Here is a 57,671-nt window from a genome sequence, read left to right on the forward strand (position 1 = left end):
GAAATGATTTTGTTCGGTGAATTCATACCGGGCCAGCCTATTACCATACTTGGTTTGTCGGAAACACTCGGCGCGGGCGTTACGCCGGTCAGAGAGGCGATCCGCAGGCTGACCGCCGAAGGTGCGCTGAACGCGCTGGAAAACCGCCGTGTCGAGGTGCCCGAGATGACCGAGCATCGGCTACGACAGATCAAGCTGGCCCGGATGTCGCTCGAGCCTTCTTTGGCCGTCATGGCAGCGGAAAACTTCCGTGAACAGGACATTGAAAAGCTCGAACAACTAGACAGGCTGGTCGATCGGGCTATCGAAATTGGCGATGTTCAAGCCTATCTCGAGGCGAACTATCAGTTTCATTTCGTGTTCTATGCAGCAGCGGATGCCTCGATCCTGCAACGTATAGCGGAATCCCTATGGTTGCAGGTTGGGCCGTCGCTGCGTGTTGTTTGCGGGCGCTTCGGAACCGCAAACCTGTTGGATCAGCACCGCGAGGCAATCACCGGTTTGCGCGACGGCGATGTCGAAAGGGTGCGAACGGCAATCGAAGAAGACATTCGCCAGGGCATGGATGTTGTCGCGCAAACCTTGCCGAAAGCGGATTAGGCGCCTGGGTTAGTCTCGTTCGAAAGGTAGAGATTGACTCATCTCAATTTTTGATCAAAATACCTTCAAGTGAAAAGGAGCACCTCAGTTTGCGGGGTGCTGTGGAGGTTTTGATGGAAAAGGCGAGCCGTAATCAGTGGCAAGACTCTCTGCCCGAAGAGTTCGTGGCCTATGCGCAAGGTCGTCGAATCGATGAGGTCGAGTGCATTGTGCCCGACCTGGCTGGCACCTCGCGCGGTAAGGCGATGCCCTGCGCGAAGTTCGATCCGAAAACCGAGCTGGCGCTGCCGGTATCTCTCTTTTATCAGACCATCTCGGGCGAATATGTCGATATGGAGATTGAGAACCAGTGGCTTGAGCAAGACGTCGTGCTGAGGCCCGATATGGATACCGCCTGTTCGATCCCGTGGTCGCCCGATCTATCGCTGCAAGTGATCTGCGATATGTTCAATCGCGACGGTTCGCCGTTGGACATTGCACCGCGGACGGTACTGCGACGTGTGCTGAAAGCCTATAGCGATCGAGGTTGGAAACCTGTGATCGCACCGGAGCTTGAGTTCTATCTGACCAAGCCAAACCTCGATCCGAACGAAGAAATCGAACCGCCTCTGGGCCGCACCGGCCGCAAGGGCGCCAGCCGCCAGGTGTATTCGATGGCCGCTGTCGACGAATACGGTGCCGTGATTGACACGATCTATGACTATGCCGAGGCGCAGGGTCTGGAAATCGATACCGTCATTCAGGAAGGCGGCGCTGGTCAGATCGAAATCAATCTGATGCACGGCGATCCACTGCGTCTGGCTGATCAGGTCTTCTACTTCAAACGGACCATCCGAGAGGCGGCGCTCAAGAACGGGGTGTTCGCAACCTTCATGGCCAAGCCCATCCGGGACGAACCGGGCAGCGCCATGCATGTGCATCAAAGCATCGTGGACGCGGCGACGGGGCAGAACATCTTCTCAAACGCCGACGGGACCGCGTCGGATCTGTTCCGCTGGTTCATCGGCGGGTCCCAGAAATACCTGATGCAAGTCGTGCCGCTGCTTGCGCCCTATGTGAATTCATACCGTCGGATCACCGTCGATGGGCAAAGCGCGCCCGCAAATATCGAATGGGCGTCGGATAACCGGACAACAGGGCTGCGGGTGCCGCATTCGGGTCCTAACGCGCGACGCCTGGAAAATCGTGTCATCGGCATGGATTGCAACCCTTACATCGCCATCGCGGCTTCGCTGGCCTGCGGGGTGCTGGGTATGATGAACAAGGTCGAACCGCGCGCGGAAGCCAAGAAAGAGGTCTGGGAGGCCGAAGAGCCCTTACCCGCCAGCCTGCGCGAAGCGCTGGATAGTTTTGACGAAGCCACGGAAATTCACGCCCTTATGGGTGAAGAATTCTGCCGCCTTTACGCGGATATCAAACGCGCTGAAAACGAAGAATACCAGCGTGAAATTTCTCCCTGGGAACGCCAGCACCTGTTGCTGAACGTCTGATCTGAGAGGTCGCCATGACAATCGTAGCAAACCATTTGCCCACCGCCGAACTGCAAGCCATTGATGCGGCTCACCATATGCATCCGTTCACGACGGGCAAGGACATCAACCGGAACGGTGCGCGCATCATCACCAGTGCCAAAGGGGTCTGGTTGAAGGACAGCGAGGGGTCAGAGATTCTGGACGGGATGGCGGGTCTTTGGTGCGTGAACATCGGCTACGGCCGTCAGGAGATGGCCGATGCCGCCGCGCGTCAGATGCAGGAACTGCCTTACTACAACACGTTTTTTCAGACCTCCCACGTTCCCGCACTGTTGCTGGCACAGAAACTGGCCGAGCTTGCCCCGGGCGATCTGAACCACGTGTTCTTTGCCAACGGTGGTTCGGACGCGAACGACACCAACATCCGCATGGTACGTACGTATTGGGCAGAGAAAGGCCAGCCCGAGCGGGACGTGATCATCTCGCGCTGGAACGCTTATCACGGATCGACCATCGGCGGCACCTCGCTCGGTGGGATGAAAGGCATGCACGGACAAGGCGGGTTGCCGATCCCGGGCATCGAATTCATTGACGAGCCGAATTGGTGGGCGCAAGGCGGCGATCAGTCGCCCGAGGATTTCGGGCTGGAACGTGCCCGTCAGCTGGAAGAAAAAATACTAGAACTCGGCCCCGAGAAAGTTGCGGCCTTCATCGGCGAGCCAATTCAGGGTGCAGGTGGTGTCATCATCCCGCCATCGACCTACTGGCCTGAAATCCAACGGATCTGTGACAAATACGATATTCTGCTGATCGTGGATGAAGTGATTTGCGGATTTGGACGGACCGGAAACTGGTTCGGCTCGCAAACTCTGGGCATAACGCCCGATATCATGACCGTGGCCAAGGGGCTCAGCTCGGGCTATGCGCCGATTGGCGCGTCAATCGTCACGGACAAGGTGGCCGAGGTCATCAACGGCACCGAGTTCAATCACGGCTACACCTATTCCGGCCATCCCGTGGCCTGCGCGGTTGCTTTGGAAAACCTGCGCATCCTTGAAGAAGAAAAGGTGGTTGAGCATGTTCAGAACGTGGCCGCGCCTTATCTCAAGGAAAAGTGGGAAGCCCTTGCCGATCACCCGCTGGTGGGCGAGGCGCGTATCCAGGGTCTGATGGGATCGATCGCGCTGACGCCGAACAAGGAAACCCGCGCGCCTTTCGTGGCAGATGCCGGAACCGTTGGATATATCTGCCGCGAACGGTGCTTTGCCAACAGCGTCATCATGCGCCATGTGGGGGATCGGATGATCATTTCGCCTCCGCTGGTCATCACCCGCGGCGAAATTGATACGCTGATCGAACGCGCCCGCAGGTCGCTTGACGAATGTCTCGAGCAAATCCGCTCGGACGGGATTTTCAAAGCCGCCTGAACCGAGAGCATCCGATGGACCTGCTGACCGCAAACGACCGTCAGGGCGAATACCCGAACTCGTACTATGCTGACGTTGCCGAAACACTCGCCCCGTTCCCAAAGGCGCAGGGACCGCTGGAATGCGATGTCTGTGTGATCGGGGCTGGTTTTACCGGCCTGTCGGCCGCCTATCATCTGGCGCAGCGAGGCTATGACGTGGTGGTGCTGGACGCCCAAAGGGTGGGTTTTGGCGCGTCGGGTCGCAATGGCGGGCAGGTCAGCATGGGTCAGCGGGTCGACCAGGACGAGCTTGAAGGCATGGTTGGCGACGCGCATGCACGTCGGCTTTGGGATATCGGTGCGCAAGCGGTGGATCTGGTCAGGTCGCTGACAAAGCTGCCTGAGGTGCGGACCGAATTCCACGACGGTGTGATCCACACCGTCCATCGGGAGCGGTATCACGTCCACAACATCGAATATGCCGAACATATGTCCAGCAAATACGGCTATGATAAGATACGTCTGCTGGACAAGGAAGAATGCCGCCATCTGGTGAACTCACCGGCCTATTACGGCGGAACGCTCGATATGGGCGCAGGGCACGTCAACCCGTTCGAACTGGTGCTTGGACTGGCCCGTCTGGCGGTGAAATCCGGCGTTCGTATTTTTGAGCAGTCCAAAGTTAAAAAGGTCGATGAAGGTGATCCTGCGCTTGTGACGACCGAGGGCGGCACCGTAAAGGCGCGCTATGTGGTCATGGGTTGCAACGGCTACCTTGGCGACATGCACAAGCACGTGGCCAAACGGGTCATGCCGATCAACAACTTCATTGTGTCCACAGAACCGATGAGCCCGGATGCGCAGGAACAGATCATCCGCAATAACTATGCGGTCGCCGACAGCAAATTCGTGATCAATTATTTCCGGTTCTCGGACGATCATCGCCTGTTATTCGGCGGTACCGAAAGCTATGGCTATAAGTTCCCCTCCGATATCGCCTCGGCGGTGCGTAAACCGATGACCGAGATTTTCCCGCAATTGAAAGGTGTTGGCATCGACCACGCCTGGGGCGGTACTTTGGGGATCACCATGAACCGCATGCCGCATTACGAGCGGATCAATGGCAACATCCTGTCGCTTTCCGGTTTCTCGGGGGCTGGGGTCGCGCTGGGGACATTATCGGGCCAAATCGCGGCCGAGGCGATCGCCGGTCAAGCGGAACGCTTTGACATCATGGCGAAAGTGCCGACAAAAACCTTTCCGGGTGGACCGATGCTCCGCTCGCCACTTTTGGTTCTGGCAATGCTGTGGTTCAGCCTGCGCGACAAGTTATGAAATCGGATTGCGCCCGTTCAGAGGTTCTGGTGAGGAACAAGCCAATATTGCGCTATGGCACCGCCCGAAACACCGTCAGCCGCGCATGACCAGGGCGGGATGTTGACCCGTTACCCGGCGAAGTTCTGATACGGCCAGGGCCAGGGCGGGTCCGACCTCTTCTTCTATGCGTTTTTCTGTCAACAGATCCGAGGCTGAGCCAGCCAGGAACGACACGGGTTCGCTCAGATCTGCGGGCCGATAGGGAACTGCGGCGGCGTTGATCTTGTCCGAGTATCTCTCTGACCCGCGCGCCTGAGTAAATCCATCGGCCAGCAGGTCATCCCTTGCCTGTGACCGGACGCGCGACAGCTCCGAACGCTCAGAGGCATCGATCCCCAAAGGGCTCTCGACCAGTTTCTGAAACTCGGCATCGTCCAGCGCCCCCAGAAAGGCCTTGCCGCTGGAAGAGGTCGGCAGCGGCATGCGGTACCCCACATCCAGCCAGATCGCCGGCGAGTCAGCAGGGCGCCAGGCCTTGGTCATCAGCATGCGATGGTCGTCGCGGATGCTGATCGCGGCCAGTGTACCTGTTTCGTCCGCAAATCCCTGCATGATGGGCGAGGCAACCTCGACAAAGGAAAACGCGGCGGCGGCAATGTTCCCAAGTGCCAGCGCAGCTGGGCCCAGCCGGTATTTGTCGTGCTTACGCTTGTGGCTGAGATATCCCAAAGCGCACAAGGTGAACGTCAGCCGCGAAACCGTGGGTCTGGGAATGCCGGTCCTTTCCGAGATTTCAAGATTGCCCAACCCATCATCGGTTGGCCGAAAAGCCCGCAAGATGGTCAAGCCCCGTGCCAGTGTGTTTGCGTATCGTTTGTCCGAGGTGTCGGTCACCGTGCTGCTCCCTGATCCCATCCAGTTTCTGGTCGCAAACTTACAAATCGTTCCAAATGGTAATCAGCATCGCCGAACAGGTGATCAATCATGACAAGCCTGCGGGCAAAAAACGAAAGGGCGTATTCATCGGTCATGCCAATACCGCCATGCATCTGGATGCTCTCCTCGGCCACCAGAGTGCCCACCCTGCCGATCAGGTTTTTTGCGGCGCTGACATGGCGTTCCCGCAAAGCGCGCGGTTGATCCAGATTACCGGCCAGATTGATCACCGCGGAACGGGCCTGTTCAACTTCGATCAGCATATCCGCCATGCGGTGCTGCAGGGCCTGGAACTTGCCGATCGGAACACCGAACTGCTTGCGTTCTTTCAGGTAATCGATCGTCATCGCTTTGATGGCCTCCATCGCGCCAATGGCCTCGGCGCAGATGGCGCAGAGGCCCCGGGCCACGACAGCCTCGACGGCGCCGTGGGCCGCACCTGCCGCGAGTAGCCGCGCGTCTGTGGGAAGTACCACGTTATCCAAGGTCACCGTCGCCGCAGAATTACCATCGAAATTGGTGTGACCGACACGTGTGACGCCTTTGGCGTCAGCGGGTACCAAAAACAGGGATATCCCGTATTCATCCGCTAGGCTTCCGCGTTCGCGGGCCGATACGACCAATGAATGAGCCTGCGCACCGAATAACACATGCGTTTTGATACCGTTGAGGATCAGCGTCCCGCTGTCTTGCGTCGCGGTGGTTTCAACATGGTTCAGGTCATATCGCGACGCGGGTTCAGTCAGAGCCAGCGTGGCGATATGGCTGCCCTGAATGATCTGTTCCAGCAAATCCGCGCGGCCATCCCCGGCAATCAGCCCGCCTGCCAGAACCGCGGGAAGAACCGGCTCGATCACACCGGCACGGCCGAGCTCTTCAAAAACAACGCTAAGATCGAACCCCGCGCCACCGAACCCGCCCTGATCTTCCGGAAATAGCGCGTTCAGAATGCCCAGATTGGCGAGGTCTGAAAAAATCTCCGCGTCGAAACTATGCCCCGAGGCAATCACCTGCTGGCGATGATCATGGCTGTATTTGTCTACCAAGAACCGCCTTAGCGTATCGCGCAACATTCGGCGTTCTTCGGTCAGATTGAAATCCATTAGCAAGTTACCCTTTCAGAGCCCAAGAATGGACTTGGCGATGATGGTGCGTTGCACCTCGTTCGAGCCGCCAAAGATCGAAAGCTTGCGCATGTTGAAATAGGTCGGGGCGGCGGCTGCGGCGTGTTCCGGACCCATGGCCTCGGCATTGTCACCGCCGTTCAGGAAGTCGCTTTGAAACGGCATCGCATCCGGTCCGATAGCTCGGCGCAGCAACGCCGTCAGCTCTTGCCGAATGACGGTTCCCTTGACCTTCAGCATCGAGCTTTCCGGCCCCGGGGCCTGTCCCTGCGCCGCTGCCGAGACAACCCGCAGGTTGGTCGTGGCCATCGCCATCAGATCGATCTCGACCTGAGCCATCCGCGCGGCGAACAACGGGTTTCGGGACAGGGGTTTACCCCCCGACTGGGCCTGATCCGCAACATGTTTCACGGTTTCCAGCGCGGCGTTGGAAAAGCCGACCCCGGCTATATTGGTGCGCTCGTGTGTCAGCAGGTATTTGGCATAGGTCCAGCCTTCGTTTTCTTTGCCAACGAGGTTTTCCGCGGGCACGCGGACATTGTCGAAGAACACTTCGTTGACCTCGGCCTCACCATCGATCAGCACGATGGGCCGAACGGTGATGCCCGGCGTCTTCATGTCGATCAGCAGAAAGGAAATACCTTCCTGTTTCTTGGCATCTGGGTCGGTCCTTACCAGGCAGAAGATCCAGTCGGCGTGCTGGCCGAGCGTAGTCCAGGTTTTCTGGCCGTTGACGACATATGAATCGCCATCGCGCACCGCGCGGGTTTTGAGCGAAGCCAGATCGGACCCGGCGCCCGGCTCGGAATAACCCTGGCACCACCAATCCTGACCATTCAGGATACGGGGCATAAACCGCTGTCGCTGTTCCTCGGTGCCGAAGGCCAGCAACACCGGGGCCAACATGTTGAGCCCAAAGGGTACGGTGCGCGGGGCATGGGCCAGACAGGCCTCTTCCTCGAAGATTTGCCGCTGAACCGCGTTCCATTCGCAGCCACCATACTGGCGCGGCCAGTTTTGCGCCAACCAGCCGCGCTCATTCAGCAGGCGGTGCCACAGTTCGTATTCGGCCTTGCCCAATCGTTTGCCCAGCCGCACCTTCTCGCTAAGATCGCGGGGCAGGGTGCTGTTCAGCCAGTCCCGCACCTCGGCGCGAAAGGCCTGTTCCTCAGCAGTATGGTTCAGGTCCATCCGGTACGCCCTCAGTAGATTTCGAACAAACCAGCTGCGCCCATGCCGCCGCCGATGCACATGGTGACGACGCCCAGTTTCGCGCCCCGCCGTTTACCCTCAAGCATCAGATGCCCGGTCATGCGCGCACCGGTCATGCCAAACGGGTGACCGATGGAGATCGAGCCCCCGTTGACGTTGCAAATCTCGGGGTCGATCCCCAGACGGTCGCGACAATAAAGCGCCTGAGATGCAAACGCCTCATTCAGCTCCCACAAGTTGATATCATCGACCTTCAGGCCGTGTCGTTGCAGCAAGCGCGGTACGGCAAAGACCGGACCGATCCCCATCTCGTCCGGTTCGCATCCCGCGACGACAAAGCCCTTGAACGCGCCAAGCGGTTCGACACCTTCCCTGGCGGCCAGTTCACTGTCCATCAGCACTAGCGCCGCCGCCCCGTCTGAAAGCTGCGAGGCGTTGCCAGCGGTCACGAAATGACCGTCGCCACGTACCGGGGCAAGTCCTGCCAGCCCTTCAAGCGTGGTGTTGGGGCGGTTGCAGTCATCCATGGCAAAGGTCACCTCTTTGCGGGTGACCTCTCCGGTCTCACGATCTTTGAATGCCTGAGTCACATTGATCGGTACAATCTCATCATCCAGCTTGCCCGCTGTCTGGGCTGCGGCGGTCCGCTTCTGGCTTTCGAATGCCAGTTCGTCCTGCGCTTCGCGGCTGATGCCATATCGAGCCGCCACGATATCCGCCGTTTCGATCATCGACAGATAGAGTTCAGGTTTGTTTTCAACGATCCAGCTTTCCTGCGCCTGCGGGGGGCGGGTTGGCGGCATCTGGCTGATGCTTTCCACGCCTGCACCGATCGCTGCCGGGGCCCCTTCCATTACGATGGAATGCGCTGCCATGGCCACTGATTGCAGACCGGATGAGCAGAACCGGTTTACTGTCGCGGCAGAGACACTGACTGGCAAACCCGCTCGGATCACCGACTGACGCGCGATGTTGGAGCCGGTCCAGCCTTCGGGATATCCGCAGCCGACAAATGCGTCTTCGATCAGGGCCGCATCGATCCCGGCACGTTTGACCGCATGTTCGATGACATGTCCGCCCATGGTCGCGCCATGGGTCTCGTTGAACGCGCCGCGATAGGATTTGGCCAATCCGGTGCGCGCGGTCGAAACAATGACGGCCTGTTTCATCTGCATCTCTCCTTAACTGTTGAGGCTGGCAAAGGTCCGACCCTCGGCCACCAGTTGTTCCAGCAGCGGCGCGGGTTGCCAGAAGCGTTCGTTCTCAGGCTGAAAACGCCGCGTATTTTCCAGGATTTTGGACAGTCCCACCGTATCTGCATAATGCATCGGCCCGCCGCGCCAGCGCGGATAGCCATAGCCATTCATCAGTATGACATCGACATCCAGAGGCCTCAGAGCAATGCCTTCTTCGACAACACGGGCCGCTTCGTTCACCATGGCTGCCATATAGCGGTCGACTATCTCGTCCTTGCCGATCTGGCGGGGCTGGATACCTTTCTCGGTGCGCTCAGCAGCGATGATATCCTCGACTTCCGGGTCGGGTTTGCCAGTTTTGGCGCCTTCGTCATAGATATAGAACCCCCGACCGGTTTTGCGCCCGAACCGGCCCATCTCGCAAATGCGGTCGATGAATTCGGGGTAAACCTCGTTCGGGTCGCGGGTGGGGGCCAGTCGCTTGCGGTTGGCCCAGCCGATGTCCAGACCGGCCAGATCGCTGACCGCAAAGGGACCCATCGCAAGACCGAACCCCGTCAACGCGGTGTCCACGTCAAAGGGGCTGGCGCCGGCCAGAACCGTTTGGTAGATCGCCTTGTTGTAATGTGACAGGATACGGTTGCCTATGAACCCGTCGCAAACCACGGCACGCACGGCGATTTTCTTCAACTTTTTTGCCAACGCAAATGCCGTTGCGGTGACGTCCGGTGCCGTCACATCGCCCACCACGACCTCGAGCAAACGCATCACATGCGCGGGCGAAAAGAAATGCAGCCCAATAACGTCCTGCGGGCGATTGGTGATCGCGGCAATGGCGTTCAGATCCAGATATGAGGTATTTGAGGCCAGTATGGCGCCAGGTTTGCAGATAGTATCCAACTGGGTAAACACCTCTTGCTTGACCTCCATGCTTTCAAAGACTGCTTCGATGACCAGGTCTGCCGTGGCCAGATCGGTGTAATTGTCGCTGGTGCGGAAGCGATCTGACAGAATTTCGTCATAGACCTGTTGGCCTATTTTGCCGCGCTTGACCGCGCCTGCCAGAAGGGACGAGACGGTTGCGCGGGCGCGCTCGACTGCCTCGGCGTCACGTTCGATCAGCGTAACATGCAACCCGGCCAAAAGTGCGTTGGTGGCAATGCCGGCGCCCATTGTGCCACCGCCGATCACGCCGATTGCGTTAATGTCGCGCGGTGTCACGCCGTCGATTTCCGGTAGTTTCGAGACCGTGCGTTCAGAAAAGAACGCATGGATCAGCGCCGCTCGCTGGTCGGATTGCATCAGTTCCATAAACAGGGCGCGTTCCCGGGCCAGACCTTCGGCAAACGGCAAGTCACACGCGGCCTGAATTGCATCCACGCATTTCTGCGGAGCCAGCTGCCCATGCGCCTTTCTTCCAAGTTGCGCGCGCGCTGCGTCGAAAATTTCGGGTGCTGCCGCAGGGGCAGATAAGGCGCTGATCGGGCGGGGGCCTTTTCCTTCGGACAAAACCGCGCGGGCCATCTCGATGCCGACGCGGCGCGTATCCGTGCCTTGGGAAACGTGGTCGATCAGGCCCATGCTCAACGCTTTTGCGGCTCCGATCATCTTGCCTGAGGTTATCATTTCGATAGCCGCCTCGACAGGGACGACACGTGTCAGGCGCTGGGTGCCGCCAGCGCCGGGCAACAGGCCCAACGACACTTCGGGCAAGCCGAAACGCGCGCTTTCCACCGCCACCCTGTAATGCGCACCTAATGCCACCTCGAGCCCGCCGCCCAATGCGGTGCCGTGAATCGACGCGATCACGGGGATGGGCGAAGCTTCGATTTCGTTAATCAGGTCCGGCAAGTAGGGTTGCTGCGGCGGCTTGCCGAATTCTCGAATATCGGCCCCGGCAAAAAAACTGCGGCCTTCGCAGCAGATTACAATCGCTTTCGCGGTTTGCTGCGAATGGATTTGCGCAAACGCGTCCTGAAGCCCTGCGCGCACTGCGTGAGACAGCGCATTTACCGGAGGGTTATTAGTGAGGATGATCGCAATTTCGTCTTCCAGAATGACTTGGACAGGGGATGTCACGAGGGTCTTCTCCGACTGCAGGGCACCGAGGGATTGTGATGACGCTGGAAGGTAAATCGCTTGGGCTATAATTTCAATATGTGAAATTTGATTTGAAAAAATGGAATTTCGAAACTGAAGATACACCGTATGATTTGCGGTGACAGCGGCTAGGTTTAGTGGTTACGGCAACAAAAAAGCCTGTGTACTGTAACGCGCACAGGCGGTAGGTGTTTAGACTGGCCAAAAAGCGAGGTGGCACCCCGCCAAGATCAGTTGGCCTCGAAAGCGGCGTAGATCTTGCGCACTGGTGTTACCGATTCCCAGGTGCCGATGAACCCAGCGGGGATGACAAAGGCATCGCCCGAATTGTAGGTCCAGCTGTCGCCGTTTCGGGTCTCGATCCTGACGGTGCCGTCCAATATCACGCACAATTCGTTCTCGTCATAGCTGACGCTCAGCTTGCAGGCTTGGCTGGACCATTGTCCCACATGAAACTGGCTGGTGCTGTCAGAAAAGGCGTTCCAAAGCTGGGTGGCCGCAGTGCCCGAGATCAGCTTGTCCGCCGCGATTTCTGTGGCATCTACCGGACCCGAGCGGTCGACATTGGTGAGGGTTTGTGTTGGACGTCAGACGAATTTGACCTTTGCGTCATAAACTGACCCAACACACCCTTGTAATACCCCCCCGGACTGTTTCATTTGATCTGGCTTCCTTTTCGGAAATCAGGGCTGATTTGCAGATCAGACGGCGAAGCCGCCTGTTCCTGCTGATCTGCCCCGTGGCGAACGCGGGAGGGGGCGAGGCAATGCTATTCGACAGGGGTGGTGCGGCCCGCAGGCGAAGCCGAGGACACGGCCCTGTCTAATAGGGTTGCCCGAGGGGGAGGGCAGCGCCCTCACCCTGACGACCAGTGGCGTTTGGCTTGTCCAAATCCCGCTGGACCACAAAAAACATCGATGGCCGATAACCCACCACAACTAGTAAGTAATACCCTGAGCCGCCCTCCACCGAATGACGCAGATGTTGCGGTCGCAGCTCGCATTGCGGAAATTCGCTGCTGCTGAGGAAAGCTGCACCTAGCGAGGCTAAATCTCATGGAGATTTTGATGTCGGTCACCTATAGTTCGATGCTTTTGCTGGGCGGACATTCGTGCGGTTGTAGGCCGGTGCGGAGACTTCTATTACTGAACGATAGCTTCACGTTCAGTACGGCAAGCGCTTTTGAGAGAAGATCATGATTGACACCATCATTGCGCGGCGACTGAGCGGCGTTGACGCCGATGGCAAATTATTTGAGCTGCCCCAAACTGGCCTTCTAGGTCGGACGAAACCCATTGTCGTCTTAGGCGATGCTGGAATGGGAAAGACGACCCTTTTGGAAGAAATCGGACAAGAGGCTGGCTATAAATTTGTTCACGCAAGACGCCTAATCCGATCGAATGATCCTTCAAAACTCCTAGGTGACGCCAATACCTTCGTCATAGACGCGCTAGATGAAATAGCAGTACAAGCCGAAGGAGATGCAGTAGACGCCGTCCTTGCTGCGCTTGAGGTAGCAGGGTTCCCAAACTTCATTCTTTCTTGTCGCGTGGCTGATTGGAGAAGCGCTACAAGCGTGCAAGCTGTGGGGGACACCTATGGCGACGATCCACTGGAGCTGTTTCTGGAACCAATCTCTCGGGATGACGCCCGCAGTCTTTTGTCGAAAGACATCGGAGATGAGCGCGCCGAGACTGTACTCATTCATTTTGAAGAAAACGGGCTTGAAGGGCTGTTTGGCAATCCCCAAACGCTGAAGCTGATCAGAGCTGTTGCTAGTAGTGAGGAACTGCCTGTTTCAAAAGCGGCGCTGTTCAGCCTTGCCGTGGCGAAGATGTGGGCGGAGCACAGTCAAAAAAAGCCAAATTCATCGTTATCAAGGCTAAATGAAATCGAAGCTCTTGATGCAGCAGGAGCCACATTTTCCTCTCTCATCTTAACCGGCAAGAGGGCTGTATCCAGATCTGCTATCCCAGTGATGGACCAAGATGATCTTGCTGTGGCGGAAGTTGGTATGCTGGTCTCAAAGGAAGCTCTTGATGCGGTCCTGGGCAGTCGTTTGCTTACAAGTCACGTAGAAGGGGACCCAGATAGGTTTAGCTACACGCACAGGAGCGTCGGCGAGTTCCTAGCGGCGCGTTGGCTTGCGCAAAAGGCGGATACTGACAGAAAACGGCGACGCCTACTGAAGCTATTTGAAGGACTTGGGCTTGTTCCAGCAAGTCTTAGAGGTGTTCACGCTTGGCTCGCTCAAGATACTCGCCTTGCCAATCAGGTTATTGCTGCAGATCCAATGGGTGTAGTGGAGTATGGCGACACTGATGACTTTTCGGATTCGCAGGCACGCGCTCTACTGGAAGCGCTCTTCGATCTGGGCGATCGGGACCCCCGGTACTATGACTTCGACAAAACGCATTCGCTGAGGGGTATCGCCAAATCATCACTTTGCAATGAAATTAGAGACTTAGTTGTATCTCGTTCAACGCCGTTCTTTCTGAGAGCATTGCTCTTGCATTCAGTTTCCGGATCACTGGTCGCGACTTTGCTGTCTGAAACCCTCCAAGACATGGTACTTGATCCCGATGTCACGTTCCATGAGCGACGAATTGCTGGTGATGCACTTTCCGACTTGTCACTAGATCATCTTGACTGGGCTCGATTGCTGGCAGAGCTTCACGACTTAGCCGATGAAAGTTCGCTAAGGCTCGCGGTGGAATTGCTTCCTGGCATCGGCTTCGAGGGCCCAACTGACACCCAAATCGTCGAGTTGATTGTTGCTTTCAGCGGGCTTAGCCTTTGTGCTTTTCCTCGAAAAAAGCGACATAGAATCGGTGGGGTGCTTTGGGGCTTAGAGAAAAAGCTCCCAGACGAACGGATTGAACCCGTTCTCGACATCTTGGCCGATTACTTGAGTGCTCTGCTGGGTAGCGACTTCGATCGTTTTGAAGATTCAGATGCCATCAACGTAGTCTATGCTCTTACCGAAAGGCGCTTGGAACTCGGAGAAGTGGACCCACTGAAACTTTGGAAGTGGATGTCGTCCTTCGGAGACTGTCGCGGTTTTCGTGACGATTCTTATAAGGCGATCTCAAATTGGCTGAAAAATAACGACGAGGCGAGACGAAGAATTCAGCGTTTTGCATTGTTGGAGGAGGTCGGCTCTAAGACGGTATGGATGCGGGGTTGGAGGCTCAGCGACCAACTTAATGGGCTCTATCCAGATGAAGGCGACATCATTGCTCTTCTGGAGAGCCTTGATCCTTTGACTGAGGCCAAAGGAGACCGCTGGAAGGACCTCGTCCGCCTATGCCCCCAAGATGAAGAACGCGGAAAGAGAGTGCGCAAAGCTGCCCTTCCTTTCGCAACCGAAAGAGATGGTCGGGATCTCCTCGAGCAACTAGCTAGCCCGCAAGTCCCAGAATGGCAGAAAAGGCAAGAACAGCGGGACCGAAAACAAAATGAAGAAAAGCAGAAATCGTGGGCAGATCACAGAGAGAGTTTTCTCAAACATATCGATAATCTTCGCGATGGGCGATACGGTGAGGTCGTTAACCCGGCAAAGGCATACTTGAACCTTTTCTCGGACATAGGCAACGACGTGCCCGCCCATGAGAGGATCGAACAGTGGTTGGGCCCGGAGCTTCAAGATGCCGCATTTGAGGGCTTCGAGGCTTATTTCACGAACGAAGGATCGACGCCATCCGCTCAAGAAATCGCTAGCTCCTACGCCGAAAGCAAACGCTGGGACGCTGCATACATATTCGTTGCTGCAGCTGCTGAAAGAGTTCGCAACAATAAGCCCCTCGATGATCTTTCTAACCAGAGGTTACTCGCTGTTCTTCTTGAAATCCGGCTAACGCATATCTTGGATCATGCCAAAATTGAACACGTTTCCGAAATTGTGGAGCGAGAAGTCAAGAAAAGGTCAGGGCTTTGGGAGATGTTCTGGCGCTTGCGGGTCGAGCCACAACTGAAGGCTCAAAGCGAACATGTTGACGGGCTCTACGAGATAGCTCGCGGAACGAATGATGATGACTTGGCGAACAGCCTGGCCTGTGAATGGCTGGAACGGTTTCCGAACATGTCGCATCGAGCAGAAACTGAGCTTATCGACTGTATCATCGCTGCTGGCAATTTCGGGTTTCTGAACCAATATGTCGGCAAACGAAGGGCGAGCGATAACTATGACTATGAGCGTCGTTCTGACTGGGACGCAGTTGCCTTTCTAGTTGACTTCGAATCTGTACAAGAAGAGCTTTTCAATTCGCGATGCGATGACCCAGAATTCCTCTGGCACTTACGATCGCGTCTTAGCCGACGCCGCGATGAAGACCAACCTGTGCCACTTTCCGCTGTGCAGTTTTCTTGGATCATAAGGTGCTTTCGGAAGTTGTGGCCGAACGTGCCTCATCCTAGTGGCGGAACAAGCGGTGATGCAAATCCTTGGGACGCAGCAGATTATCTGGGCACTTTGATCAACCGCCTTGGAGGACTAACTTCGGACGAAGCAGTAGCAGAACTTCGCGCGCTATGTGATGCACCCGATGACGGTTACACTGATTATCTGAAAAGGACCTTTGCTGAGCAGGCACAGAAGGTTGTCGAAGAGAAATATGTACCCCCTAAACTTGCCGACCTCGCGTCTGTGCTTAACGATGGGTCGCCAAAAACAATGGATCAACTTCAAGCAGTTATGCTTGAAGAGCTAATTGAAGCTCAACGGAAAATTCGGTCCCATCCAGTTGATTGGTACAAAGATTTTTTCAGGGAAGACGAGCCCAAAGACGAAGAAGACTGCCGAGACACTCTTCTGAAGATGTTCGGTGACTATCCGTATGGAATTCTTTGTGAGCCGGAAGGCCATCTCGCTGATGACAAGCGCGCAGACATTCGTTGCACAATTGACCAGTTGATGTTGCCTGTTGAAGTCAAGGGACAGTGGCACAAGGACCTCTGGCATGCCGCGGACACCCAACTAGACAGACTATACAGCAACGATTGGCGTTCTGAGCGCAAAGGTATCTACCTTGTGTTTTGGTTTGGGCCCGATGTCCCAAAAAATAAGAAGCTCAAATCACAGACTAGTGGCGCAAAACTCCCAACTTCTGCTGAAGAGCTTAGAACTGCCCTTATAGAAAACAGCGACGTTGCCAAGAAAGGCAATGTCGAAGTCTTCGTTATGGATTTAACTAGGCCCCAGACGTTGTGATTGCTCGTGCCACGCAGAATACTCTACGCTCCAAATTGATCCATAGTAGGGTTGTGATACTTCGCGCCCTTCCCCGGGCTGGAAGAACCTGTCTGTTGAAAGCGATCGCAAAAGAAATGGACGACGGATCAGCGTGGTTTCTTAGCGAGAATTTTGCTGAAGCAAAGCACCAAGATATCCAAGCCGCATTCGGCAAAAAAGTAGTTTGTGTCGACGCGATAGAAGGCGCTCAAGTCGCAAAAGTTGAGTCGATTATCCGCACGTGTGCCGAGCACAAACAATCTGCGCCGAAGTTCATTCTGGTTGGTCGAAATGCTAAGGCGGAACAAGCGCTTAGTACTGCACTTATTGGGATAGCAACAGACCAAGAGCTCCCACCTATCCAAATTCTGGAGCATTTGAGCGAAGATAAGCCGCAGCTGACTACTCAGGGTCCTTCAAGCACCGCAACTCCGCAAGCGCAATCCACCAATACGCCTCAATGGAACAAAGAAGCCCTTTGGTTACGCGGTGGTCTTCCCGAAAGTCTCAATGCAGATAGTGATGAGCAAAGCTTCATCTGGAGATCGAATTACCTTGCTTCTTTGCTAAATCAAGACTTGGACTGTTGGGGCATCGATGCAAGTGATCGCCTCCCTGATGTTTTTCAATATGTCGCCAACACCAACGGCGAGCAATTTGACGATGTAAACTGTGCAAAGAACCTTTCGGTGAAGAAAGAGAGTATCAGGAAATCACTAAACCTACTTCAAAGAACTGGCCTCATACGACGCTTGCCGAACTGGCCAGTCGGAAGCAATCAAAGTCTCAATTCCATGCCGGTTTTCTACGTCAGAGACTGTGGTTTACTGCACGCTGCTCTTGGCATTCGGTCAATGGAACAGCTTTGGAGGCACGACGCGTTGGGACACAGCTGGGAGAGCTTCGCAGTCGAGGCGATCGTCAATGCATCAAATGGCAATGCGACGCCTGCGTTCTATCGAGACAAAGAGAAAAACGAGATCGACCTCGTCCTCAGGTTTTCCAGCGACGAGATCTACGCAATCGAGATGAAGGTGAATTCAGATGCGAAAGCGAAGAAAGGTTATGCGATCGGATGCGATGCTGTTAGAGCAACGCACAGGTATATAGTCCACTCCGGCGAAACGGATTTCACTTCAGATGGAGGTGTGCCTCGGCTCAAGCTTGTTTCTGCGCTAAAGCGATTGCCACAGTAGCGACAAGCACCGGGTGCTACTCAATCCAAAGTCTGCTTGTATAACGCAGATCCATCAGTGATGCACCCGCAGCGATAGACCGCTTCACTCCCGCTAGGCTTCACCAAAGTCACCGTCATCATTGACTTTCAGGCCCCATGGGAGGCTTTGGAAAACTGGGATCAGGAGTACGCTCATCACCAAAAAAGCGGTCACGAAGACAATGTCTCGGTAAACGCTGGGATCTTCGTGCACGACAGGGGTTGCTCGGAAGACCTGTTCGACTAAGAAAACAAGCGTGGCAGCTAAGAAAACCGCGTGAACTGCACCTTCGACAAATCGCCTTTCCGGAGAATAAACCCGGTTCCTGAGGATTCTGTACCTCTTGCGCAGGCGGACCAGCTTCCAAGGCACAGTTCGGAGCGTATCGCCTTCCTCCTTCGGCTGAGGCACTTCTGGCAGCTTTAGCAGTCGCTCTGGGCTTTCTTCCGGGTTGAGGGGAGTTGGATTCAGACCGTATCTCTGATTGACCGCGCGCCAGAAGCTGGGCGGCATTTCGGTAAGTCCACGTTCGTAGTTGCCGATGGTGCCGACCGAAACCTGGAACTCAACTGCAAACTCAGCCTGAGTCTTCCGGTTTTTTCGCCTGATCAGAGAAAGCCGCCTTCCATCATTTGGATGCGCTTTTGATTCGGCAATCTTCATCTTCTTCGACTTCATTCTCCGACTTCCCCCAAAATTGGGTACACGAGCGCCAACAACCTCACGCAGCACCAAAAAATACCTAGCCTTTGTCTCTCCAGATGCATCAGTTGAAATCAAACGGTGATTTTCAACATTCTGCAAAATATTGTGGATCGTTTCTACTTGCGATCAAGATGATGTGGAGCCTTGGTGCTGACCAGCCTCTTGCCTGCTGGAGGTTTACACGCAAACTTGTCGGCAATTGGCGAGGCCAAAGCAGGACAAACAGCGTGAGTATCTGGCGATGACTAAGGTCGATCGGGACGTATTTGCAGCTCATGAAGCGTTGAAAATGGAGCTACGCCTCAGGGGCTCATCGCTGGCCGCTATAGCACGGGAGGTCGGTGTCTCACGCACGACCGTGTCGCTTGTCGGCTTACGAAAAATGAGCGTGCCGCGGGTGGAACGCGCCTTGGCGGCGGCCGTCGGTAAACCCGTCGAAGAGTTGTTCGGAGCAGCTAAAGAGGAGGAGAACAAACAATGAGCCCATAAAAACCAAAGGCCTCGAAAGAAGCTAGCGACTTCCATCAAGGCCCGAGGTGCAAAAGTTTGATGCCCTTTGCACCTCCTTCATGACCCAAATTTCGAAACCCGTCAACCGCGCAGAGCGTTTCTGCGGGTGGGTTTCGTTTACCTCAACATAAAGGAGAGCCACACGGCGCCGGTGTGAACCGGTGGCCATGGCAAACACTATGACAAAAGATGATGATGACGACTTTTATCGTCCGCCTTCGCCGACCGTAGCGGGGCTGATGTTTCCCGCGCGGTCTAAACAGACCGTACGTGGTTTCACACTGGCTATGACGCCTGCAGAGCAACGATGGCGACAGATTATCAGTGCCAGCCAAGGGGAGCGTGAAACCTGCCTGTTGTCGCTGGCAATGCCAGATCTCTGGAACCTCATCGATCAGCCAAAGCCGGTGAGCTTTGTGGACGTGGATGGCAGACAGCGAACCCACAGGTTCGACTACCTCGCCGTGTTCAAGAATGGTCGCCGCGTCGCCATTGCGGTGAAACCTTCGGAGCGCGTTGAGCGACTGAACTTCAAAGCCACGCTGCAAGCTATCAAGCGCGACTTGCCCATTGGCTTTGCCGAGCAGGTGGCCTTGGTCACAGAGCGAGAGCGGCACAAGGTCGAGGTTCGCAATGCTGAGCTGCTGAATTTCTTTCGGCGATGTTCTGACGAAGAGGCTGACAACATCGTTGTCGATCTGATTAACGGGCTCTTTGGCGAGGTTCCGATCAGTGATCTGGTTGAGAAATCTGGCCTTGGTGCCCGGGCGTTTCGCGCGACGTTCCGTGCGATCTACGCGGGCAGGCTCAATGCGAATACGCGAGAGCACATCTCCATCAACTCCATCGTTGCACCAGGAAAGGGCTGGGCATGAAACATGAACCTATCCGGCTTGGCGTGACACCGTGTGATGCCATCGTCGCCAACGGGACAATACAAGCCATCACCAAAGTGACTGACCTGTTTGTCGAAATGAAACCTCTGCGCGGGGACACCGAACCAATCTCCTTGACCCACGCAGAGCTATCAGAGCTCATCAGCACCGGTCAGTTCTCCATTCAGTATGGGTATTTTGAAAGCCGTCAGGTTGCACGTCGGGCAATAGCTGGCCGGTCTTTGATGTCGCGTGTGTCGACGAAATCTCAACTCGATGCCTTTTGGAAAGAGTGCTGGAGCACAACGTTCTTGGAGATGGAGGCTGAAGATAAGCTCAACCGCTCAGCGGAACGATGGGAAGAGTTCCTGCCGGAGCTGGAACGCCGTGTCACAGAAAAGCTGAAGAAAGGACTGAAAGCGGCAACTGCCGGGGCCAGCTTTGATAGTATTGAGCTGCGCAGAACACCTTGCAGAACCTCAGTCATGTCTTGGCTGCGGGAGTGGGAAACGTCCAAAGACCCAATGGTCTTTGTAAAGAAATCCATCTTCAACGGTAGTAATGCTCGGCGTATCGACGCTGAGCGCGAAGCTATCATTCAAGGGATTCTCGAGAGCTACTTGCATCCAAATCAGCTTCTCGCCGGTCACATCCATGATGATGTAAATGCGGAAATCCGACGGCGCAACGCAGTCCGTATCGCGAGCGTTGAGCCGCCCCTAACTGAGGTCTCTAAAAGCACCATCGAACGCCGCATCAAGGAGCTCGACAAGTTCGAGGTGCTTGCCGCCAGAAAAGGACTAGCTGCCGCAAAGAACAAGCTAGGGTCTCATGGTGGCGGATTGAAGCTGGATGTCCCACTTCACCGCATTGAAATGGACGAATGGGAGATTGATCTCATCGCTCTCCTTAACAAGAGCGGATACAATATCAGCCAAGACAATGTGCGGGATCTCGAAACTGGCCGATACTGGGTGTGCGTCGCATTTGATGCCGCCAGCCGCAGTATCCTTGGTCTGAAGCTTTCGCGAAGCCCCACGGCTGAAGACGCCAAAGCTGTCTTGTGGATGGCAATGCGCGACAAGACTGGACTGGCTCGTCAACTGGGCTGCGAAACGGGCTGGAAACAGTATGGTCATATCGGCCATGTCGTCGTCGACAACGGCCCCGCATTCGTCAATGCAGAATTCAAAGCGGCACTTTCAGATCTGTGCATTGACTACTCGGTCCTTCCTGCGGGAATACCGAAACTGCGCGGTCGCATCGAGCGGGTGTTTCGTTCCATCATAACTCTTTTGATGCCGCATCTGACAGGACGCACGTTCTCAAATCCTCAAGAACGTGGTGACTATCCATCCCAGAAATATGCGGTGCACACCGCCGAAAGTATCATCGAGCTTTTGGTTCGGTTCACTGTCGATGTGTACCACAACCGCAAACATCGGGGATTGGAATACGCAACCCCCAACATCGTTTGGGATCGGCTCATCAAGGAATTTGGGTGGTCACCGCCCATGAGTCATCACACCCTGCGGCATATCCTTGGGGTCGCAATGTCGCGTGATACCGGTCCTCACGGTGTTCTCGTGAATGGTGTGAATTATCACTCTGACCGTCTTGCGAAGCACTTCCAGAAATTTGGCAAGCAACATGTGGATATACGCATCGACCCCGAAGATATGGGGCATATTTCCGTCTGGCTGGAGAAGGGGAAAGACTCTGGCTGGTCAACTCTGAAAGCCCAGATCGACGGACTGGAAGGTGTGTCCTTTGCCGCCTGGGAGCGATCCGTGTTTGAGCTTCGGCAGAACAATCGCAATGCGGCATCGCTGACGCAGGGCGTGGTGGATCGCGCTATCAAAAGGATCAAGGAGATAGATGCGGAGCAATGCTCTCTGCGACAGCTTGGTCCGATTGGCGACACGTATGATCAGATCAAAAGGGCCCAGAAAGAAACCTTCTGGGGACTCTCATTGGGGAGCGACCCAGAGCTTAACGCAGCTCCGGCTGAGGATGGTAACAGCGAGCCTCAGGGCCTTCTGTCCAACGAAATCACACATGATCCGACACCAAGCCGCGCTGACCAACCCGTACTGCGAGAGGAACAGAACGCACCAATCGAATTCTGGTCTTTCGGCGACGACGCCGATGGCCGGCATGAATTCTCCGACAAGGATGAAGACGATGAATAAAGACGACAATGAAATCCGCAAAACTGTCCAGGATCTGCGCTCGGCATTTGTACCGACGCCGTCATATCGCAAACTCGAAACCCACTTCCGGGCATTACTTAAGCAGCGGCGCGCCGACGTGAGAGACGGAACCATCAACAACGCGCGGGGCATTGTTCTTGTCGGGCAATCCGGCAGTGGGAAAACCACCGCCATTCGGGAGTTAATCCGTAATAACAATTCCTTGCTCCAGATGGATCCCACGCAAGACATCTGCGAGTTCTTCAGCCTTCAGGTTCCAAGCCCGGCCACCATGAAATTTGTTGGCGCAGCGACGCTTCGCGCTCTTGGCTATCCCTATTCCGGGGACAAGCAGGGTCCGGCTATATGGGATCAGGTCAAGGTCCAGCTCAAGCTAAGGCAGACCTGTTTTCTGCATCTCGACGAAGCACAGGATTTGGCTCGATATCAGACAGACAAGGAGCGCCAGTCTGTTGTTAACACCCTCAAGTCCGTAATGGAAAACTCCCTCTGGCCGACCGGGCTCATCCTGTCCGGCATGCCGGATCTTAAGAAGATCGTGAACCAGGACCCTCAATTGGCGCGCCGCCTTTATCCTGTCGAGATCGGCAGGTTGCATGCGGTCCGAGATGTGGAGCCTGTACTCGACATTGTCCAGAAATACGTCGCGAGGGCGAAGGTAGAAGCACAATCGTGTGTGCGAAACGAAAGCTTCGCGAAACGTCTCATGCATGCAGCGGACTACGAGTTTGGTCTGATGGCAGAGATTACAGTTCAGGCCCTCTCAAAGGCCCTGTTCAATGATGGGTTCGAGGCCCAACTCCAGCTTCGTCACTTTGCAGATGTGTTTTTCGATCGAAGCGCCGCTATCGATGCCCTAAATCCGTTTGTCGCTGAAGACTTTGCGCGGATAGATCCGCGGCAAATCTTTGAGTTCGATGGAGAGAATGCATGACAGCACCTCTTGTCCTTGCTCTCCCCTTCATTGAAGGGGAGACGCTTTCTGGCTACGTCAGCCGCAACGCAAAACTCCATGAAACCACCCCGAGAGATTTCTGCTCCGATCTCGGGATGCGCTGGCCGTTTCTGTGCAGCGGCCGCGATCATCAAATCGAGCGACTGGCGTGGCTGATAGGTGTCCAGCCGTCCCTGTTAAAGACGTGGAGAACCCGGAAAATCGGGATCGGTCGTTATGAGGTGGGTCGGGCGATTGCCAGTACGGGCACGTTGAGGCGCACAGCAGTACGGCTTTGCCCGCGTTGTGTGGAGAATGCACTTTCGGACGTCGGATCACATGGCTTATTTCAAATGCTTGAATGGTCAATTCTTTGCATAGAAAGATGCGCGCATCACGGTTGCCAGTTGATGACGATCCCGTCTGCGGCGTTTTCTCATGCGACTTACGATTTCGTTACGCGCGTGATGGAACACAGGGATAAAATTTCCAGGGCTAACGATTCATGCGTGCTCCTACCTGACATCAGCTTTGAAGCCTATGTCCGGCGAAGGATCTGGCGTGGGCCAGAGGATGATTGGCTGAAAGATCTTGAGCTTACGCAAATCCACCGCGGAAGCTTGTCGCTTGGCGCAGCAATGAGTGGGTTCAAAGAAAAGTTTCTCAAGAATCTCCCATCTACCGAGCTGCGCAGTTTCAGCCAGATTGGATTTGAGAGGTTGGTAGATGGACCCGATGCGTACAGAGAGGCGCTCATTGAACTTCATCGTCAGAGCGGGGCGGAAAAGCCATACTACACGACGGACTTCGGCCCTCACTATAGTTGGCTGCGCGAAGCTCAAAAGGAACCAGCAATGAAAGCGATGATTGACGTCGCACGCGAGCATGTATTCGATACCTATCCTACCCCAACGGGAAAGAGGGTGTTTGGAGAGCAACCGAAAAAACGGATTTGGCTCTCTATGGAAGAAGCGAGAAGGCGTACAAATCTGGGTGTTGTTTTCCTTAAGCTGTTGCTTGGCCATCTAGACGGCATATCGAAGGCTGAGGCACTTAAACGAACGGAGTTAAGTGTGAAAGAGGTCGAAAGAGCTAAGGCGTACCGAGATACTTTGCTCAACCTCAAAGATGCGGCATCGCGATTGGGTATTCTGCCCCAGCAGGTTAAAGGACTGCAAATTCGCGGCGTTCTTAATACCATCAAAATCACCTCGTCTCTTCGATACTTACTACGCGAGCAGGTGGATGGTCTCGTGAAGAAAGTTGAAACTCTGCCCCATAGCTTGCTAGGAAAATCCACTGTGCCACTGAAGGAGTTCTGCCGCGCCAAAGGTGTGCATCTGGCACGCGTGATAGAACTTTGGGACCGAGGTGGATTGGCAGGTAAGGTTTGCCGGGGCGACGGTGCTGGGTTGCAAGCGCTGGAGTTGGACTGGAATGCGCTCTGCGGAAAGACAACAATTCAGCTTGATCGCGATTTGGAACTGACGGAAGCAGCAAGCTATCTCCAGATCAGTGTGATTTCTATCAGGCGTTTGAGGGATGCAGGATACCTGGAAGTAATTTCACGCAGAAATCCTGACACCAATCACCTGAAGCAATACGTCAGCAAACAGAGCATCCAGGAATTTGAACGCCAGTACGTAACGCTCGGTCAGTTGGCGCAGGATCAAAATGTGAGACCTATCCATCTTGCGCGCAAGTTTGAACGTGAGAACCTTGAGCCTATCAACTGTATTGCTGGGCATGTCAGGGTCTATTTAAAAGATGGAATAAACGGATGGTTTGGTAAGAATGTCTGAAATTCTGACGATTGAGCTATCCGAGGCCGAGTTCGCTGAGCTCCGCGAGCTAGCACATCAGGCCAGCATGAGTGTCGAGGAGCAAGCCGCGTGTATCATAGAAGCACATTTCGAAGCCCGGAAACGAGTTCAGAAACCGGAGGTTTCAATCGAGTTTCTGCGTCAAAACGTAGATGCTGTCTTGGATGCGGTTGATCGCGGTCCTGTTTACATCAGAGCTGAGAATGAACGTGCCTTTGTGATCATGCTGACGGAAGAGTATGACCGGTTGTCCGCACCCGATTGATGCGGGTTGAAGTTGGGCGGCGCATTTGGGCCGCCCGAACTGTTTACCAGTAATACTTGTGTGGTTTGCGCCCATCTGGCCAATTGATGTTGTCAGGATCAGCACCTTTGACAACGTGCCTTTCCAAGGACTTGGTTTTTCGCCGCGCGGGTCTCGTATGAAACAGCTTGTCGTGCCAGCGGGGCCAGTTCTCCAGCCAGTGTATGGTATCCGGACCTTCCGACAGTCGATGCTCGAGCCCCCGTGCCGAGTAGCCGATCCGAGATACAGTGCGCGCCCGTTTGCGTTTGTAGTGGGCCATTGTAGCGGCCTTTCATGTAGTTTCGTTGCTACATGGCACCCTCCTTTGGTTCGTTCGTTTCAAGCCGCACTCGGCTTGGTCGGCCGAAAACGCAGCCGACTTGGATATTGGATTGCGTCTGTGAAAGCAAGGGAGAGGTGACTTTTGAGGCGGATCACGACAAGCAGTGATTAGTAGTACACTCAACCAGAAGGCGGTTCACATAACACCCGTTCAATGATGTTCGCGGTTTTTTATGACGCTGCAATTCGTGCATTGGTTGCAGAAAACTGCCATTCGAGACGCGGTTCGAAGTCGACCGCAGTGCGGACTAAGTTAGCTTTCGCTGCGGTTTCCCCAACGTCTGTTTTCGGGGTTCGGCGCGCTCAAGAGCCAAAGTGGCTGATTGCGCACAGTACTCAGGAGGTTCGGAAGGAAGCCCATTACTCAATACTTCTGCGCTGTGCAAGAATTGGATCGAACATCGCGCAACCGTCAAGTGATATCAACTTTGAACGGTTGATCTCAGGCCGGATTGGAAACGGAAATTGGCAAACTTAAAGGAAGGCGGTGCCGTAACGCAACATTGCCCTTCCGGCCTTTAACCGGCCCAACCCGATGTGACTTGTGCCGGACAAAACGCAAATATGCAGACGTATCCCTTGTTGAAGTGGCTTTTTTCCAATGGACGACCGGAAGGGGAATGTTAGTTTTTATTCAGGACCTTCCCGTCAGTCGCGTTCCAGTGCAATCGCGATACCCTGACCCACGCCAATGCACATGGCGGCAAGGGCGCGTTTCTTCACGCCTATTTGCAGTTCCAGTGCCGCTGTTCCGGTGATCCGGGCGCCGGACATGCCAAGAGGGTGGCCTAGAGCAATGGCGCCACCATTGGGGTTTATCCGCGGGTCGTCGTCGGCGATGCCGAGATCGCGAAGCGTGGCAAGGCCCTGGCTTGCGAAGGCCTCGTTCAGTTCAATCACATCGAAATCTTCCTGACCGATTTCGAGCCGTGCCATCAGTTTCTTTGAAGCCGGCGCTGGGCCAAAGCCCATGATCCGAGGGGCGACGCCGATAGTGGCTCCGCCCAGAACCCGGGCCATGGGAATAAGGCCATGCGCTATCACGGCCGCTTCGGATGCCAGGATCAGCGCTGCGGCGCCATCGTTCACGCCCGAGGCGTTGCCCGCCGTAACCGTGCCATCTGACCTGACGAAGGTTTTCAGCTGCGCCAAGTCGTCTTTGCTGGTGCCCGGACGCGGATGTTCATCCGCCGCGACAGTTTTCGGGTCGCCCCGTCGCTGAGGAATGACAACCGGTGTGATTTCATGCGCCAGCCGTCCGCTGGCCATAGCTTGACAAGCCTTCTGTTGTGAGCGCAGGGCGAATGCGTCCTGATCTTCGCGGGTCACGCCAAAGTCTTCGGCCACGTTTTCGGCGGTTTCCGGCATTGCGTCGACGCCGTATTGCGCCTTCATCATTGGGTTGATGAAACGCCAGCCGATGGTGGTGTCATGCACTTCGTTCGCACGGCTGAACGCTTGCGTGGCCTTGGGCATGACAAATGGCGCGCGCGACATGCTCTCGACGCCCCCCGCGACGACCAGATCGGCCTCGCCGGCCATGATCGCGCGGGCACCGGTAATGACCGCATCCATGCCGGACCCGCATAGCCGGTTTATCGTTGTGCCGGGCACGGTTTCCGGGAATCCGGCCAGAAGCAGCGACATGCGCGCCACGTTGCGGTTGTCCTCGCCGGCCTGATTGGCGCAGCCGAGGATCACCTCGTCCACAGCGGCAAGGTCCATCCTGGCATTGCGTTCGGCCAGCATGGAAAGCGGGATCGCACCGAGGTCGTCGGCGCGCACCGAAGACAAGGCCCCGCCAAAACGCCCGATCGGTGTCCGGATGTAATCGCAGATATAAACCTCGGTCATCAGCCCAGCTCCGGCACAGTCAGATCGGCGACGTCACCGTTGATATGAAGCAACGCACCGGTGAGCGATTGCAGTTCGTCCAAGGATATACCGGCCAGTTTTTCGCGCAGCGCGAAATGCCCATCCTCGATGTCGACAACTGCAAGCGAGGTGTAAATACGTGTGATGCAGCCCACTCCGGTCAGCGGGAAGCTGCAATGCTCGACCAGCTTGGGCTTGCCGTCCTTGGTGGTGTGATCGGTGACCACCGCGACCCGTTTGGCCCCGTGGACAAGGTCCATGGCACCGCCAACCGCAGGCACGCCCTTGTTGCCGACACGCCAGTTGGCAAGATCACCGTTCTGCGCCACCTGATAGGCTCCCAGAACTGCGAGATCGAGATGCCCGCCCCGGACCATGGAAAAGCTGTCTGCATGGTGAAAAAAGGCCGCCCCGGGTTTCAGAGTGATCGCCTTCTTGCCGGCATTGATTAGGTCCCAGTCCTCTTCGCCGTCGCGCGGGGCTTCGCCAAATCCCAACACGCCATTTTCGGTGTGATAGGTGATGTGGCGGCCTTCTGGCTGGAACTTGGCGATCAATTCCGGAAAACCGATGCCGAGGTTGACATAGGCACCGTCTTCGATGTCTTGCGCTGCACGCCATGCGATCTGGGCGTTGGTGAGTTTTTTCCAGCTCATGCGTATTCCTCCTCGGCGCGGATCAGCACTTCCTCTTGCTGAGGATCGCGGACCTCGACGACCCCATCGACGAATAGACCCGGAGTGACCACGTGCTCGGGGTCGATCCCTCCGGGGTTGATGATTTCGCTCACTTGGGCCACCGTCCGGTCAGCGGCCATGCACATCAACGGGTTGAAGTTGCGCCCCGCAAGCCGGTAAACGAGGTTCCCGTGGGTGTCGCCCCTGGCCGCCTTGACGATGGCGAAATCGGCCTTTAGCCAGCGTTCCATCACATAAGGTTTGCTGTCGAATTCCTGGATTTGTTTTCCCTCCGCCAGTTCGGTGCCATAGCTGGTCGGGGTGAAAAATGCAGGAATCCCAGCACCGGCAGCACGAATGCGCTCAGCCAGTGTGCCCTGAGGGACCAGTTCCAGGTCGATTTCGCCACCAAGGTACTTCTCGGTAAACGCGCGAGGGTCGTACGATCGCGGAAACGAGCAGATCATTTTGGCAACCATGCCTGCGTCGATCATCGCCGCGATGCCGATCTTGCCATTGCCCGCGTTGTTGTTGACCACGGTCAGGTTGGCGGGGCTGCCCGTGGCCTTGTAACGGTCGATCAGCGCATGGATCAGTTCGATCGGAGCACCGGAGCCACCGAAGCCGCCGATCATCAGTACGGCACCGTCGGGAACGTCGGCGACGGCTTCTGCCAAAGATGGGATAGTCTTGTTCATTGGATGAATAGCCTATGATGGTCCCGTGCGCTCACAGCATGGGTTTGATTTTTCGTAACCCTTCCAGGGTGACCTGGGAAAGGTGATCGATCTCGGTTTGGGTCATGGGGGTTGAAAGCAACCCGGAACAGGTTTCGACCATGATCAGCCCATTGTCGAAGAAGTGGTTCAAAAGGGCCGAAATGCACTTCTGCTCATCTGGTCCAATGAAGGCGTCACGATAGGTTGTAGGCGGTGTTTCCTTCAGATGGATGCGGAACATCGAGCCGCGACCGGTTACGCATGCTGGTACGTCTGCCACGTTGATCGCTTCGGCGATGCCTTCGCGTGCCTTGTCAGCGAGCGTGTTCAGTTTCAGGACGGCGGGCTGGTCAAACATCACCATTGCTATCGAACCTGCGGTCAGAGTGACCGGGTTGGCGCTGAAGGTTCCGTAGTGCGGGAACTTGGCAGGGCCGTTCAGGGGATTCATGACCTCCAGAACTTCCGACCGCCCTGCGATGGCCCCCACGGGAAATCCTCCGCCAATCATCTTACCCATCGCGGTGAGATCGGGCTGAACCGAATAGGGCTGTTGTGCCCCGGAGTAATTAGTCCGGAACGTGATCACCTCATCAAAAATCAGGACCACGCCGTTGGAGGTGGCCCATTTTCGCAGAGCTTCGACGAAGGGATCCGAGGCCGGGATCACGCCGATTCGGTGCGGCAGCAGGTCGAGCAGGATGCCAGCGACACTGTCTTTGTGTGCATCCAGGATGGCAACCGCGCGTTCCGGGTCGTTGAACGGAATGATGACGACATCGTCGAGTGCCGATTTGGGAGTGCCATGGGCAACCGGTACGCTTGCCGGTGCGTCGGCATCGCCCCAGTTGGCTGGCTTGGCCGTCTGGCTGACCTCGGCGTAATCATAAAGGCCGTGATACGATCCTTCGACCTTGGCGATTTTCGGGCGACCCGTATAGGCGCGGGCTGCCTTGAGGCAACTCATCACGGCTTCGGTGCCGGAATTCACGAAGCGGAGTTTCTCGAAACTGCGGTTGCGTGCGACGAGTTGTTCGGCGTAGTCGACCTCGATTTCGGTGCCGACGGAAAACGCAGATCCGTTTTCCAGCTGCTTCTTGACGCCCTCGACGATGGCCGGGTGGGCATGCCCGTGAATCAAAGAAGCAACGTTATTGGCGAAATCAATTCGGCGGACGCCTTCGATATCGGTGACATAGCAGCCTTCACCTTTTTGGGCGTAGACCGGATGGGGCTTGCGAAGAATTGTGTTCCGGCTGCAGCCGCCCGGCATAACCTTTTGGGCGCGGTCATAGAGCGCGGCGCTTCGTGTTGGTTCAGACATGTCAGGTTTCCGGTGCAGTCTTGATCAGGTGTTCGAGTTTTCCGTCTACGCCATCCCATTTCTCGGCATCGGGAAGCGGTTCTTTCTGCTCGGTGATCTGCGGCCAGATCTGCGCGAGTTCCTCGTTGATCTCCACAAAGTGCTTTTTGTCTTCGGGGAGGTCATCTTCGTTGAAAATTGCGCCTGCCGGGCAAGCCTCAACGCAGGCGTCGCAATCGATACACTCGTCAGGGTGAATGACGAGAAAGTTCGGGCCTTCGTAGAAGCAGTCTACCGGGCATTCAGCGACGCAATCGGTGTATTTACATTGGATGCAGTTGTCGGTGACGACATAGGTCATGGCATGGATCCTGTAATTGGCCGGCGACCTAGGGAGAGTAGAAGCCGCCGGCCCTTCGACTATTCGGCAGCGAGCGCCGAGAGAGTCGGGATATCGTACATCGCGTAAAGCTCGGCTTCGTCGACGATCACACGGTCGTCATAGCCGTTGAACCAGATCGCTTCGGGATTGCGGCCGACCATCGTGACCTTTGCACGATCCGGCGCGTCCGCGGCCGAACGCAGAAGCTTGAAGACAACCACGCCGTTTTCGCCACCTTTGACGCCCGGAACCGGCGTCTTGGTTATTGCGGCAACTTCGGTCTTGCCCTTGTAATGGGTGATCGACAGGCGCGCGGATGCTTCGACACCGGACAGGCCCTTCTGCGATTCATTCAGGATTTCCCAGGCTTTTTCGATCGGCACGTTGAAGGCCTTGTGACCCACAATGTCGCGTCCACAGAAGAAGTAGTGGTTGCCAACGCCGTTGCGTTTCATTTCGCGTTGCAGAATGCGCAGGGCATCGGCGTCATCGTTGATGCCGGCAATGATCGGGGCCTGGTTTTCAACCACGATCCAGGGGCGGCTGCGGAAGCCCTGAACAGCCGCCAGAGCATCTGGATGCCACGTCAGGCCACCGGTCGCTTCGGGAATGTACTCGCCATTCGCGTCCTTGAGCAAAACCTCATCGGGGTGGTTGAAATGCACCATCATCCGGAGGCTGACACGCGGGTAGGCGGCATTGAACGCATCGAGCATGGCAAAGAAGGTTTCGTCGAACCGCTTGGGATAGAATGCCATTTCCTTGGTGCCGATGCGGATATTCTCGATTCCAGCCTCGGCCAGAGCGCCAAGCCACTGGGCGATGTTCTTGTTGCCCAGCACCATCGGGTCGCCGCCGGACATCAGAATCTCGCGCAGGCGCTCGCGGTTGGTTTCCGGGTGGCGGCCTCCGTTTTCATCGACAAGCCGGTTGTGTTCGGTGATGTATTCGACCACATCCTTGATCTGGGCCAGCCCCTTGGGGGCGACGGTGCCGTCTTCACGCGTGATCTCTTTTTTGGCGATCAACTCTTCGCGATAGCAGAACCGGCAGTGGGCTGAACACGTCTGTGCAACATAGATCAGACCGATCTCGTACTTGTGGATCAGGCCCTCGACCGGGCTATAGGTCATCTGTTTGCCAGGGTCTTCGGCACCATCAAGGTCGAAGGTCTCTTTCGGGCTAGCCTTGACCAACGTCTGGATCGGGCCGGAGTTCTGGGCCATTTCGAAATAGTGCCGCGTGATCTTGACTGGCATACGTTTCTGAACATCTCGGTCGGTACCATCGAGGTCCGTTATGGCTGCCAGTTCCTCGGGGGAATAGAACCCCTGCATGTCCTGAGGGATGGTCCCGTTGATGAACTTCTTCAGACCGGTGACGATGTCACGGTCGTATTTCCCGTTCTGGACAGTTGCCAGAAACTCAGCCTCTTTGTCAGAGGGTGCGTAACGCTCTTTGAGTGCCATTTCCATTTCCTTTGATCCGGTGCCATCGGGGGACGATCCCCCCTTGGCGGCTGTATCGTTTTTGGGAGGAAGTTGTGGTTTGGGCAAACGTTGAATCTTCACAGACCTATGAGAAAAAGTTATTTCAGGGTGGAAAAAAGAGGCGAATTGTTCGACTTAGCGTGCGAGAATGTAATATCGTGTGAGAAAATGGAGATTATGTATGAAGGCGTTCCAAAGGCGGTATATGCCATCCATTTCAGCACTGAGATGTTTTGAGGCGGCGGCGCGGCATCAGAGTTTTACGCTTGCATCGGAAGAGCTGGATCTGACCCAAAGCGCGATCAGTCGGCAGGTCAAGGAACTGGAGCAAACTATTGGCGCGCAACTGTTTCGAAGGACCGGGCGGGAGGTTGTTTTAACCCGCGCGGGTAAGCGCCTTGCCGATGATGTTTCCGCAGAACTTGATAACCTTCGGCGGATCATGATGCGGGCCGTGTCGGCGGGCAACATGAACTCGACCCTGAGGGTGGCCATCCTGCCGACATTTGCCACGCTTTGGCTTATCCCGAGGTTGCCGGGTTTTTTTGAGCAGCACCCCGAATTGGAGATCAGCTTTTCCACCCGATTGGAGCCTTTCGACCTGACGGCGGAAAATTTCGACTTTGCAATTCACTTCGGGCAGAAGAATTGGCCCAACACCGAAATGCGCCGGTTCTTTTCCGAACGGATGATCCCGGTCGCCTCACCCACCTTTGTTGAAAAGCACGGAATCAGGTCGCTGGCGAATTTGCTTGAGGCGCCGCTGATCCATACGTCATCACGGCCGTCGGCTTGGCAGGACTATATGGAGCAGATCGGGCTCAGGGATCGGGCCTATCTGACAGGTCGATACTTTGATCAGTTTTCAATGGTCATCGCCGCGGTGCAGGCATCTTTGGGGATCGGATTGCTGCCCCGCTTCCTCATTGAAAAGGAAATTGCGCAGGGCGCTCTTGTGGCGCTTGCCGAGGACGAGCTTGCGACCGAGAACAGCTATTACTTCGTCACGCCCATCGATCAGGAAGACGAAAACGTCGAGAAGTTCTATGTTTGGATGATCGGTCAGGTCGCCGACACCTCTGTGGATTAACGGCGCGCCTGGAGATCCAGCGGGCGGTACCTACCTGAGCGCGGCTACTGCTTCGGTGATCCGCTGCAATCCTTCTTTCAATTCCGCTATGGAATAGGCATAAGACAGCCGGAAGTGGCCGGGCAGACCGAAGGCGCGCCCCGGCACCAGCGCGACATTTGCCTGTGCCAACACATAGGCGCAAAATGATGCGTCGTCTTTGATGACCGTTCCATCTGGGCAGGTAAGGCCAAAGGTGCCAGTGCAGGACGGCAGTGCATAAAACGCCCCCTGCGGTTCTTCGCATTCAAGAAGGCCAATGGCATTCAGTGCGGATACGACGAAATCACGCCGCCTGCGAAACGCGGCATTCCGCTCATTCAGGTGATCCTGCGGGCCGGTCAGTGCGGCGGTGGCCGCGGCCTGTGCAATCGAGCAAACGCCGGAGGTCGACTGGCCCTGGATGGCGACCATGGTCCCGATCAGATCGACCGGCCCGATGCCCCAACCAACCCGCCAACCGGTCATGGCATGTGCTTTGGACACTCCGTTCACGATCAACGTGCGCCCGGCGAGATCGGGGGACACATCCACAAAACTGTGAAACGGCGCATAGGCGATGTGCTGGTAGATCTCGTCCGAAATCACCCATATTTCGGGGTGGGTGCGCAGAACATCCGCAATCGCCGCAAGCCCGTCACGCGTGTACATGGCGCCGGATGGGTTTCCGGGTGTGTTCAGAAGCAGGATGCGGGTCTTGTCGGTGATCGCCGCTTCAAGCCCTTCCGGTGTCAAAAGGAATCCGGTCTCGGCCGGACAGGGCACGGCGACCATTTTCGCTTCGCAAAAGCTGATCATGTCCGCATAACTAGTGAAATACGGGGCGGCGACAATTGCTTCGTCCCCCGGGCTCAGCATCGCCTGAACCGCGTTCGATAATACCTGCTTGGCGCCGTTTGAAACGATCACGTTTTCTGGTCCAAATGCGCCGCCCGCCCGAACGGCGATGACCTGCCGCAGCTCTGACACACCTTGCGTCGGAGGGTAGGTTGTCTTGCCCTCCAGGGCTGCGCGATGCGCGGCCTCGACGACATGAGGCGGGGTCGGAAAATCGGGTTCGCCGGTGCCAAAGCTCAGGATCGGTTTTCCTTGCGCTTTCAACTCCCGTGCGGCTTCGGAAATTCGCACGATTTCACTGAGCTGCAAGGTTTCGCTGCGCGCTGATCTTAAAAAACTTGAAGGGGGGAAATTGTTCATCACGGTGCCCGCGTCTTTATATCTTGGAGGGTTCGGCGTTCGCTTGAATCTTCACGCATCCCGCCGAAGCAATCCGCGTTCACGATAAACTTCGGCTGCTTCTCGCACGTAAGCGCCGGTTTCCTGCGCGTCGTAACGCGCGGTGAGTTCCTGGCTGGCCGCAAGCAGCTCACCATAAGAAGAACGGTTTGGGCGCAGCTTTTCGTAGACCTCCATTAATACTTCATTGGGCAGGTTTGTTAGTTCTGCGGCGCGCCGGAAATTGCGGGCAAGTTGACCATAGCCTTTCCGTTCCGCAAATTCGGCTTGGGCCATGAGCTTTGCCTTGCGGATCGTAACATCTTGCGGGGTCAACGTGCCGAGGCGCAGGCTTTCAATAGTCAGATCCTCGACGCTGCGCTGAGATTCCTTGCGCTTGATGTCGCCGTCATTCATCACGTTCTCGTCTTTAGCTGTCATCGCGGATTTCCAATTCGGTCAGCGGTTTGTCAGGAACGATGCAGCCGATTTCGCGTTTGTGCATCAACAGGCCATGTACGATCAGGCGCAGCCGGGCCATATTGTCGACCTTGACAGGGACCGGCAGCGGTGGATCGCTGAGTGCGTGGCAGGCCGCGTTCTGTCCGATTTGGACATAGGCGTCTTCCGACAGTAGAGGCGCCTGGGAAAACAGTTCGAGATTGTCCAATGGTGGCAGACCTTTGCGGGTGATCACCGCGGTGCCCTTGGACTGCAGGCCAATGCCGATACCGGACCCGCTGATCCCTGCGGCTTCGTAGCCAAGATTGCCGCAGTCGGCGTTGTGATGGACCTTCACGACACGGGCGCTCAAACCCTTTGCCTCGATGCCTGCGATCACTGCGCGAAGGGTTTTGCCATGGCCAAGATCGCAAAGTGTTTTGTCCAGATCCGCTCCAAATGCAGGCCCTAGGGCGATGACGACCTCGTTGTCGTTGGATGGCTGGGCAGGTCCCACCTCGGAGAAGGACAGTTCCGAGGAGGCGGCGGTCTCAGGCACCATTTCCTCGGCGCTTTTGGCTTGTGGAATTGCGCTGATCCGCGCCCAATCCTCTCCATCGACCCGATAGCCGGAACCTGGCCCGAGATAATCGTTTTGGTCGGTGAATGCGGATTTTGCCTGGAACTTCCGGTCAAGGATTGCTGCCGGTTGCAGATAGTCCCCTTCGACGCGGACGCGCTGCATGGCAAGGATGTTTTCCGCGATGTCCTGGTAACCGGCCTCGTCAAGCGCCATCGAGATGTCGAGCGCGGTGAGCGGGCCGTTGAGGAAGTCTTGCGCCGCGGCAATATCCGCCACCAGATCGCGCTCGGGCATATCATCAGAGTCGTTGGCAATAGCCGCCGCGTCGATTTCCGCGTCGGTGATTTCAGGAAAGCCGAGAGCGGCGAAAACCGCCTGCATCGCTTTCCCGGCGCGACGGCGCACAGCAATCGCCTCGTTTTCTTCAATCGGGAAAATGCCAGCGTTCACCCGCATATCGCGCTGGATCACCATCCAGTCGTCGAGGTCGTAGGAGTCGAAGTTGCCGCCGCCGAACATGTTGTCGCGCCGGGGCATTGATGAGTATCCAGATGTGACAAAGTCTGTACCAGGCAAGAACTGAAGCATAAGCTTGGCCGCTTTGCGCATGTCGCTGTGCGAGGACATCGCATCATTGCCTGACGCAACCTCAAGCCCCAATGCCGCGGCGATGAGGTTTTCGGCCATGATCGCACGTACCCCTTCGGGGACTGCGCCCGTGAGGGCAACACAGGATATCGCACCATTCTGAACGCCCTGCGCGCCTGACGCCTTGACCAGCAGCAGACAACGAACTTCGAGATAGAGCATAGATTTACCTGCCTCGTACCCCATCAGGGTTTCTGAGCCAGTGCCGGAAGTGAATCGGATCTTAATCCCGCGCGAGGCGTAAGCCGAGGCGAGCAGGCCTTTCGACCATGGGGTGTCGTCGCCGTCACGCAATGACTCGTCCGTCCCATAAATCGAGAGAGTTTCAGCGTAGGACGTCAACCCTTTGAGGCCCAGGCGCAGATTGAGCGCCTCTTCCACTGCGCATTGAGTCAGAACGCCTCCACGCGGGGTCTGCGATCCTACCAGTAGAGCAAGTGCGTTGAACGGTGCCATCCTGGCTACACGGCAGGTGGTTTCCAATTCGTCAAACCCTCGCAACGCTGCCTCGGCGGCGTCTGCGGCCATCAAGACCGGGTTTTCTCGCCAGTTTGTCACATGCGCCTGATTCGCCGGCGTGCGTCGGGCGCGCATCTTCTGCATCGCCATCATCATTTCGACGACATTCAGGTGGCTGACGATCTCGCATAGCTTCGCGGCAGTACAGCCGGTGAGCAACCGGACCAAATCTTGCCGTGGGGATTGGATGTCTACCAGCATGCGGGCCAGAGTCAGGGATGGAGTGGCCATGGCTTCTTCTGCGACATCAAGATCTATCGCATAGCGTGCGATGTAGCGGTCGATCGCATCGAAGTCTTCTTCTTCCCTTCCGTCCATTTCGACAATGCGACCACCCAGGATCTTCATCGATGGGGTTGGATCATTCGGGCTATTCATCGCAATGAGCCCTAGAGACGGGTCTTCGTTCACAAACGTATCGGAGTTGACCGGTCGCTGCGCTCTGATTGCGAATCTCTTTGATTGTTCCATTGCTGGCTCCCGCAAGATCTTCAAGATATGTAACATGTCAGTATATAGATGCAAAGCATTTTGAGATTATGCGAAGGTGAGAAAGAGACAAATCACTTAAAAACAAATAGAAGAAGGGGATCTTGAGCACTTCTCCGAAAATTATTGACAGAGCTAACTGACATGTTACCTATTGGAAAACCAGGCAGGGAGGGATAATGGCTTACGATTACATCATCGTTGGGGGGGGCTCTTCTGGATCTCTGGTGGCAGGAAAGATGGCCGAGGTGGGCGCCAAGGTGCTGGTGCTCGAGGCTGGTGGCTCTGACCAATCGCCCCTGATCTCGATGCCGGCAGGATTCGTCAAGCTGCTGTCTGTTGAAAAGTACATGTGGTTTTATGAAAGCACGGTTCAGCAGCGCCTTGGTGGGCGACAACCGGTTGTGCCCACTGGACGCGTTATCGGTGGTGGTTCATCGGTCAATGCGATGGTTTATATACGTGGTCAGGCCAGTGACTACGATCCTTGGGTCGAAGCGACTGGTGACCAAAGCTGGGGTTGGGACGGTTTGCTGCCGATCTTCCGTTCGATGGAAGGCAACAATCGCTACAATAATGAACTGCACGGGGTGGATGGCCCACTCAAAGTCTCGGATCCGATCTATGTTTGTGATCTTAGCCGCCGTTATGTGCAGGCCGCCCAGGCCGCCGGTATTGCGTTCAACCCGGATTTCAATGGACCACGTCAGGCCGGCACTGGGTTTTTCCAGCTGACCACCCATAACGGTAAACGTGTGTCTGCCGCGACGGCGTTTTTGCATCCGGCCCAGAAGACCGGCAACATTGATGTGTTGACCGGCTGCCTTGTTCACCGTGTGATCTTGGAAAAGGGCCGCGCGGTTGGGGTTGAATATTCCCGCGGCGGCAAGCTCAAGACCGTGCGTTGCGAAAGCGAAGTCGTGATGTGCGCAGGTGCTATCGCCACGCCTAAGATCCTGATGTTGTCCGGCATTGGGCCGAAATTCCATCTCAAGGAAATGGGAATTCAGACCAGGGTTGATCTCGATGGCGTCGGTCAGAACCTCCAGGACCATACCGAAGTTCCGGTGCTGGCGTTCTGTAATGGCAAGCATGGTTATTTCGGGCAGGACAAGGGCCTGAGGATGATCAAGGCAGGCCTCCAGTACCTTTTGTTCAAATCGGGGCCGGTTGCCTCGAACGGGGTTGAGGCTTGTTCGTTCTTCGATCCTGACGATCTGTCGAACGAAGCCAAGATTCAGCAATTCTGCGTGCCTTCGGTTTACCTTGAACCTGGCACGACAGACCTGAAGCCAACCTATGGCGTCACACTCAATTCCTGTGTGCTGCGTCCGGGATCGAAAGGTTCGGTTCGGTTGGCGAGCGCGGACCCCACCGAACAGCCGCTTGTGGATACCAATTACTTTGAGGATCCCGAAGATCTTCGGCTGTCTGTCGAAGGGGTGCGTCAAGGTCGCCGCATACTCGCTTCCGATCCGATGAGGGACATCATCGCACAGGAAGTCTTCCCGGGGCATCGAGTCGATAGCGACGAAGCCCTGGCCGAGCACGCCCGAAAATTCGTTAAAACCGTCTATCACCCGGTTGGGACTGCACGTCTTGGTCGTGAAGGGGATCCCTTGGCGGTGTTGAATTCCAAGTTGCAGGTCTTTGGTGTGGAGGGGCTTAGGGTCGCTGATGCATCAGCAATGCCAACGATCATGAGCGGCAACACCAACACAACGACCCTCGCTATCGCAGATCGTGCTGTTTCCTTTATGCGTGCAGCGTAACCAGCCGAAACGCCGGGCGCAGCGTGCGTATTGGCGTCCGAACGAGCTTCGCTTTGATATTGAGGCGAAATTCGAAAGACCAAGAACTGAAATGATGGACATGGAGGATACAAATGTCATTTCTTAAATCTCTGGCCGCATCCGCTGCGACGGTCACCATGCTGAGCGCAGCGCCGGTACTGTCTGCCGAACCCGATCTGCTGTGGTTTGAGCCGACAACCGACGCCATGACCGAGGCCGGCGCCTTCACCAAAGAGGGTCCATGGACTTTTGCGTTGGTATTTCCGGATCTATCGAACTCTTGGCGTGTGCAGGCCGTTGAAGAGGCTCGCGCCGCCGCAGCCGCCGATCCTCGCATCAAGGAATTGATCGTCACCAATTATCGCGATGATGTTGCGGTGATGGTCAGTGACATGGAAGACATGATCGCTCGCGACGTGGACGCGATCATCATCCACACCGGTCAAGCTGGCCTGATCGGCGATCAGGTGGATGCCGCCAACGCCAAGGGTATCCCGGTGATCAATTTCGGAGACATGGATGACGAGATTGCCTATCCGGTGCAAATGTGGACCGGTGGTGCCGCCTATGGCAAGGTCGGCGGTGAATGGTTGCGTGACACCATGGATGGCAAAGGCCGTCTCTGGGTGCTGCGCGGACTGGCGGGCCATTCCGAAGATAACGCCCGCTACGAGGGCATGATGGCGGAAATCAAGGACACCGATATCGAGATTGTCCGCGAGGATTTCGGCCAATGGTCCTATGAAGGGTCCAAGGCGATTTGCGAAAGCTGGGTTCTGTCCGGCGATATCGCGGACGCGCTGTGGTCGGCTGGTGCTGACATGACCCGCGCCTGTATCGACGTGTTTACCGAGCTTGGCATGGATGTGATCCCGATGACCGGCGAGGGCAACAACGGCTTCCTGCGCCAGTGGAACGATCTTGGCCTCGACTCGGTTGCAGCGTCCTTCCCGACCAGCATGTTCGGTGTCGGCCTGAATGCTGCTGCTGCCCTGTTGGAAGGCGAAGCGTTGAATGCGCGCTACTGGGCCTCGCCCGAGCCGATCACCAACGACAACCTGGCGAACTACTTCGTTCCTGGAGCAAACTCCAATCTCTGGGTGCCTACGACCCTGAGCGAAGAGCGCATCCTGGAACTGTTCCCGAACAAGTAGTCGCACAATGAGAAGGGAGGGGCCAATGAACGCTGTAAAATCAACGGAGATGACAATGTCAGCATCCCGCCAAGCCGATCGCCCCTCTCATACGCAGGACGTGCCCATGGTCGAATTCATCGGAGTGTCCAAGCACTTCGGCGCGACCAAAGCGCTCTCCAAGGTTGACCTCAAGGCCAACCGCGGCACGGTTCACTCGATGACGGGTGAAAATGGTGCCGGAAAGTCGACGCTGATGAAATTGCTTTCGGGCGTGCATCAGCTTAACGAGGGCAAGATTTTGGTCGATGGCCAGCCCTTCGCGCCGCACAATCCCCACGATTCTCTGCATCTCGGCGTCTCGACGATCTATCAGGAACTCAACCTGATCCCGAATCTTAGCGTCGCCGAAAACCTGTTCTTCGGCCGCGAGCCGATGCGGTTCGGTATGATTGATCGGCCAGCGCTTGCCGCTATGGCGCAAAAGGTGCTCGACAGGCTGGGTATGGACGTCGATCCGCGCAGGATGTGTGGCGAGTTGACAATAGCGGAGCAGCAATTCCTCGAAATTGGCAAAGGCCTGTCGGTCGATGCAAAGATCTACATTTTCGATGAACCCACCGCCGCGTTGAACGGGCCGGAATCCGAGCGATTGTTCGAGCTGATCAACGCGCTGCGGGACGAAGGCAAATTGATATTTTACATCTCGCACCGGCTGGATGAGGTTTTTCGTCTGTCTGATGACATATCCGTCATGAAGGATGGCGAATTGATGGGCACCTTCCCGCAGGGTGCCATCAACGAGGCCGGATTGGTGAAGGCCATGGTCGGGCGCGAACTGGGTGATTTTTTTCCGCCACGCGCGGATGCCGGTCGGATCGGCGGTCCAAAGCTGAAGGTCGACCTGCTGCGCGTGCATCCCGATCATTCGGATATCGACTTTACCCTGCATGCTGGGGAAATCGTTGGATTGGCCGGCCTTGAAGGACAGGGACAGCGGGAAATCATCCGTTCTCTCACCGGACTTGAATCTCCACATACCGCGGAAATCGCGTTGGAGGCCGATGGATCCTGGCGCGAGATCGAGCCCCAAAAAGGGATCGTCCGTACCATCCGCGACGGTATCGGGTTTGTACCCGAGGATCGCAAGACAGAAGGCCTGTTCCTGACCATGTCGATCGAGCGCAACGTCGCGCTCGGGCATTTTCGGCTGCGAGATCTATTCCACCTTGCTCCGCGTGGCCAAGGCCGCGTGCGGGACTTGATGGACCGACTCCGGCTTAAGGCGTCAGGCCTGGATCAGAAAGTCAAGGAGCTGTCGGGCGGCAACCAGCAAAAGGTGATGATAGGCCGCTGGATGGCATCAGGCGTGGACGTCCTGTTGATTGAGGAACCCACCCGCGGTGTAGATGTCGGTGCCAAGGCCGAGATTTATGCAAACCTGCGGCAGTTCACCGAGGCCGGAGGTGCCATTTTGATAACATCAAGCGAATTGATGGAGGTCCTTGGCCTTTGTGACCGGATTCTGGTTGTGCGCGAAAACAAGATCGTTGCGGAAATGACTGCCGACGGAACCTCGGAGGAAGATGTAATGGAACACGCGGTTCTGAAAACACGGGAGGACGTGGCATGAATGCATTGATTCCCAATTTGTCAGCGAATGCTCCGAGTCGGCGGGACCGGTTGAACCCGTTTGTCATCCTGCTGCCATTGTCGATTGCCATCTTGCTTGCGCTGACGACTGCTGATTTCCTGAAGACTGAGAACCTGCTCAACCTGTTCAACCAGGCTGCGCCGTTGTTGATCCTGTCGCTGGGGCTTCTGTTTCCGGTGCTGACCGGTGGCATCGACATCTCGAACGGTGCGTTGCTAAGCGTCTGTGCCGGGTTTCTGGTGACCTATGACACCGGTGCCGGGCTTGCCCTTGCAGGCGGGGTTGCTTTGGCGACAGGTGTTTTCAACGGCATCGGTGTTGCCTTTCTGAAGGTTCACCCGATTGTCATGACCCTTGGCGTGATGATCATCTTCTTCGGTCTGGCACCGATTGTTCTTCCTGCGGCAGGTGGAGATGTCTCTGAGAGCCTGATCTATCTGGTGCGCGGTGATCTTCTTGGCATCCCGATCAGTCTGCTTTGGTGCCTTGTGGCAAGCGTGATCGCGTGGATCGTGGTATCACGGTCAGCCTTCGGCACTCGCGTGTATGCCATTGGTGCCAACGAAGAAGCTGTCTGGCTGAGTGGCGTGAACAGCCATATCGCGATCATCTTGTGCTATGTCATATCGTCGGTTTCGGCTTTCTGTGCAGCACTCTACATCGTGGGCCGTGTCGGCAGCTCGACCGCCACAATTGGCGAGCCTCTGATCCTGAGCAGCATCACGGCGGTTGCCATCGGCGGCGTTCTGTTGTCGGGCGGGATCGGCAGCGTCGGAGGCGTAATCTGCGGGGTTACCGCCCTGACCTTCATCAACAATGGCATGAACCATCTGTCGGTCGACCCGTTCCTGCAGCAGGTCATCACCGGCTGCATCCTGCTGGTCGCCATCGGGTTCCAACGTCGCGAGGAGATCGGGGTATGAGTACGGTGCAATCGAATATCACTGACAAGCCGGCGACTGGTGGCCTCGCAGTAATAACTGCGCTCTTTGGGAAGGTTCCGCTAGTTTATCCTCTCTTTGCGTTGCTTCTAGTTGCCGCGTATATTGAGCGGCCGATGATGCTGGCGCCGCTGTTTTTCTTCACGATCATGCGGCAGGCCGTGCCGCTGATCCTGGTTTCCATTGGACAATCGCTGTGCATGCGTATCCGGTCGCTGGATCTGTCTTCGGGTGGCGTTATCGTTGGTGCCGCCTATATCCTGACGAGTGGTTGGATACAGGCGCCGACGGCAGTGCTGATCGCCCTTGCATTGGCCCTTGGGTTGGCGGTTGGTGCAGTGAACGCCTGGTTCATTGCAATACGACGGTCCTCGGCGGTTCTGGTTACGCTGGCAACGGCAATGATCGTCGGTGGCACGGTTCTGGTGCTCAGCGGGATTTTACAGCCCGACCAGTCGCCGCAAGCGCTTGTCGATCTTGCACGTTTCCGGATTGGCAAGGTTCCGATGCTACCGGTTCTGGCCTTTGCGCTCGCCGGATTGATCGCGTTGTCGGTACGTTCCAGCGTTATTGGCCGCTACATCGATGCCATTGGCGCCAATCCACGCGCCGCATGGGTGTCGGGCCTTCCCTATGTTCGGGTGGTCTTCCTGGTGCATATGACGTCGGGGTTGCTGTCTGCGCTGGCAGCCATGGCGCTGGTCGGGACTTTGGGTAAGGGCAGTGTGACACTAGGCCAGGATTTGCCGCTGTTCTCACTGGCCGCGGTCGTTCTGGGCGGTGTGAGCTTTGGCTATGGCCGCGGAGGCGTGCTGGGACCGGTTTTTGCTGCGGCAATGCTGATTTTCCTGTTCAACTTCCTCACTGCCTACAACTTTGCCCAGCCAGTGCGTCTGATCCTCGTTGGTATCGTCATTCTCGTGTCGGCCATTGCGATCAGCCATCGCGCCCGCAAAGAATAAGAATACGGAGGAACCGAATGCCCAATTCCACGCTTATGGCAATACTCAATAAGCACCGCGCGGACTCCGGACCAAGCTGTTTGACGATTTGCGAAAGCGGGTTTACGAGCCATTAACTCGGGAAGGAGGAGTAAGAAAACTATGGCGGCATCAGGTGAAAAAATCATCAAACCCAAAAGTATGTCCGAAATTGTACTGGACAGACTACGATCTGACATCATTCAGAATCGGTTCGAGCTGGGTGAGAAGATTTCGGAAAGCTCGTTGTCCGACCTTTATGGTGTCACCAAAGCGCCGATCCGCGCAGCCTACATCCGCCTTGAACTGGAGGGGCTGATTGAGATCCGTCCGCAATCAGGCACCTACGTGTTTAAGCTGGATGCCGACGAGCTTAGGGCCCTATGCGAATTGCGCTTGGCTTTAGAATTGGAAGCATCTCGGCTTGCCATGCAGCGCGACCAACCGGCATTGGCACAGGCGTTTTCCTCGACCGTTTCAAAGATGGAAGAGGTCATGGCCACTCGTTCACTGGACAGCTATCGAAAACTAGATTCCCAGTTGCACCTGGACCTCCTCGCCATTTCGCAGTCCCCATTATTGGAACGCACCTATGTTCGCCTGGTAGATGGACGGTTTGCAGCATTGAGATACCGGTTTTCCCAGCATCATTCCCACAACGAGGCGTCCCTTGCCGAGCACAAGGAGATGCGTGATGCGGTGCTGGCAAAGGACACCGACTTGCTTTTGGAATTGACTCGTCGGCACACCGAAAACACCAAACTTTACTACTCAAGCTTCGGGAACTGACGCATGTGCTTTTTTGCAAAACTGATGAATTCAAACAGACATGTTACATGTCAAAAATATGAGGGAAGTGCAGCCCTTGGTCGCAGAAAAGAAACGCTATGTAACCGACCGGAAAGCCACCTTCGCAAACATGTCCGATAACTCAACCAGCCGGGTGCCTTCGCGCAGAACACGTCGGCCAAAATTATACATAGGAGAAACCTAAAATGCCGAAACTACGCATAATGCACACAATGCTGCGTGTGCAGGACCTTGAAAAATCGAAGAAATTTTACACTGGGCTTTTGGGGATGAATCTCATCAAAGAGCTAGATTTCCCTGAAGGGGAATTCACCCTTGCCTTTGTCGGCTACGGGCCTGAACCCGTGACCACGGTTCTGGAGTTGACATACAATTACGGTCACGAGGCTTACGATCTGGGTAACGGCTACGGCCATATCGCGCTAGAAACCGACGATATCTACGCCACCGCCGAAACCCTTCGTGCAGGCGGAGCCGAAATCGTCCGCGAGCCCGGCCCGATGAAGCATGGCAGGACTGAAATCGCCTTCATCAAGGATCCCGACGGCTATCTTGTCGAACTTGTTCAGCCCGACTGGAACGACAACGCCTGATGTTTCGTACCGCTGTCTTTCCTGCCCGCTATGTACAGGGCCCAGGGGCGCTTGGGAGGCTGGGCACCGAATGCGCACCCTTTGCGCAAAAGGTTCTTTGTCTTGCGGACAAAACGCTGCCCGATGGCATTGCCGGCCAGCTTGGTGGTGACGGGGCAGAGTTGATCGTGTCGCCGACGCCGCCGCATTGCACCATGGAAGCAATTGCAGGAGTGGTCGCCGAAGCGGGAAAGACCGGAGCAGATGCTGTCGCTGCCCTGGGTGGTGGAAAAGTCATAGATCTCGGCCGAGCTGCTGCCGATGATCTGGGTCTGCCATTCGTCTCGGTCCCGACCATCGCAGCATCGGATGCTCCCAGTTCGGCATTGGCGGTAATCTATGATGACGAAGGGCGGGTCGTTTCTGACCAGTTCGTGCGGTCCAACCCGCAGCTTGTGCTGGTAGATAGCGCGGTGATTGCCGCTGCGCCGGCACGATTCTTTGCGGCTGGCATGGGAGATGCGTTGGCAACCTATTACGAGGCGGTCGCCTGCAAAAGATCCGGAGCTGGAAATCTGTGTGGTGGACAACAGACACGACTTGCGATGGGCGTGGCCGAACTGTGCCGCGATACGATTCTTGGCCATGGGGCCATTGCGCTTGAAGAGACGAAATCCGGTAACCCTGGTGAGGCTTTCGAGGCAGTGCTCGAGGCCAACATCCTGCTGTCCGGCATCGGGTTTGAATCTGGCGGCGTGGCCGGGGCGCATGCCATTCATCACGGGCTTGCCGAATTGCCTGAGACACATGGCGCCCTGCATGGGGAGAAGGTGGCGTTCGGTGTTCTTGTTGAGCTGGCATTGCGGGATGCTTCGGATTCAGAAATCGCGGAAATCGCCTGGTTCAACAGCTTGGTTGGTCTTCCGCTTACGCTCGAAGCGTTGGGCATTTCCGATGCCGATAGCGCCATACCCGTAATTGCCCGAAGGGCAACGCAGGCGGGCGAAATCATTCACAACGAGCCCTTTCCGGTCGATCGGCCCATGGTTGAGGCGGCGATCCGTCGGGCCGACACAATCGGAAAGACAATGACGGGACGCGACCAATGAAGAGCCGGGAACAAACGCGTTGTGCGCTCAATCGCATAGTGATTGCCGGCGGCATGTCCCACTGCGGTTCAGCAATTGCCCTGAGTGAGCGCTGCCGCGCCGACTTAACGCTCAAACAGAATACGCCTGTCGGTCCAGGGCGTGGAAAAAACCAACAGGGACCTTGGAGGAAACAATGAAGAAACTTTTTGCACTGCTTTGCCTTACTGGGTTCGCGTTGCCAGCGACGGCCGAAGTTTATGTTGTCGAAGACGCAATGGGTGACAAGCCGATCGTTATCCAGAAAGACGATCCCGCCCTTGGCGACGTACCGGAACCGCATGTCGGGTTTTCCTATGTTACCAAGTATGTGACTGCGGGGACTGCGCTGCGTGTGCATCGCGGCCATGTTGACCCCGGCGGCCATATTGCCGTGCATGACGGGCCGAACGTTTATGTGCTTTATGTGATTGGCGGCTCGGGAAAGCTGGTTAATGTCGGGCCCGACGATGAGGTGACATCAGAGATCAACTATAAGCCAGATGATATCATCGTGTTTCGTGAAGGTACTATGCATTACTGGGACAATGGTGATCAGCCATTTGATTTCATTGGCTTCGAACAGTTCCCCACAAAAGAATAATTCATCGTGGGCTCCGGTTGCGGAGCCCACTTCCAAGGAGATGGCAATGCGTGCTGTGATATGTTCGAAACCGGTTGATGATCTTTCGACAACCACGTTGACAGAGGCGCCGCGCCCCGATCCCCAACCGGGCGAAGTGCGGGTCAGAATGCGGGCGGCCTCGCTCAATCCCGTTGACTGGAAGCTGTGTGCGGGTGTTGCTCCGTGGTGGACACAACCACATGTGGCCGGTCTGGACGGAGCCGGTGAGATAGATGCAGTCGGTGATGGGATTACCGGATGGAATATTGGCGATCGTGTCGTCTGGCACGGCGATCTTAACCGGCAGGGCGTTTTTGCCGAGTATGCTATAACCGTCGCCCATGTTCTCAGCCGCATTCCTGACGGAGTGAGTTTTGAGGCCGCAGCAGCATTGCCGTGCGCAGGATTGACCGCCTATCAGGCACTTGTGCGAAAGATTGGTCTGCAAACGGGGCAAGTAATTGTCATACAGGGCGCGTCAGGTGGAGTCGGTGGATTTGCAGTCCAGATCGCGAAAAACCTTGGGGCGCGCGTCATCGCGCTTGCTCGGCCTGACAAGGCGGCCCGCGCGGAGGTCTTGGGTGCCGATGTAGTACTGGACTATCGGAGCGAAGCGCTTGCTGATGAGGTGCGGCGGCATAATGGCGGTGAAGGTGCCGACGCAATGCTGGAAGTGGTGAACCCTGGAGATGCACGCCGGTCGCTGGACCTGCTGCGTTATAACGGGCAACTTGCGACCATTGCGCCATTGCCCGACCTGTCACAAACCCCGGCCTACACATACGGGGCATCGCTGCACGAAGTCGCGCTGGGGGGAGCTTATGCTGCGGGCGACTTGAGAACCCAGCAGGACTTTTCATTGATGGGTGATCAACTGTTGAAGTGGCTGGCTAAGGGCAAGCTTGATCCAATGATTGAGATGAGAACCACGCTGCAAGACGTGCCCGAGACTCTGGCACAATTGCGGCGTCGGAAATTTGACGGCAAGGCCGTTGTGATAATTTGAGAAAGCGCGTGTCAAAAAAAGCTAAGATCATATCGCCCGGTTATGCCAACCACCGAGTTGAATCCGAGTTGCTGGCACCGCTTGGGGTGACCGTCGAAACCATCGAATGGGGTGAGGATCGGACTAAGCTCATTGACGCGGTGGGAGACGCAGAACTTCTGTTTGTCCGCGACTCGGTACTCGATGCAGACGTCATCAACGCGATGACTCTAACAAAGGGGATCGTCCGCTATGGCGTTGGGACGGATACTATTGACCTCGAAGCCGCAAGTGCCCGGAACATCATCGTGGCGCGGGTGCCCAATTATGGCGCCGAAGTTGAGGTGGCCGATCATGCACTGGCGCTTTTTCTTGCCGTCCGCCGCCGTATAGTGAAGCGTGACGCCGACATCCGGGAGGGCGCCTGGCAGGTTGGGCAGGCGGAGCCGATCAGTCGCATCGCCGGGTCAGTTGCGGGTTTTATCGGATATGGCCGCATCGCGCGCGCCGTTGCCCAGAGGTTCAGGGGGTTTGGAGTTACCAGAATCCTCGCATTCGACCCGTTTCTCACAGCCGAGACTGCGGGTCCGGATGTTGAGCTTGTCGAGCTTGAGACCATTGCCCGCGAAAGCAACGTGATCAGCCTGCACGCACCGGCCACTGAGGAAAACCAGCATCTGGTGAATGACGCATTCCTACGCATGGTCAAACCTGATGTCATCCTGATCAACACGTCGCGCGGTGCCTTGGTGGACGAGGCGGCGTTGGCCTCAGCTCTTGGCGAAGGGCGCGTATTTGGCGCTGGCATAGACGTGTTTGAAGCGGAGCCACCAACTGCCTCGCCGTTGCTTACTGCCCCGCGCACCGTGATTTCCGATCACACCGGGTGGTATTCGGAAACGACGGTGGAAAACATCCAGCGTGGTGCCGCCGAACAGGCATTTCAGATCCTGAGCACCGGTGCAGCAAGCGAGGCCGTCAACGAAGTCAATGCCGAATAACTCGCTCCTAACCGGACCTGGCACACAGAAAACTCCGAGGCTCCCTCAAGTAGGCGTCTCAGCACATGAAAGAAAAACGATGGAACACTATTGCAACCTTATTGACGGAGAGTGGCGGGGCGAAGCGTTTTCACAGAATATCAGCCCCTCTGATACCCGTGATATCGTCGGTAACTATGCTGTGGCCACCGAGAATGACACCAAGGATGCAATCGCCGCAGCGGTACAGGCCTTTCCAAGCTGGTCTCGCAGCGGCCTGATGCAGCGCCACGGCATCCTGAGCGCCGCAGCGGTCGAGATTCGCGCCCGCCGAGACGAGCTTGGCCGCCTGTTGGCCCGTGAAGAAGGAAAATCTCTGCCGGAGGCTATAGGCGAAGCCACCCGTGCCGCGCAGATCTTTGACTTCTTCGCCGGAGAGTGTCTGCGCCAAAACGGCGAAATCATCACCTCGGTGCGTCCTGGTGTCGGGATTGAGGTGACACGCGAGCCGCTCGGTCCCGTCGGACTGATCACGCCCTGGAACTTCCCCATCGCGATCCCGGCCTGGAAATTGGCGCCGGCGCTTGCATATGGCAATACGGTGGTTATGAAGCCTGCCGATCTGGTGCCGGGATGCGCTTGGGAGCTTGCCGCGATCCTGGAGCGCGCCGGATTGCCACGCGGGGTCTTCAACCTGGTCATGGGACCCGGCTCCATCGTCGGCCAAACCATGCTCGACAGTCCGGAACTCGCCGCACTCAGCTTCACCGGGTCGACCGGGGTTGGCGCGCGTGTTGCCGAAAGTTCGGCTCGGCTTGGGCGCAAGTTCCAGCTTGAGATGGGGGGGAAAAACCCGCTGGTGGTGCTTGACGACGCCGAGCTTGATGTTGCTGTCGAATGCGCTGTGCAGGGTTCCTTCTATTCAACCGGGCAGCGTTGCACCGCCTCTTCGCGGCTGATCGTCACCAAGGGAATCCACGATCAGTTCGTCGAACGGGTTCAGACCCGGGTCGCAGCGTTGAAGGTCGGCAACGCGCTTGACCCCGACACCCAAATTGGCCCGGCCGTTAGCCAGTCGCAGCTGCAACAGGACCTAGAATATGTGGCCATCGGCACGACCGAGGGTGCAAATCTTTTGTGTGGCGGAATGGCCATCGACGCCGCTACACCGGGCTATTACATCGCGCCCGCCCTATTCACCGGAGCGGACAACAACATGCGTATAGCGCGCGAGGAAATCTTTGGCCCGGTCGCCTGCGCAATCGAAGTCGATGACTATGACGAGGCCCTGGCATTAGCAAACGACACCGAATTCGGACTTTCGGCGGGTATCTGCACGCAAAGTCTCCGCCATGCAGCGCATTTCCGGCGCAATGCCCAAGCCGGAATGGTCATGGTCAACTTGCCTACTGCAGGCGTGGACTTCCACGTGCCGTTCGGTGGGTCCAAAGCCTCGAGCGTCGGATCGCGCGAACAGGGGCGATATGCGCAGGAGTTCTTCACTATGGTTAAAACCGCCTATACCGCCGCGGGAGAACTGTGATGCCAGAGGCGCGAAATGGTGTCGTAACTCGCAGCGATCTGTCGACCGAGCTTGCTGCCGAACTGGTTGGGAACGCTATCGCCGAGGCCCGCCATCTGGGGGTCAATATCTGTGCCGTCGTTGTCGATTCTGCCAGTCAGCCACTGGCCATGCTGCGGATGAACGCAGTAAGCGACATGGTTGTTGGAATTGCCACGGACAAGGCTAAAACCGCTGCCACGTTTCGCAGGGCGACGGATGAGATGCGCGACCGGCTCGGGGTGGATGGCATGTGGCTTGGCGCGGCAAGCCGAAAAAACCTGATGTTGTGGGGTGGCGGGCTTCCGATATATGTTCAGGATCAGTGTATCGGTAGCATCGGCGTATCCGGCGCCTTGGTCGAACAGGACATATACTGTGCGGAGACGGCTTTAGTCGCATCGGGCTTGCAACGTCGCTGATTTTGGACAAAAACGGGTCGAACTCTGATAGTATCGCAGCCATTATCGCGATGCTTCCTTTTAAAAATAAGCGACTACCAAGTATCAAGCGTTCACGGGAAAGCGCTTCGCAAATCAGCCTCCGGGGCACCATTTTCTTAGTTCGAAGCACTTGCTACACCATCTGTAGATTTCGCTCTTGAATTGTGACCTTATAGCGGTCCTTCAGACGAAGCGCAGCATTTGTCAGTTTGGGCTCGAAGCTGTCATTCAATCCGACCTGCCGAGCACCCGCTTTGCGGGACAAACCGTGCTTTCGTCACAGTTGCGCCAATGGCTGATTTTGCTTCTAACTTGCGTGGGAGTGCATCAACCTACCCGGAGTTCCGACGCGAACCCTAAGAATATTTCCGGTGTCGGATTCGGTGATGAAGAGTTCGGAATTACCATCTCCGCCAAAGGCCAGATTGGTGGTGGTCATTCCGGTGGTGCTTTTCAGGCGATATTGAGGCTCACCAGTCTTTGAGAAACCCCAGACACACCCGTTTCCGGCGTGCGCTACCCAAAGGCCACCTGCCTGATCCAAAGCCATGCCGTCCGGCCCGGAAAGCCCACCTGAAAGTTGCAAGAAGACACCTACCTTTGAAACGCCACCGTCACCCATCAACGGCAAGCGCCACACGCTGTTACCGCGTGTCATAGCCACGTATAGAACATCCTCGTGCTCATTCAGGACCAAGCCGTTGGGGCTTTGCCCGGTATCAATTAATAGATCGAGGCGCTCGGCCTCAAAGTCATACCGGAATACACGACCATTGGGCATATGCATTCCACTTTGGCCTTGGTCGGTAAAGTAAAGGCGCCCCTGAGCATCGAATACCAGATCATTGCAGCCTCGGAAATGTTCGGAATGCCGGTGCCAGATGACAGGCTCAACTTGGCCTGTTTCGGGATTGAAACACATGATCCCGTTCTTGTAATCAGCCAGAAAGACGCGGCCATCTTTGTGGATTTTGAGCCCATTTGGCCAACCGTCATACTGGGTCACGAGTGTCCATTCGCCGTTTGGTGCTATCCTAAAGATGCGGCCATAAGGGATATCTGTAACCCAGAGATTGCCCTTACGGTCAAAACTTGGACCTTCCAAAAAGCTGTCAATCTGTCGTCCGGGCTTGTTGGCGGAGGCCCACTCTGGCGAATTGTCTTTAACGCGGAACTCATCCGGCATACTGGTCCATACTTTTGCGTCGATGATTTCTGGTGATGGATAGAGCGACATGACGGTTCCTTTAAGTTGAAATTTTTTCCGAAAGGCGCTGTTCACTTTCCTTCAGTGCAGAGACCAGCGCTTCGTGTCGCTCCTCGCCAAATCGAGTGATCAATCCAGAAACGGACAAAGCACCGACGAGACGACCTGATTTCGCAATGAGCGGGACCGATACAGCTGCGACTTCCGGGTCCCGCTCACCACGCGAGACAGCGTAGCCTTTCTCTTTGACTTCAGAATGCGGCTCACCCACGCCGTCGGAGAACGCCAACAGGACTCTACCACTGGCACCGCGGTCCAATGGCATACTCTTACCCTCAACTATCGAGTGCCGGATCGCTCTTTCGGGCTCAACCCGGTATAGACAAATTCGGCTGTTGCCTTCGCGGATGTAGAAGGAAGCGGTTTCATTGGTAGCTTCGCAAAGCGTCTTCAGCTCTGGTCGCAAAACTTCGGCAAGATCGAAGCTTTGCCGGTAGCACGATCCCAACCTCCAGGTGGCCGGCCCGAGGCGGTATCTCCCCGTCTCTCCGCGAACGAGATACCCGAATCGCTCCAATGAAGCGACCAGGCGAAGAATTGTGCTCTTATAGAATTCAGTGCGACGAGAGAGTTCAGCAAGACTGATTTCCTGCGCTTCAGCACTAAAGCAATCCAAAATTTTCAAAGCACGATCAACGGCTTCAACGCCCTTTGTGTCCGCCAAGGTTAGTACCCTCCAGCTTTTCTTTGACTTTCAACCCTTCTTACCATAGCGTTCTATCTAACGCAATAGCGTTCTGTACAATAGAACATTACAGGAGGAGAAAATGTTCAGAACTTTCCGCTCCATTACGCTGACTGGCGCTCTCGCGATGGCGGCAACCACTGCATATTCACAAGACATCGTGTTCAGTGGTGTTTCGACGACATCGGATGACTATCAACTAGGGGTCGTTTGGTCGGGGATCGCCCGCGAGGCCGGAATACCTATGACCGTTGTCGAAAACGGCACCGTCTCAGGAATGAGGAAGGCTGCCCAAGGTGAAATCGACATGGTTGGCGTCGGCGCGCCGCATTACCTCGACGCTGTAGGTGGCACCGGAAAATACGCCGATGATCCTGAAGCCCTGCGAGACGGATATAAAGATATGAAAGCCATTCTGGCGATGCCTGTTGGAATGGCTCAATATGTCGCTCGTGCAGACACCGGGATCACTTCTTTCACAGACCTTGAAGGAAAAACCGTTGGGACCGGTCGTCCAGGTGGAAACGCAGGCAAGGTCACAAACACCCTCTTTGACATTCATGGAATTGGCGGAAAGGTCGATGGCCAAGCCATCAAATATGGTCCGGCAATGGAGCAGATGGCCTCCGGCACAATGGACGCCACTCTTGTTTGGGGTTCACTTCCCAACGCGGTGATCGACAACGCCTCACGTCAGATGGAACTGCGGTTCGTGTCCCCTGATCCAGCGACGCTTGAGCAATTCCGCGACACCATCTCCAACGGTGAGTACTACATATACCAGAAGATCCCTGCCGCTGCGATTGAACAGGCTTATGAAGGCCGGGTTGAGGCGGAAGCAGACGCCTATTTTTGGACCTTCCCTTATCAAGTTATGGTCCGGGGCGAGATTGATGAAGACACGGTCTACAACCTGACTAAGGCCCTGTGGGAGAACGTCGACAAGGTGAATTCTGCCTCTGCTGGCCTTTCTCTGGTCTCGTTGGAAAGCGCTTTAGAAGCGATCTCCGCTGATCTACACCCTGGTGCACAGCGCTACTACGAAGAGATAGGGCTACTCTAAAGCTCTAGCCTACCTGGCGTGCCCGCGGCGGTGCGCCAGGCCTCAAAAAATGCGCTTCGGATTGCTGCTCAGGGCCGCGCATTTTTCTTCCCGAATAAATCGACTTTCGGAGGCGAACCCATGACCGATGCCACCATGAATCCCTTGAATTTTCTATTGCCGAATGGGCCTGATCAGCGCCGGTATTTTCGTTGGCTTGAGAGCGCTGGCCTCATAGCTTCGGCTCTCATTCCAGCATTCATCATCTATACCCAATTGGCAGGTCGGTTCCCTTCAGAGGTTCAATACGGCACGGTTCTCTATCTCGGCCTCATAGCAATGTTCTGCCTGCGCCCAGCGTTCAAAGATGCGGAAGGACGGCGGACAAACTTCGATTTACTATTCAATCTCGTCCTGATTTCAGGTGCCACGTTTGCTTACGCCTATTTCACGGATCAATACGACGACATTGCTGACATGCGGGAGGGACTGCCCAATCAATGGGACCTGGCCTGCTACCTGATAGGGTCGATTGCTGTCGTATTCGGGGCACATCGCGCCGAAGGTTGGCTCCTCACTGCCGTTGTATTGCTGGCCATCATTTACCTCATGTTCGGCCATGTGATGCCCGGAATATTGGAGCACCGCCCGTTTTCTTTGAACCGGGTGCTAGAAATCTCCTATGGATATCGTGGCATATTCGGTGTGGCATTGGGTGCCGTGGTCGACATCGTGCTGGTCTTTGTCATCCTAGGCGTGACCCTGCGGCTGACTGGTGCAGGAGACTTCTTTAACGATCTGGCATTGATCCTGACCAAGGGAAAGAGGTCCGGCCCGGCACAATGCGCAATCATCGCATCTGCCATGTTCGGCTCAATTAACGGCTCAGCCCCGGCCAATGTGGCCTCCACCGGCATTCTGACCATCCCCATGATGCGCCGCGCAGGATACTCCGGCCGCTTTGCAGGGGGCGTTGAGGCCACCGCGTCATGTGTTGGTCAAATCATGCCGCCCGTGATGGGTGTCGGTGCGTTTATCATGTCGGATGTGACCGGTATTCCATACGTCACCATAATGTTTGCAGCCATAATCCCTGCGCTGCTCTACCTCTTCAGCTTGTCCATCACTGTCAGCTTGGAAGCGGCGCGCCTAAACCTCAGCCCACTGGCGGACGAAACCCCAACCTGGGATCGCAAAATGATCAGCCGCGCAGCCCTTCTAATTATAGGGTTCGGCTCGCTGCTCACCATGCTCTTCTCTGGCTTTCCCGCGACCTTCTCGGGACTGGTTTCGAGCGGCATCATTCTGGTCCTGGCAACGATCCTGCCTGACACCCGGTTGAGTTTTCAGAACTGGTTTGTACTCGCTGTGGATAGCGGTCGCGACGGGCTATCGGTGCTCTTGTCATGCGCCGCCATCGGAATTGTCATTGCGGCCATCACGTCAACAGGCCTGGGCATCAAACTCAATCAGGAGATTACCGCACTGGGCGACCAGAATCTTTTAGCTGCACTCGTACTGGCGGCGCTTTGCTCAATTGTGCTTGGAATGGGGCTTCCCACAGCCGCGTCATATTTGATGGTGATTTTTGTAGCAGGGCCCGCGATCATGGAGTTGGGTGTCTCGCAACTGTCGACCCATCTCTTTGTCTTTTATTATGCTGTTCTGTCTGCAATCACTCCGCCGGTGGCCCTGGCGATCTTTGCTGCCGCTGCGATTGCGAAAGAGAACCCCATTCCGCTGGCACTGAATGCACTGCGGTTGGCGTCTGTTGGGTTCGTTTTGCCAATTGCTTGGGTGTACCACCCTGAGATCGTGATCGGGGCAGATGGCACTGGCGTGATTGACGCGCTTATGTATGTGCCAATGCTGATGGTGGGGATCGCCGGACTTTCAGCGGCACATGTCGGACATTTGTTCCGAAGGTTGGCAATACCGGAACGCGTTGCACTGGCGGCAGGGGCAGTTGCCATCCTGATGCCGAGCACGTTGGTCAATTTGGGCGCTACACTGCTGATACTGCTTATCGCGGCCAACGCTTACCGGGGAGGTCAAAATGTCAAAACCGCTTGAAGGCATCCGTGTGCTCGACCTCACCAATGTTCTTGCCGGGCCGTTTTGTTGTCATCATCTGGCACATATGGGCGCAGAGGTGATCAAAGTGGAAGCAGCTGGTCGCGGCGATCTTGCCCGGCAACTGGGGGCTGATCCTGCCTTGAATGCTGCGGGAATGGGCGTGTCATTCCTAGCCCAGAACGCGGGAAAGAAATCGGTTACGGTGAATCTCAAGAGCCCCAAAGGGAAAGCACTGTTTCAAAAACTGGTGGAAAGCGCTGATGTACTGGTTGAGAACTTTCGACCTGGTGTCATGAACCGCCTTGGGGTCGGCTATGAAAGTTTGAAAGCCATCAAACCGAACCTCATCTACTGTGCGATATCCGGGTTCGGTCAAGAAGGACCTTGGGTGCATCGCCCAGCCTATGACCAGATCATTCAAGGTGCATCAGGGGTGATGTCGATCACCGGTGATGATACAAGCGCACCCCTGCGCGTGGGTTATCCTGTGGCAGATACGGTGGGCGGTATCACTGCCGCCTTCGCGATCTCCTCCGCTCTTAACGCACGGCCACGGGGTTCTTTCATCGATGTGTCGATGCTTGAATCGGTGCTCGCCACCATGGGCTGGATCGTTTCCAACTATCTGATTGCCGGAGTGGACCCAAAGGCCAACGGAAACGAAAACGCCACCTCCGCCCCCTCCGGCGCCTTCCAGGCCGGTAGCGGCCTAATCAACATCGCGGCCAACAAGGACGAGCAATGGGTGTTGCTGACTGATCATCTTGGGTTAGCCGCGTTGCGAGACCGCCCGGAATACAGTTCACGCGAGGATCGCAAGCGTAACCGGCTGGCATTGAAGACTGAGCTTGAAGCGGTGCTCGTGACCCGCCCGGCACGGGATTGGGCCAAGGAGCTTAACCGGATCGGCGTACCAGCGGGCGCGGTCCTGTCCGTTCCGGAAGTGCTCCAGATGCCGCAGGTCGCGGATCGTGGGTTTCTTCATGAGTTCAAAAATGCACCGGGAGTCGGACGCGACATTCAAGTTGCGACCACCGGCGTGAAACTCAATGGAAAAGCACCGGCAGTTGACACGCCGCCGCCACTTCTTGGGGAACACAATGAACTTGTTTGGGGGGAACTTGGTCTCTCTGAAAACGAAATTGATGAGTTGAAAAAAGAAGGTGCAATATGAGCGATGTAGCTTCCCGCTCCGACGTGTCTGATTGGTGGACGACTGAAATTATTGATATGGCACCCGGCCAGATCAGGTTTCGGGGTACTCCAATAGAAGAATTGATCGGGAATGTAACCTTCCCGCAAATGATCTGGCTTATGACGCGGGGCGCGCTTCCCACAAAGGCTCAGGCGGATCTATTGGAATGTGCGCTGGTCGCTGCGGTGGACCATGGGCCACAGGCTCCTTCAATTGCGGCTGCTCGAATGGCGGTGACATGTGGTCTTGGATTGAACGGCGCGATGGCATCAGCCGTCAATATGCTGGATGACGTCCATGGCGGCGCCGGTGAGCAGGCGGTGGAACTCTATTCATGGATTGATAACGCCATTTCCGCCGGACAAACCCCAATGGAAGCTGCCGGACAGATGATCGACCGTTGGCAAGCAGAACGCACGAAGTTCGTTCCGGGATTTGGTCATCGATTTCACAAACCGGAAGACCCACGTGCACCGCGGTTGCTAAGTTTGGTGGATCAGGCTGCTCTGGCGGGAACAGTTGACGGTCGTTTTGCCCTGATCGGACGATCCATTCAAAAAACTCTCAATTCCCGCAAGCACAAACCAGTACCTATGAATATCGATGGTGCCACGGCCGTAATTTATGCCGAACTGGGATTTGCGGGACCCTTGGCAAGAGGGCTGTTTTGTCTGTCCAGGTCTGTTGGCGTAATTGCACACGCATGGGAGCAAATGAACCAGGGTGGTCGCAACAAAGGCCCAACTCCTCCAGCTTATCGCTGGACTTACACTGGTCCGAACCCAATAAGTTCTTCAGGATGAAGATTTTTCGGGTTCGTTCCTACCAGATG

At 56.1% G+C, this 57,671-nt stretch carries 49 protein-coding genes (1 of these 49 cut by a window edge); 30 read left to right on the top strand and 19 right to left on the bottom strand.

Translation table 11 applies throughout. From position 1 onward, the window contains the following. The 4 genes from ACR0JA_RS14650 to ACR0JA_RS14665 form a co-directional block, all read left to right on the top strand. On the top strand, window positions 1-600 hold the 3' portion of the coding sequence (locus tag ACR0JA_RS14650; protein WP_480576155.1) for a GntR family transcriptional regulator. 57 nt of this gene lie to the left of the window's left edge; only the last 600 of its 657 coding nucleotides appear in the window; the start codon falls outside the window, past its left edge; it ends in the stop codon at window positions 598-600. A gap of 113 nt (window positions 601-713) precedes the next feature. After that, a complete protein-coding gene (locus ACR0JA_RS14655; RefSeq protein ID WP_480576158.1) occupies window positions 714-2,090 on the top strand; it encodes a glutamine synthetase family protein in 1,377 nt (458 codons plus the stop codon). Window positions 2,091-2,104: 14 nt separating this feature from the next. Continuing rightward, a complete protein-coding gene (locus tag ACR0JA_RS14660) occupies window positions 2,105-3,499 on the top strand; it encodes an aspartate aminotransferase family protein (protein ID WP_480576161.1) in 1,395 nt (464 codons plus the stop codon). Window positions 3,500-3,513: 14 nt separating this feature from the next. Continuing rightward, window positions 3,514-4,815, top strand: a complete 1,302-nt coding sequence (locus ACR0JA_RS14665) for an NAD(P)/FAD-dependent oxidoreductase (RefSeq protein ID WP_480576163.1) — start codon at window positions 3,514-3,516, stop codon at window positions 4,813-4,815. Window positions 4,816-4,890: 75 nt separating this feature from the next. Here ACR0JA_RS14665 and ACR0JA_RS14670 read toward each other — a convergent pair whose 3' ends face one another. From ACR0JA_RS14670 to ACR0JA_RS14695, 6 genes are all read right to left on the bottom strand, one after another. Beyond that, window positions 4,891-5,691 (bottom strand): IclR family transcriptional regulator, encoded by an 801-nt coding sequence (locus ACR0JA_RS14670; protein WP_480576166.1) that lies wholly within the window; start codon window positions 5,689-5,691, stop codon window positions 4,891-4,893. Beyond that, complete coding sequence (locus tag ACR0JA_RS14675) at window positions 5,688-6,836, bottom strand: acyl-CoA dehydrogenase family protein (protein ID WP_480576169.1); 1,149 nt, start codon at window positions 6,834-6,836, stop codon at window positions 5,688-5,690. Before ACR0JA_RS14675 ends, ACR0JA_RS14670 begins: the two co-directional genes overlap by 4 nt. 15 nt (window positions 6,837-6,851) lie before the next feature. Continuing rightward, complete coding sequence (locus ACR0JA_RS14680; RefSeq protein ID WP_480576172.1) at window positions 6,852-8,048, bottom strand: acyl-CoA dehydrogenase family protein; 1,197 nt, start codon at window positions 8,046-8,048, stop codon at window positions 6,852-6,854. 11 nt (window positions 8,049-8,059) lie between these two features. After that, a complete protein-coding gene (locus ACR0JA_RS14685; protein ID WP_480576175.1) occupies window positions 8,060-9,238 on the bottom strand; it encodes an acetyl-CoA C-acyltransferase in 1,179 nt (392 codons plus the stop codon). A gap of 12 nt (window positions 9,239-9,250) precedes the next feature. Then, window positions 9,251-11,344, bottom strand: a complete 2,094-nt coding sequence (locus ACR0JA_RS14690) for a 3-hydroxyacyl-CoA dehydrogenase NAD-binding domain-containing protein (protein ID WP_480576178.1) — start codon at window positions 11,342-11,344, stop codon at window positions 9,251-9,253. 251 nt (window positions 11,345-11,595) lie between these two features. Beyond that, window positions 11,596-11,814: a cupin domain-containing protein gene (locus ACR0JA_RS14695; protein WP_480576181.1), complete on the bottom strand. Its 219-nt coding sequence runs from the start codon at window positions 11,812-11,814 to the stop codon at window positions 11,596-11,598. Between the two features lie 746 nt (window positions 11,815-12,560). Here ACR0JA_RS14695 and ACR0JA_RS14700 point away from each other — a divergent pair. Continuing rightward, a complete protein-coding gene (locus ACR0JA_RS14700; RefSeq protein WP_480576184.1) occupies window positions 12,561-16,574 on the top strand; it encodes an NACHT domain-containing protein in 4,014 nt (1,337 codons plus the stop codon). Between the two features lie 95 nt (window positions 16,575-16,669). Further along, entirely contained in the window at window positions 16,670-17,791 is a 1,122-nt protein-coding gene (locus tag ACR0JA_RS14705) for an ATP-binding protein (protein WP_480576187.1), read from the top strand. 93 nt (window positions 17,792-17,884) lie between these two features. Here the strand turns inward: ACR0JA_RS14705 and ACR0JA_RS14710 are convergent, their stop codons facing one another. Then, entirely contained in the window at window positions 17,885-18,490 is a 606-nt protein-coding gene (locus ACR0JA_RS14710; RefSeq protein WP_480576190.1) for a helix-turn-helix domain-containing protein, read from the bottom strand. A 268-nt stretch (window positions 18,491-18,758) separates the two neighbouring features. Between ACR0JA_RS14710 and ACR0JA_RS14715 the strand changes: the two genes are divergently transcribed. The 6 genes from ACR0JA_RS14715 (at window position 18,759) to ACR0JA_RS14740 (ending at window position 25,137) form a co-directional block, all read left to right on the top strand. Further along, entirely contained in the window at window positions 18,759-18,998 is a 240-nt protein-coding gene (locus tag ACR0JA_RS14715) for a helix-turn-helix domain-containing protein (protein ID WP_480576193.1), read from the top strand. Window positions 18,999-19,206: 208 nt separating this feature from the next. Then, complete coding sequence (locus ACR0JA_RS14720) at window positions 19,207-19,902, top strand: PDDEXK family nuclease (protein ID WP_480576196.1); 696 nt, start codon at window positions 19,207-19,209, stop codon at window positions 19,900-19,902. Further along, on the top strand, window positions 19,899-22,094 hold the full coding sequence (locus ACR0JA_RS14725) for a DDE-type integrase/transposase/recombinase (protein ID WP_480576199.1): 2,196 nt from the start codon (window positions 19,899-19,901) through the stop codon (window positions 22,092-22,094). Before ACR0JA_RS14720 ends, ACR0JA_RS14725 begins: the two co-directional genes overlap by 4 nt. Further along, window positions 22,087-23,049 carry a TniB family NTP-binding protein gene (locus tag ACR0JA_RS14730; protein WP_480576201.1) on the top strand — a complete coding sequence of 321 codons (963 nt, stop codon included), beginning with the start codon at window positions 22,087-22,089 and terminating at the stop codon, window positions 23,047-23,049. The genes ACR0JA_RS14725 and ACR0JA_RS14730 overlap by 8 nt, the downstream gene beginning before the upstream one ends. Then, on the top strand, window positions 23,046-24,851 hold the full coding sequence (locus ACR0JA_RS14735; RefSeq protein ID WP_480576203.1) for a TniQ family protein: 1,806 nt from the start codon (window positions 23,046-23,048) through the stop codon (window positions 24,849-24,851). The genes ACR0JA_RS14730 and ACR0JA_RS14735 overlap by 4 nt, the downstream gene beginning before the upstream one ends. Continuing rightward, entirely contained in the window at window positions 24,844-25,137 is a 294-nt protein-coding gene (locus tag ACR0JA_RS14740) for a hypothetical protein (protein WP_480576206.1), read from the top strand. Before ACR0JA_RS14735 ends, ACR0JA_RS14740 begins: the two co-directional genes overlap by 8 nt. Window positions 25,138-25,180: 43 nt before the next feature. Here the strand turns inward: ACR0JA_RS14740 and ACR0JA_RS14745 are convergent, their stop codons facing one another. From ACR0JA_RS14745 to ACR0JA_RS14775, 7 genes are all read right to left on the bottom strand, one after another. Further along, window positions 25,181-25,438 (bottom strand): hypothetical protein, encoded by a 258-nt coding sequence (locus ACR0JA_RS14745; protein WP_480576209.1) that lies wholly within the window; start codon window positions 25,436-25,438, stop codon window positions 25,181-25,183. Window positions 25,439-26,148: 710 nt separating this feature from the next. Continuing rightward, window positions 26,149-27,354 (bottom strand): 3-oxoadipyl-CoA thiolase, encoded by a 1,206-nt coding sequence (gene pcaF / locus ACR0JA_RS14750; RefSeq protein WP_480576212.1) that lies wholly within the window; start codon window positions 27,352-27,354, stop codon window positions 26,149-26,151. Continuing rightward, window positions 27,354-28,031 (bottom strand): 3-oxoacid CoA-transferase subunit B, encoded by a 678-nt coding sequence (locus ACR0JA_RS14755; RefSeq protein ID WP_480576215.1) that lies wholly within the window; start codon window positions 28,029-28,031, stop codon window positions 27,354-27,356. Before ACR0JA_RS14755 ends, pcaF begins: the two co-directional genes overlap by 1 nt. Beyond that, window positions 28,028-28,750: a 3-oxoacid CoA-transferase subunit A gene (locus ACR0JA_RS14760; protein WP_480576218.1), complete on the bottom strand. Its 723-nt coding sequence runs from the start codon at window positions 28,748-28,750 to the stop codon at window positions 28,028-28,030. Before ACR0JA_RS14760 ends, ACR0JA_RS14755 begins: the two co-directional genes overlap by 4 nt. 31 nt (window positions 28,751-28,781) lie before the next feature. After that, window positions 28,782-30,095 (bottom strand): aspartate aminotransferase family protein, encoded by a 1,314-nt coding sequence (locus tag ACR0JA_RS14765; RefSeq protein ID WP_480576221.1) that lies wholly within the window; start codon window positions 30,093-30,095, stop codon window positions 28,782-28,784. Window position 30,096: 1 nt separating this feature from the next. Further along, a complete protein-coding gene (gene fdxA / locus ACR0JA_RS14770; RefSeq protein WP_480576224.1) occupies window positions 30,097-30,435 on the bottom strand; it encodes a ferredoxin FdxA in 339 nt (112 codons plus the stop codon). A 59-nt stretch (window positions 30,436-30,494) separates the two neighbouring features. Then, the gene (locus tag ACR0JA_RS14775; RefSeq protein ID WP_480576227.1) at window positions 30,495-31,925 is read right to left on the bottom strand and encodes a KamA family radical SAM protein; all 1,431 of its coding nucleotides are present in this window, start codon (window positions 31,923-31,925) and stop codon (window positions 30,495-30,497) included. A gap of 202 nt (window positions 31,926-32,127) precedes the next feature. Between ACR0JA_RS14775 and ACR0JA_RS14780 the strand changes: the two genes are divergently transcribed. Further along, window positions 32,128-33,036 carry a LysR substrate-binding domain-containing protein gene (locus tag ACR0JA_RS14780; RefSeq protein ID WP_480576230.1) on the top strand — a complete coding sequence of 303 codons (909 nt, stop codon included), beginning with the start codon at window positions 32,128-32,130 and terminating at the stop codon, window positions 33,034-33,036. A gap of 30 nt (window positions 33,037-33,066) precedes the next feature. Here ACR0JA_RS14780 and ACR0JA_RS14785 read toward each other — a convergent pair whose 3' ends face one another. From ACR0JA_RS14785 to ACR0JA_RS14795, 3 genes are all read right to left on the bottom strand, one after another. Next, on the bottom strand, window positions 33,067-34,221 hold the full coding sequence (locus tag ACR0JA_RS14785) for a pyridoxal phosphate-dependent aminotransferase (RefSeq protein WP_480576233.1): 1,155 nt from the start codon (window positions 34,219-34,221) through the stop codon (window positions 33,067-33,069). 102 nt (window positions 34,222-34,323) lie between these two features. Further along, a complete protein-coding gene (locus ACR0JA_RS14790; protein WP_480576236.1) occupies window positions 34,324-34,731 on the bottom strand; it encodes a diol dehydratase small subunit in 408 nt (135 codons plus the stop codon). Then, the gene (locus ACR0JA_RS14795) at window positions 34,721-36,952 is read right to left on the bottom strand and encodes a propanediol/glycerol family dehydratase large subunit (RefSeq protein ID WP_480576238.1); all 2,232 of its coding nucleotides are present in this window, start codon (window positions 36,950-36,952) and stop codon (window positions 34,721-34,723) included. Before ACR0JA_RS14795 ends, ACR0JA_RS14790 begins: the two co-directional genes overlap by 11 nt. A 197-nt stretch (window positions 36,953-37,149) precedes the next feature. Here ACR0JA_RS14795 and ACR0JA_RS14800 point away from each other — a divergent pair, with 197 nt between their 5' ends. The 13 genes from ACR0JA_RS14800 (at window position 37,150) to ACR0JA_RS14860 (ending at window position 50,553) form a co-directional block, all read left to right on the top strand. Continuing rightward, complete coding sequence (locus ACR0JA_RS14800) at window positions 37,150-38,742, top strand: GMC family oxidoreductase (protein WP_480576241.1); 1,593 nt, start codon at window positions 37,150-37,152, stop codon at window positions 38,740-38,742. Between the two features lie 113 nt (window positions 38,743-38,855). Then, on the top strand, window positions 38,856-39,917 hold the full coding sequence (locus tag ACR0JA_RS14805) for a substrate-binding domain-containing protein (RefSeq protein WP_480576244.1): 1,062 nt from the start codon (window positions 38,856-38,858) through the stop codon (window positions 39,915-39,917). 55 nt (window positions 39,918-39,972) lie between these two features. Then, complete coding sequence (locus ACR0JA_RS14810) at window positions 39,973-41,529, top strand: sugar ABC transporter ATP-binding protein (RefSeq protein WP_480576247.1); 1,557 nt, start codon at window positions 39,973-39,975, stop codon at window positions 41,527-41,529. After that, window positions 41,526-42,473 carry an ABC transporter permease gene (locus ACR0JA_RS14815; RefSeq protein ID WP_480576250.1) on the top strand — a complete coding sequence of 316 codons (948 nt, stop codon included), beginning with the start codon at window positions 41,526-41,528 and terminating at the stop codon, window positions 42,471-42,473. The genes ACR0JA_RS14810 and ACR0JA_RS14815 overlap by 4 nt, the downstream gene beginning before the upstream one ends. 134 nt (window positions 42,474-42,607) lie before the next feature. After that, window positions 42,608-43,453 carry an ABC transporter permease gene (locus ACR0JA_RS14820; RefSeq protein WP_480576253.1) on the top strand — a complete coding sequence of 282 codons (846 nt, stop codon included), beginning with the start codon at window positions 42,608-42,610 and terminating at the stop codon, window positions 43,451-43,453. Between the two features lie 141 nt (window positions 43,454-43,594). Beyond that, entirely contained in the window at window positions 43,595-44,260 is a 666-nt protein-coding gene (locus ACR0JA_RS14825) for a GntR family transcriptional regulator (protein ID WP_480576256.1), read from the top strand. A gap of 206 nt (window positions 44,261-44,466) precedes the next feature. Next, complete coding sequence (gloA, locus tag ACR0JA_RS14830; protein ID WP_480576259.1) at window positions 44,467-44,874, top strand: lactoylglutathione lyase; 408 nt, start codon at window positions 44,467-44,469, stop codon at window positions 44,872-44,874. Next, a complete protein-coding gene (locus tag ACR0JA_RS14835; RefSeq protein WP_480576262.1) occupies window positions 44,874-45,962 on the top strand; it encodes a glycerol dehydrogenase in 1,089 nt (362 codons plus the stop codon). The genes gloA and ACR0JA_RS14835 overlap by 1 nt, the downstream gene beginning before the upstream one ends. A gap of 175 nt (window positions 45,963-46,137) precedes the next feature. Next, the gene (locus ACR0JA_RS14840; protein ID WP_480576265.1) at window positions 46,138-46,584 is read left to right on the top strand and encodes a cupin domain-containing protein; all 447 of its coding nucleotides are present in this window, start codon (window positions 46,138-46,140) and stop codon (window positions 46,582-46,584) included. Between the two features lie 46 nt (window positions 46,585-46,630). Further along, window positions 46,631-47,611 (top strand): zinc-binding dehydrogenase, encoded by a 981-nt coding sequence (locus ACR0JA_RS14845; protein WP_480576268.1) that lies wholly within the window; start codon window positions 46,631-46,633, stop codon window positions 47,609-47,611. Between the two features lie 8 nt (window positions 47,612-47,619). Next, complete coding sequence (locus tag ACR0JA_RS14850) at window positions 47,620-48,591, top strand: C-terminal binding protein (protein ID WP_480576271.1); 972 nt, start codon at window positions 47,620-47,622, stop codon at window positions 48,589-48,591. 79 nt (window positions 48,592-48,670) lie between these two features. Next, window positions 48,671-50,113 carry an aldehyde dehydrogenase family protein gene (locus ACR0JA_RS14855; RefSeq protein ID WP_480576274.1) on the top strand — a complete coding sequence of 481 codons (1,443 nt, stop codon included), beginning with the start codon at window positions 48,671-48,673 and terminating at the stop codon, window positions 50,111-50,113. Beyond that, window positions 50,113-50,553 (top strand): GlcG/HbpS family heme-binding protein, encoded by a 441-nt coding sequence (locus ACR0JA_RS14860; protein WP_480576277.1) that lies wholly within the window; start codon window positions 50,113-50,115, stop codon window positions 50,551-50,553. Before ACR0JA_RS14855 ends, ACR0JA_RS14860 begins: the two co-directional genes overlap by 1 nt. A 328-nt stretch (window positions 50,554-50,881) precedes the next feature. Here the strand turns inward: ACR0JA_RS14860 and ACR0JA_RS14865 are convergent, their stop codons facing one another. Both ACR0JA_RS14865 and ACR0JA_RS14870 read right to left on the bottom strand, forming a co-directional pair. Continuing rightward, entirely contained in the window at window positions 50,882-51,856 is a 975-nt protein-coding gene (locus ACR0JA_RS14865) for an SMP-30/gluconolactonase/LRE family protein (protein ID WP_480576280.1), read from the bottom strand. Further along, entirely contained in the window at window positions 51,822-52,505 is a 684-nt protein-coding gene (locus ACR0JA_RS14870; RefSeq protein ID WP_480576283.1) for an IclR family transcriptional regulator, read from the bottom strand. The genes ACR0JA_RS14865 and ACR0JA_RS14870 overlap by 35 nt, the downstream gene beginning before the upstream one ends. Window positions 52,506-52,608: 103 nt before the next feature. Here ACR0JA_RS14870 and ACR0JA_RS14875 point away from each other — a divergent pair, with 103 nt between their 5' ends. The 4 genes from ACR0JA_RS14875 to ACR0JA_RS14890 are packed head-to-tail and all read left to right on the top strand — an operon-like array spanning window position 52,609 to window position 57,642. After that, window positions 52,609-53,589 (top strand): TAXI family TRAP transporter solute-binding subunit, encoded by a 981-nt coding sequence (locus ACR0JA_RS14875; RefSeq protein ID WP_480576286.1) that lies wholly within the window; start codon window positions 52,609-52,611, stop codon window positions 53,587-53,589. An 18-nt stretch (window positions 53,590-53,607) separates the two neighbouring features. Next, window positions 53,608-55,641, top strand: a complete 2,034-nt coding sequence (locus ACR0JA_RS14880; RefSeq protein ID WP_480576288.1) for a TRAP transporter permease — start codon at window positions 53,608-53,610, stop codon at window positions 55,639-55,641. Next, window positions 55,625-56,818: a CaiB/BaiF CoA transferase family protein gene (locus tag ACR0JA_RS14885; protein ID WP_480576291.1), complete on the top strand. Its 1,194-nt coding sequence runs from the start codon at window positions 55,625-55,627 to the stop codon at window positions 56,816-56,818. Before ACR0JA_RS14880 ends, ACR0JA_RS14885 begins: the two co-directional genes overlap by 17 nt. Next, window positions 56,815-57,642, top strand: coding sequence for a citryl-CoA lyase (locus ACR0JA_RS14890; RefSeq protein ID WP_480576294.1), 828 nt, complete (start codon window positions 56,815-56,817; stop codon window positions 57,640-57,642). The genes ACR0JA_RS14885 and ACR0JA_RS14890 overlap by 4 nt, the downstream gene beginning before the upstream one ends. The last annotated feature ends 29 nt before the right edge of the window (window positions 57,643-57,671 follow it).

The sequence above is a fragment of the Ruegeria sp. AM4 genome (assembly GCF_056540665.1).

What these genes read in the sequence shown, in the direction of transcription:
- ACR0JA_RS14655 (WP_480576158.1), top strand. Translation starts at nt 714, where the DNA reads ATGGAAAAGGCGAGCCGTAATCAGTGGCAAGACTCTCTGCCCGAAGAG.
- ACR0JA_RS14660 (WP_480576161.1), top strand. Translation starts at nt 2,105, where the DNA reads ATGACAATCGTAGCAAACCATTTGCCCACCGCCGAACTGCAAGCCATT.
- ACR0JA_RS14665 (WP_480576163.1), top strand. Translation starts at nt 3,514, where the DNA reads ATGGACCTGCTGACCGCAAACGACCGTCAGGGCGAATACCCGAACTCG.
- ACR0JA_RS14675 (WP_480576169.1), bottom strand. Translation starts at nt 6,836, where the DNA reads ATGGATTTCAATCTGACCGAAGAACGCCGAATGTTGCGCGATACGCTA.
- ACR0JA_RS14680 (WP_480576172.1), bottom strand. Translation starts at nt 8,048, where the DNA reads ATGGACCTGAACCATACTGCTGAGGAACAGGCCTTTCGCGCCGAGGTG.
- ACR0JA_RS14685 (WP_480576175.1), bottom strand. Translation starts at nt 9,238, where the DNA reads ATGAAACAGGCCGTCATTGTTTCGACCGCGCGCACCGGATTGGCCAAA.
- ACR0JA_RS14700 (WP_480576184.1), top strand. Translation starts at nt 12,561, where the DNA reads ATGATTGACACCATCATTGCGCGGCGACTGAGCGGCGTTGACGCCGAT.
- ACR0JA_RS14710 (WP_480576190.1), bottom strand. Translation starts at nt 18,490, where the DNA reads ATGAAGTCGAAGAAGATGAAGATTGCCGAATCAAAAGCGCATCCAAAT.
- ACR0JA_RS14715 (WP_480576193.1), top strand. Translation starts at nt 18,759, where the DNA reads ATGACTAAGGTCGATCGGGACGTATTTGCAGCTCATGAAGCGTTGAAA.
- ACR0JA_RS14720 (WP_480576196.1), top strand. Translation starts at nt 19,207, where the DNA reads ATGACAAAAGATGATGATGACGACTTTTATCGTCCGCCTTCGCCGACC.
- ACR0JA_RS14725 (WP_480576199.1), top strand. Translation starts at nt 19,899, where the DNA reads ATGAAACATGAACCTATCCGGCTTGGCGTGACACCGTGTGATGCCATC.
- ACR0JA_RS14730 (WP_480576201.1), top strand. Translation starts at nt 22,087, where the DNA reads ATGAATAAAGACGACAATGAAATCCGCAAAACTGTCCAGGATCTGCGC.
- ACR0JA_RS14735 (WP_480576203.1), top strand. Translation starts at nt 23,046, where the DNA reads ATGACAGCACCTCTTGTCCTTGCTCTCCCCTTCATTGAAGGGGAGACG.
- ACR0JA_RS14740 (WP_480576206.1), top strand. Translation starts at nt 24,844, where the DNA reads ATGTCTGAAATTCTGACGATTGAGCTATCCGAGGCCGAGTTCGCTGAG.
- ACR0JA_RS14745 (WP_480576209.1), bottom strand. Translation starts at nt 25,438, where the DNA reads ATGGCCCACTACAAACGCAAACGGGCGCGCACTGTATCTCGGATCGGC.
- pcaF (WP_480576212.1), bottom strand. Translation starts at nt 27,354, where the DNA reads ATGACCGAGGTTTATATCTGCGATTACATCCGGACACCGATCGGGCGT.
- ACR0JA_RS14755 (WP_480576215.1), bottom strand. Translation starts at nt 28,031, where the DNA reads ATGAGCTGGAAAAAACTCACCAACGCCCAGATCGCATGGCGTGCAGCG.
- ACR0JA_RS14760 (WP_480576218.1), bottom strand. Translation starts at nt 28,750, where the DNA reads ATGAACAAGACTATCCCATCTTTGGCAGAAGCCGTCGCCGACGTTCCC.
- ACR0JA_RS14765 (WP_480576221.1), bottom strand. Translation starts at nt 30,095, where the DNA reads ATGTCTGAACCAACACGAAGCGCCGCGCTCTATGACCGCGCCCAAAAG.
- fdxA (WP_480576224.1), bottom strand. Translation starts at nt 30,435, where the DNA reads ATGACCTATGTCGTCACCGACAACTGCATCCAATGTAAATACACCGAT.
- ACR0JA_RS14775 (WP_480576227.1), bottom strand. Translation starts at nt 31,925, where the DNA reads ATGGCACTCAAAGAGCGTTACGCACCCTCTGACAAAGAGGCTGAGTTT.
- ACR0JA_RS14780 (WP_480576230.1), top strand. Translation starts at nt 32,128, where the DNA reads ATGAAGGCGTTCCAAAGGCGGTATATGCCATCCATTTCAGCACTGAGA.
- ACR0JA_RS14790 (WP_480576236.1), bottom strand. Translation starts at nt 34,731, where the DNA reads ATGACAGCTAAAGACGAGAACGTGATGAATGACGGCGACATCAAGCGC.
- ACR0JA_RS14795 (WP_480576238.1), bottom strand. Translation starts at nt 36,952, where the DNA reads ATGGAACAATCAAAGAGATTCGCAATCAGAGCGCAGCGACCGGTCAAC.
- ACR0JA_RS14800 (WP_480576241.1), top strand. Translation starts at nt 37,150, where the DNA reads ATGGCTTACGATTACATCATCGTTGGGGGGGGCTCTTCTGGATCTCTG.
- ACR0JA_RS14805 (WP_480576244.1), top strand. Translation starts at nt 38,856, where the DNA reads ATGTCATTTCTTAAATCTCTGGCCGCATCCGCTGCGACGGTCACCATG.
- ACR0JA_RS14810 (WP_480576247.1), top strand. Translation starts at nt 39,973, where the DNA reads ATGTCAGCATCCCGCCAAGCCGATCGCCCCTCTCATACGCAGGACGTG.
- ACR0JA_RS14815 (WP_480576250.1), top strand. Translation starts at nt 41,526, where the DNA reads ATGAATGCATTGATTCCCAATTTGTCAGCGAATGCTCCGAGTCGGCGG.
- ACR0JA_RS14820 (WP_480576253.1), top strand. Translation starts at nt 42,608, where the DNA reads ATGATGCTGGCGCCGCTGTTTTTCTTCACGATCATGCGGCAGGCCGTG.
- ACR0JA_RS14825 (WP_480576256.1), top strand. Translation starts at nt 43,595, where the DNA reads ATGGCGGCATCAGGTGAAAAAATCATCAAACCCAAAAGTATGTCCGAA.
- gloA (WP_480576259.1), top strand. Translation starts at nt 44,467, where the DNA reads ATGCCGAAACTACGCATAATGCACACAATGCTGCGTGTGCAGGACCTT.
- ACR0JA_RS14835 (WP_480576262.1), top strand. Translation starts at nt 44,874, where the DNA reads ATGTTTCGTACCGCTGTCTTTCCTGCCCGCTATGTACAGGGCCCAGGG.
- ACR0JA_RS14840 (WP_480576265.1), top strand. Translation starts at nt 46,138, where the DNA reads ATGAAGAAACTTTTTGCACTGCTTTGCCTTACTGGGTTCGCGTTGCCA.
- ACR0JA_RS14845 (WP_480576268.1), top strand. Translation starts at nt 46,631, where the DNA reads ATGCGTGCTGTGATATGTTCGAAACCGGTTGATGATCTTTCGACAACC.
- ACR0JA_RS14855 (WP_480576274.1), top strand. Translation starts at nt 48,671, where the DNA reads ATGGAACACTATTGCAACCTTATTGACGGAGAGTGGCGGGGCGAAGCG.
- ACR0JA_RS14860 (WP_480576277.1), top strand. Translation starts at nt 50,113, where the DNA reads ATGCCAGAGGCGCGAAATGGTGTCGTAACTCGCAGCGATCTGTCGACC.
- ACR0JA_RS14875 (WP_480576286.1), top strand. Translation starts at nt 52,609, where the DNA reads ATGTTCAGAACTTTCCGCTCCATTACGCTGACTGGCGCTCTCGCGATG.
- ACR0JA_RS14885 (WP_480576291.1), top strand. Translation starts at nt 55,625, where the DNA reads ATGTCAAAACCGCTTGAAGGCATCCGTGTGCTCGACCTCACCAATGTT.
- ACR0JA_RS14890 (WP_480576294.1), top strand. Translation starts at nt 56,815, where the DNA reads ATGAGCGATGTAGCTTCCCGCTCCGACGTGTCTGATTGGTGGACGACT.